A 57,525-nucleotide genomic window follows, 5' to 3' on the forward strand; every position below is an offset into this window, starting at 1 on the left:
TCTTGCAGCCCGGCTGAGTGCCTTCTGAAAGGCTGTAATCAAATCCGCTGTATGCAGCCCTTCAACCGGATTCGACGGTTCATGATGAACATAAGGCGTTAGATCCTCCGGCTCTTTAGAGAAAATAAGACTGCGAACCGATTCCCGTTCATGCAGATGACGCGCGATGCTCTTGAATTTTCGGTATTCAATAAGCTTCTGAACCAATTCGGCACGAGGGTCTTCATCCTCTTCCTCCATGAAATGATCGTCTTCAAATTCAAGAAACACAGGAGGCTTGGGCAGCAATATTTTACTCTTGATCGCAAGAAGAGTAGCTGCCATCACCAAAAACTCGCTTGTAATATCAAGCTCCAGCTCCTGCATGGAGTGAATATAATCCATATATTGGTCCGTTATTCGGCTGATCGGTATATCCTGGATGTCAATCTCATGTTTGTCAATCAAATGTAATAGAAGGTCCAGCGGGCCTTCAAACGATTCAAGCTTATAAGTCACAACCGTCAATGGGCGCATCCTCCCGCTAATGTTACAAAATACGTAAAGCCCTGCCCCGGCTAAGAGAAGCCTGAGTACAGGGCTTTATATTAACTAAGCACTATTTTAGCTGTTTCGTCAAGTTTGCCATCTCAATTGCTGCAACGGCAGCGTCCCAGCCTTTATTTCCTGCTTTCGTTCCAGAGCGTTCAATCGCCTGTTCAATATTTTCTGTAGAAACCAGTCCAAATATGGTCGGCACGCCTGTCTTCAGGTTAATTGCAGCGACCCCCTTGGCCATTTCATTACAAACATAATCATAATGCGTTGTAGAGCCGCGGATGACAGTGGCGAGTGTAATCACTGCATCATATTTGCCGCTCTCGGCCATTTTTTGAGCAATCAAAGGAATCTCAAAGGCTCCAGGAACCCAAGCCACATCAACCTCATCATCCTGCACACCATGACGTTTGAACGCATCCAGGGATGCTGACAGCAGCTTGCTCGTTAAAAATTCATTGAAACGTCCAACCACAACGCCATATCTTAATCCCTCAGAGACTAAATTACCTTCAAAATAGTTAGCCATTATTATTCATCTGCCCTTCTTATAATGAGTAGTATTTAACTTAAGATTTGATTTCCTGCTCGTTCTGCTCAATATCATCAAATTTCAGCATATGCCCCAGCTTGGACTGCTTGGTATGCAGGTAGGAAGAATTATCTTTATTTTCTGCAATTTGAATCGGTACTCTAGAAACAACTTCGAGACCATATCCCTCTAACCCTTTGATCTTTCGCGGATTGTTCGTCAGCAGGTTAATCTTGCGGATTCCCAAGTCTTTGAGAATTTGCGCGCCGATGCCGTAATCGCGAAGATCAGCCGGGAAGCCCAGCTTCAGATTCGCATCCACCGTATCAAGTCCCTGCTCCTGCAGCTTGTAGGCCTTAAGCTTATTAATGAGCCCGATCCCCCGGCCCTCCTGACGCATATAGAGCAGCACGCCGCTGCCATTCTCATGAATCTGACGCAGGGCGGCTTCAAACTGCGGTCCGCAGTCACAACGATGAGAATGGAACACATCTCCGGTTAAACACTCGGAATGTACACGCACGAGGACCGGCTCATCCGTATTAAGTGTGCCTTTGACAAGAGCTACATGCTCTTTGTTATCCACTTCATTCGTATAAGCTATCGCCTGAAACTCGCCAAAATCAGTCGGCATTCTCACCGAAACCTCGCGAGTAACCAGCTTCTCCTTGGCGTTACGATAGGCAATCATGTCCTTGATGCTGATAAGCTTCAGATCGTGCTGCTTTGCAATTTCCTTCAGATCAGGCAGTCTGGCCATAGATCCGTCTTCCTTAATGATCTCACAGATCACCCCTGCAGGATAGGAACCGCTCATTCTGGCAAGATCCACAGCAGCCTCTGTATGCCCTGCTCTCCTGAGCACTCCGCCTCTCTTGGCGATTAGTGGAAACATATGACCAGGCTTTCTGAAATCCAATCCGGTTGCTTCGGAATCAATCAGCGCTTTGACTGTAATGGAACGTTCATGTGCGGATATCCCTGTCGTCGTAAGCTTATGATCAACGGATACCGTGAAGGCTGTACCATGAAAATCCGTATTTTGCTGAACCATTGGTTTAAGGTCAAGCTCTTCTGCGCGTTCTTGGGTAATCGGAACACAGACGAGTCCTCTTCCCTCGGTAATCATAAAATTAATGACTTCCGGAGTGGCTTTATCCGCCAGAGCTACAAAATCACCCTCATTCTCGCGGTCTTCATCATCAACGACAATGACCACTTTACCTTGCTGCAGATCCTGAAGCGCTGCTTCTACTGTATGAAAAATGGATTCCTCATCCATGTCGTACCCTCCTTGTTACTGCTTCATTTATATCAGTTAAAACCGTGGGAGCTTAGAAATTCAAAGCTTAATTTCGACGTCTCACCCGTTCCGTCCGCTGGGCTTGCTCCTTGTCCATAATGCAGCAGATGATTCACATACTTGCCGAGAATGTCACACTCAAGATTGACGATATCCCCTGTGTTACGATGAGCGAGCACGGTCTCCCCTAATGTATGCGGTATAATGGATACGGTAAAAGAGGAGGCTGTCGTGTCGACAACAGTCAGGCTGATGCCTTCAATCGTGATGGAGCCTTTCGGAATAATAAACCGGAATACGTCACTGTTAACCGGCGTGATTTCGAACACGACCGCATTCTGATCTCGGGTTATCGCTGTAATCTTCCCTGTTCCATCCACATGGCCTTGTACAATATGTCCTCCAAAACGGCCTTTGGCTGACATGGCCCGTTCAAGATTAACAGGACTGCCGCTTCCCAAATGACGAAGGGTCGTATGTCGGAACGTTTCGGGCATCACATCTGCCAGGAAGCCTCCGGTTTCTATCGAGGTAGCGGTTAAGCATACCCCGTTGACAGCTACGCTGTCTCCGATCTTCAGATCATCCATTATTCGCTTCGCACTAATTCCAAGGACCATGGCTTCCCCTTTACGGCCAACACTGCGAATTCGTCCAACTTCTTCAATCAGCCCAGTAAACATGGCATTCACTCCTTATCAGCCTTACGGCCACACAGGTAAACCTGTCACACAAATATTATCTCCAATGGTCTCGACTTCGAGTTTATTTAATTGAATCGCATCATTCATTCGGTCCACGCCTTCAAATCGGAAGCTTCCTGGTGTCTCATATCCCCCGACGATTTTCGGTGCAATAAACATGAGCAAGCGATCGATCAGCTTGGCCTCCAGCATTGCGCCGTTCAAAGTTCCGCCGCCTTCAAGCAATATAGAACCGATCTCCATTTCTCCTAACAAGCTCATTGCTGTTAGTAGATCAACCCTCGGTCCCGGACCGCAGCGGATCACTTGTACACCATAACTTTCCAGAACCTGCTCACGTTCAGCTTCTGCTTCATCTGTCGTCAGGATCAAGGTTTTGGCATTTCCATCCCGAACCAGCTTCGTATCTATAGGGATTCTCAGCTTCGAATCGACGACGATTCGAATAGGACTAATCCCATCTATAGATAACCGGGTCGTTAACTCGGGATTGTCAGCGATGACGGTTTCTACCCCGACCATAATACCTTGGTGACGATGTCTGAGCATATGAATATGTTCTCTCGCTTGCTCGTTAGAAATCCATTTGCTGTCTCCGCTCTTGGTTGCGATCTTTCCGTCTAACGTTGAAGCCGTCTTGAGCGTTACAAAGGGCAGGCCCGTTGTAATATACTTGATAAATTTCTCATTGAGCCGTCTGGCCCGATCTCTAAGCACACCGACTTTGACTTCAATACCGTGCCTGCGAAGCATATCAAATCCCTTGCCTGCCACCTGCGGGTTAGGATCCTCGCAAGCGACAACCACCCTTTTGACCTTCTCGCTGATCAGCCTCTCGCTGCATGGCGGTGTCTTTCCATAGTGGCTGCAGGGCTCCAGGGTTACATAGACGGTGCTTCCCTCCGCCTCACTGCCTGCCATGTTCAAGGCATGAACCTCGGCATGGCCTGTGCCCCTTTTCAAATGGGCTCCAAGACCAACCATTCGTCCATCCTTCACGACGACACAGCCTACAACGGGATTAATGCCGGTCTGTCCCTGCGCTCTTTCCGCCATATCCAGAGCAAGCGACATGTAGAATTCATCATTCATCATTTCCATTATGCTTACCTCTTTTCAGCAAAGACATTTAAGAAACATTTCACCAAAAAAAGCCCCTATCCGGCTAAACTGCCAGACTAGGGGCTTGAGAGTTCAATAGAAAATACAGCAGAACACTACCGTTACCTTAATTAAAACCTAACAAAGGTAAGGCAAATAAACCATGAGCATCATCACGGACGCACAGGCAAAAGTCCCGCTGGGTACGCCAACCAATAGAGTTGTCTGTTATGTACCTATTCTCCTTCTCTCATCCAGACTATACTGTCGGTTCTGGAGTTGCACCAGATCCACCGCTAGCTTCCAGCTAACGGGTCACGGACTAAGACTTGAAGACAAGTCATCACCGCCGGTAGGGAATTTCACCCTGCCCCGAAGGATTACAGCTTATGAAACATTAGTAATAGAAAAATAGTAGCACTCCTATACTGAAAAATCAACAGCTGAGCTCTCACCCAATAATAAGAATACGCTTACTTGATTAAAAAACTTGCTCTCCCTGTGTGGAATGCAGTTACATAACTTCTCGTCGAGATACTTGGCATAAAAAAACATCCCGCATATAGAATGCGGGATGTGTTAATCTGCTCTTGCTATGTCGTTAGAGAGGCTTCAGCTTAAGCGTCAAATACAGATACGCTCTTCATTTTGTCGCCTTGCTTCACGCCATCAATGTATTCCATACCTTTGATTACTTTACCAAATACAGTATGAACTCCATCCAAATGCGGCTGCGGCTCATACACGATAAAGAATTGGCTTCCGCCTGTGTTTTTGCCGGCATGTGCCATGGAGAGAACACCTTTTTCATGCTTCGTTGTGTTTGTTGCAGTTTCACAGTCGATGGAGTATCCAGGACCGCCTGTACCGTTGCCAACCGGGCATCCGCCTTGAGCTACGAAGCCAGGGATTACACGGTGAAAGCTAAGGCCGTTGTAAAAACCGCTGTTAGCCAGTTTTTCAAAGTTTGCTACTGTATTTGGTGCTTCTTCCGGCAGGAATTGGATTTCTACGGTTCCGCCATTTTCAAGTTCGATAATACCTTTTTTCATGTGCGTCACTTCCTTCAACTATTTTCTAAGGCAGGCCATGATCCATACATAAGCCTTGTCCTTATTTCATGCATCACTATCTGATTGTATCTACTTTGATCTCAATTTGCAATGATTCGAGGTCTGCTGTACAGGAACCGGATCAACTCGAACTAAAAAACACTCCCGTGCTTGCTGTTGATCTAAATTACAGCTTGCCGGGAGTGGATATATACATATTAGCTGTTAATGGTCTGTTTGCTCATTCTTGCCGGGATAATATCGTTACGCACGATATCTTCATGACTTTCACGGCGGACAACGAGATCACTTTCACCGTTCTGCACGAAGACAACGGCTGGGCGACGTATCCGGTTGTAATTGCTGGCCATGGAGTAGTTATATGCACCTGTGCAGGATACAGCCAGGAGATCACCTGTAGCCACCTGAGGAAGGTCCAAATCCCATATCAGCATATCTCCGCTCTCGCAGGCCTTACCTGCAATAGAGACGGTCTCTTCTGTTGCTTCATTAGCCCGGTTAGCCAGGATCGCTTCGTATTTGGAGTCGTAGAGTGCTGGACGCGGGTTATCTGTCATACCTCCATCCACGGATACATACTTACGTACACCAGGGATGTTCTTTATTGCACCTACCGTATACAACGTTGTACCGGCTTCCCCTACCATGCTGCGGCCCGGCTCAACCCATATTTCCGGAAGCTCATCTGCAATTCCTGCAAAATGAAGCTTCACTCCATCTGTGATCGCCTTGACATACTGGGATACCTGAAGTGGTGTATCTCCTTCGAAATAACGGATACCAAAACCACCGCCCAGATTCACAACCGGGAATACCACATTCAGTTTATTCTTCACTTCTTTGGCAAAAGCAGCAACTCGCTCTACTGCCATTTGGAAGCCTTCCACTTCGAAGATCTGGGAGCCAATGTGGGAGTGGAGTCCAAGGAGCTTCAGATTCGGCTGCTTCACAGCCAGTTCAATTGCTTCAAAGGCTGCTCCGTTTCCGATATCAAAGCCAAATTTTGAGTCGGTTTGACCAGTGGAAATATACTCATGCGTATGAGCTTCAACGCCCGGCGTTACCCGCAGCAAAATATTGACCTCTTGATTCTTCTCACCAGCCATGGCTTGGAGCATCTGCAGCTCGATCAGATTGTCCACGACGAAGCAGCCAATTCGGGCATCCAGCGCCATTTCGATTTCATTCGGTGTTTTGTTGTTCCCATGAAAGTGAATACGTTCTGTCGGGAAGCCAGCCTGCAGTGCTGTGTAGAGCTCTCCATCCGAGACGACGTCCAGAGACAGGCCTTCCTGCTCTGCAAGGGTGCACATGGCCGTAACGCTGAACGCCTTGCTTGCATAAGCTACCTGAAATTTCAGGCCTGAAGCTCTGAATGCGTCCATATATTCTCTAGCCCGCTTGCGGACAAGTGTTTCATCAACGATATATAGTGGAGTCCCATATTCTTCTTTGAGCTGAACTGTATCGCATCCACCAATTTCGAGATGTCCTGCTTTATTAATTTTGCTAGTACCGTGTAAATACATATTCGCTAGTCCTCCACTTTTCCTGGAATGAAAAAAGATTCCATCGAACTTTTACATCAGTATAGCAGACTCTTGTTTTTGTTAGAAATGGATTATTCGGCAGATCATTTGTATTATATTCATTGTCACAAGCCGGATAGCTGAACAGCATTAAGGCATCCTGGTATTATCCCTAGGCTTGTTAAATGAAGGTCTCTTCTTGCCTGTAAGCACTGGGGAACGAACAAACGTTGCCAACATACCCTTTGCATTAAAAGGTATAAGTGGCCACAGATAGGACGAATTATACGATCGATGCAGCGCGAGTCCAATAATGATCGCAGTGGTTCCAACCACCAGCCCAGGCACTTTAAAGATAGCCACAAGTACTAGAAGAATCAGTCTGACCATACGATTTGCTAATCCCAGCTCATAGCTTGGGGTTGCGAACATTCCGACCGCCGCTACCGCCATGTACAGCAGGACTTCGTTAACGAACAAGCCGGTCTTCACCGCTACATCCCCAATTAAGATCGCTGCAATAAGCCCCATTGCTGAGGCAAGCGGTGTGGGGGTATGAACTGCGGCCATCCGCATCAAATCGATCCCGAACTCCACAATAAGAAATTGCAGAATGATGGGAAGCTTTACATTTTCCTGAGGACCAATAAAGTCCAGGCCCTCCGGTTTCAATCCTGGATCAATAACGAACAGCATCCATAGAGGAAGCAGGAACAACGAGGCTAATATCCCGATTATTCTTATAATTCGCAGATAGGAGCCCATGAACGGGGTCTGTCTGTTCTCCTCAGCATGCTGACACAGATCAAAAAAGGTCGTGGGCATAATCATAACACTAGGAGAAGTATCCACGAACAGGACAACCCTGCCCTCAAGCAAGTGGGAAGCCACCGAATCGGGACGCTCGGAATAACGAACCAGCGGATACGGATGCCAGCCTCGATTAATGATGATTTCCTCCAGCTGCTTATCGGCAAGCGGAATACCATCAATATCAATGCTCTCGATTTTTTTGCGGATCGTCTCAACCTGGACCTTGTCCACAATATCGTCGATATAAGCAAGACACACATCGGTTTTGGTTCTTTCCCCTACACGGAACAGCTCCAGCTTGAATCCAGGATCATGAAGACGTCTGCGGACTAGGGACACATTGGTCAGCATCGTTTCTGTAAATCCGTCTCTAGCTCCCCTGACAACGCGTTCTAACGACGGTTCTTCAGGACCGCGCGAAGGATAGCTACGGGTATCAATGATCAGCGCTGTTGTTTCGCCTTCCACAAAAAAGACGCTCATACCGCTCATTGCCTGGATAAAGGCTTCGCTCAGCTTTGTTACTTTGGATACTTGAATATGGGGGATGTAGAATTCAAAGTATTTTTCCAAGGCGTCGGAAGACATCTCATCCTCAGGCACGTAGGACAGTCTTTTTAAAATTTCAGTCAAAATCGTATCTTTGGTAAGTCCTGTGATGAACAGAAGCCCGGTATGACGTCCACCGAAGGTCATCTCGCGGAAATTGACATCAAAAGTTTCTCCAAACCCCATCACATACTTGAGCGTCTTTCGCAGTACGTCAAAATCAGGATCGATGACGTCCTCATTCTGCCAGTACTTAATCGACTCCTCAATGGAATCTGACATTTCTTGTTCCTTTTTTTTCTGGAGCTGCTTCTCTTCCTCGGTCATTTGCTGGGATTCATCTGACATATGTTTGATGTCTCCTCCTTCTGTTGTATGCATGCAGTTGTTATCTGGTGTACACAAACCAATCAAATAATGAACCGGCAACCTTGCCGAACACCATGGCCATTAATAATCCAAATAAATAAGATTTCATACCCAGTCTCTTGGCTAGTATGGGCAGGACGTTCAATACCTCAGTTAAAGCTGCTGCGAGCAAGCCGATAAATATACCGCACAGCAGGCCTACGAATATCGAAATAATCGGAAGACCGTAAACCTTCAAATTCCATAAGTCAGCGACTGTTCCAACGAATGAACCGGCGATCATTGCTCCTTCATAGGCATATGCCTTGTCATATGAGCGTGTAAGCTGGGCTAAGCGCGGGATCATGTCCAGAACGATGAAGAGCGCAATGACTCCGCTCCCCACAGCAATGCCTGATGCTATGCCCAGAACGATGAGTATGCAGCCGTCCAGTACCGTCATCATTATTTCTGTCCCGAATGAGCATGCTCTTTTTTGATTCGTTCGTACTCTTCATTCACTGCATATTGATCCACATTTTGCTGGTAGAGGTACATCTCTACCTCGAGCGGAGTAGGCTCATCATTCCATTTTTTCTTAAACAAATGATTAAAAAATACAGCCATGCCAAAACCGATACCAATGGAGTATGCTGTCTGGAACAAGTAAGGATTCTCATCCCGATATCCCGTCAGCATCTCTACAATTCGTATATGCACTTCCTTCATGTTTACATCCGCGTGAAAGTTCATAATGGTCAGCGCCGAGCCAAAGAACAGCAAGAGCCACACAAGGACAAACAGCGATTTGGACGGCGGCCGATCATGAGGGATCAGCTCGACAAGTGTGTGGCTGCTGCCCAGTGTTTCAATCGTTGCTCCCGGCACAATCTTCTGTATCCGATTAATAATCTGAAGCACATCAACAAGCAGCAGGCTCCCATCCTTTTTCTCTGTCTGCATCAGCTCCGCTTCCAGCACCTTGTCTTCCAAGCCAGGCGGATCTGTAAGCACATGTGCCACATGCCTGATCTTAAGTGTAACGCCAAGCTTCATCTTGATCCGGCTGTGCAGCCTTACATAAATGATAGGAGTGGATGGTGCGGTCATCCTAACCTCACCCCTTTATACTGTGAAATTATTCATAGTATGGAGACTCCTCCGCTTTTCTATTCCTTGGGATTCATATCGAGCTCATCCACAAAAAAAAAGAGTCTTTTCTCTGACGAGAAAAAACTCTTACTGCATGATAAATCGTTGTTATATGCACTTTATATTTACTGAGCAATTTGCTCCCGGATAATCTGCAGTATTTTCTTCTCCAGTCTGGACACTTGAACCTGCGATATGCCCAGTCTGGCAGCAACTTCAGATTGCGTCTGATCCTTGTAATACCTGAGGTATACGATCAGCCGCTCCCGCTCAGACAGATTTCCGATCGCTTCATTAAGCGCCATCTTGTCGAACCAACGCTCTTGAGATTCATCGGCAATCTGATCCATCAGCGTAATCGGATCCCCGTCATTCTCAAATACCGTCTCGTGAATGGAAGTTGGAGGCTTATTCGCTTCCTGGGCGAATACAACCTCCTCCGGGGTAATCCCCAGCTCGTCTGCAACCTCCTTGATGGTGGGCAGCCTGTCTAAGTATTTAGAGAGCTCATCCTTCTTCTTGCGAACCTTGTTGGCGGTCTCTTTCAGGGAACGGCTGACCTTCAGCGTCCCATCATCACGCAGGAAACGCTGAATTTCGCCGATAATCATGGGAACCGCATAAGTCGAAAATTTGACATCATAGCTGAGATCAAATTTATCTACTGATTTGAGGAGCCCGATGCAGCCGATCTGAAACAGATCCTCCGGCTCGTATCCCCGGTTCATAAACCGCTGAACGACAGACCATACGAGACGTATATTACAATTGACAAGCGTGTCACGCGCCACCTGGTCTCCGCTTTGGGATAGAGCGATAAGACGCTTGACTTCCGCATCCTCCAGATACGTATGTGAAGATTGTTTCGCTTCTGCTTCCATAGGTCCAACCCCTAATTATACAGTGCTTTCTTGGATTCTATCCGTTTCTTCATCATGATCGAAGTACCTCGCCCAGGCTCGCTTACTACTTCACATTCATCCATGAAATTTTCCATTATTGTGAATCCCATACCTGAACGCTCAAGTTCAGGCTTAGAGGTATACAGCGGCTGCTTCGCCAGCTCCAAGTCCTCAATTCCCTGACCTTGGTCTTCAATGACAAGCGTAATCATATCTCCGATAATTTCTGCCTTAATGGTTACGACCCCGGCAGAGTCATTGTTGTAGCCATGAATAATACTATTCGTCACGGCCTCGGATACGACTGTTTTCAAATCGCTCAGCTCGTCCATTGTCGGATCAAGCTGAGAAATAAAGGATGCCACCGCGACTCTCGCGAATGATTCATTCTCCGACTTGGCTGCAAACTGCAAATTCATAAAATTTGATAGCTGCTCACTGCTCATGAGACCACCTCCAGATCCGAGAGGGCGCTTCCCTCGTTTTCGAACACCGGCATAATTTTGAACAAGCCTGACATTTCAAGCAAACGGTATACAGCAGGATTAGCTCCGGATATGACCATTTTTCCACCTTTATGATGTATCAACTTATAGCGTCCAAGAATGACACCCAGTCCTGAACTGTCCATAAAGTCAAGGTCTTTCAAGCTAAGAATCAGATGCTTGCTGTTCTGTCTTGCAATCGCCTCATCCATCTGTAAACGAACCAGATCTGCTGTGTGGTGATCGAGCTCTCCAGATAATCGTACAATAAGCACTCCGTGTGCATACTCCATACTGACCTGTAAATTCATGCTTGCTCACTCTCCTCCCTGTCATGACCAACCATTTCTACGCCGATTTGCAGCTTTCCTGCACTCCGACAAAACTAGAAGAAAAGTCTCATGAATCAACAAAGCTGCTTATTTTAGCGGAAAAGATCAGAGGTTGTCCGTTTAAAGAGCTTCCAGAAGCTTGCTTTTTCAACGTCCACCGCTGCTGTAATATCAAACTCCTTGAGCACCTTGTTATCCTGAGATACTACAAGCTTGCCCAGCACCTGACCTTTTTTGATCGGGGCCTTGATTTCGGTAGGGACGGTCAGCTGCTGCGTCGTCTCCCCGGCGCTGCCTTTTCTCATCAGCACACTGTAAGGTACATCAGCCACCAGCTCCAGCTCTTTGATGTTTCCTTTCTCAATATTCACTTTACCGATAACGTCCCCTTGTTTATAAATAGGCTTCATCGTATATTGTGAAAAGGCGTAATCGAACATATTCGACACTTCGCTGTTTCTTGTCTTCGTATTCGGCTCACCCAGCACGACGGCGACGACACGCATACCATCCTTCATTGCTGTGGCGGATAAGCAAAATTTCGCTTCCGAGGTATAGCCTGTCTTCAGGCCATCAGCACCGGTATAGAAACGTACAAGCTTGTTCGTATTCACGAGCCAGAACGGCTTGGCACTGTCTTTTCGCAGATAGTCCTGATAAGCGCCGGTATATTTGGTAATATCTTTATGTTTAAGCAGCTCTCTGCTCATAATAGCAATATCATGTGCTGAAGAATAATGATTCTCTACCGGGAGACCATTGCAATTGGCAAAATGGGTATCATTCATGCCGAGCTCTTTTGCCCGATCGTTCATCATCTGCACGAATGCTTCTTCAGAGCCGGCAATTTTCTCGGCCATTGCTACGGAAGCATCGTTGCCGGATGCCATGGCAATGCCTTTTAGCATCTCATCCACGGTCATCTCTTCGCCCGGCTCCAGAAAGATCTGAGATCCACCCATGGAAGATGCATATTCACTCGCTCGAACCTTGTCAGTCCACTTCAGCTTACCGGAATCAATGGCTTCCATTGTTAACAGCATGGTCATAATCTTTGTGATACTGGCAGGTGGCAGTTTCTCATGGCCGTTCTTCTCATAAATAATCGTTCCCGTATCCGCATCCAGCATGACCGCTGATTTTGCGTTTTGAGCAAGATCCACTGCCGGGGTTGTCTTCTCCGTTTGCGGCCCTACAGGCTCTTCTGCATATATGCTGCTTGGAACGATCAGTGCGGCCGACAGTATTAAAGCGGTGAGCAGCCTAACTCCTTGATTCATGGCAATATTATCCTCCTCATGTGAATGCTACATTGTAGCTTGATAGCTTGATTCGTTATACTGCTAATCATTGTCGTCAGGAATCCTCCAAATTATTCCTTGTTTGAATCAATTTCATAAATCATTAAAAAGGTAGAATTGAAACTATATATACTCTTGATTGAAGCAGATAAAGGTATTATGAAATTGATTCGTCTGTCTATGAAAAATAGCAGTTCCTTCAATTACAAGATATCGAACGTCACATAGGGGGTAAGTAAGTTTAGATGAACAGCTTCTCTATAGGTACTTTTGCTCTTACATAGAATTACAGGTCATGGGTAAGGTAATTAGATTAACTATCATCTGCAGCACTTATCATAATAATTTTCACTCGGAGGAATGACGATGAAGCATACACATCAAGATGACCGTGATGAGCATCCTGCTCACGAACAGCGTCATCATCATGATCACAGCCATAGTCATGACCACAATCACAATCATGATCATAATCACAGTCATGGGCCTGGTCATTCTCATATTCATACGAATAATAAAAAGGCTCTTTTGATCTCCTTTTTACTTATCACCGGCTTTATGCTGATTGAAGTGGTTGGAGGACTCATTACACATAGCTTGGCCTTGCTTGCTGACGCAGGACACATGCTAAGCGACGGGATTGCACTGGCACTCGCTCTCTTTGCATTTAAATTTGGTGAGAAATCAGCGAGCAGCTCAAAAACCTATGGCTATAAGCGGTTCGAGATCATCGCGGCCTTTCTGAACGGGATTACCCTGCTTGTCATTTCGGTTTCTATCATTTGGGAAGCGATCCAGCGCTTTGCTGCCCCACCTGAAGTGGCGAGTACGGGGATGCTGACCATTGCCGTGATTGGCCTGATCATTAATGTCATCGTAGCCGTTGTATTAATGACAGGTGGTGATGTCAAAGGCAATTTGAACTTGAGGGGTGCATTTCTCCACGTCCTGGGAGATTTATTAGGATCAATCGGAGCCATTGCAGCAGGTCTTCTAATGATGTTCTTCGGATGGTCTATTGCCGACCCCATCGCCAGTCTGCTCGTAGCCGTCCTTATACTTGTCAGTGGATACCGAATTACCAAAGATTCCATGCATGTCCTGATGGAGGGCAAGCCAGAATCCGTAGATCTAAGTGATATCCGCAGCAAGCTTCTTGGTCTGCCTTGTGTAATTGAACTTCACGACCTCCACAGCTGGTCAATAACTTCTGATTATACAGCGCTGACCGTTCATCTGGTTGTGTCGAATTCGGCGGATCGAGATCTGCTATTAAGACAAGCTAAAGACATGCTGCGACAGGAATTTCATATCCAGCATTCCACCGTTCAAATCGAAGGGGATCAGAAAATTTGCGACGAAAGATGCAATTGAGTGCTAGATATGAGGAATAGAAATATATCAAAAGAAATGAATGATCAACAGAATTAAAAAGAAGCTGAAGGACAATGATATTGCCCTTCAGCTTCTTTTTATTCGTTATACTTATAAATCATACAAAGCGCTGAACTCCATCCTTCGTCACCAAGGCATAGATCAACGGTTGTTCGGGCACTGGAGCTTCTGAGATCTTGTATGCCTGCTGAAGCTTCTGCTCTGCTTCCTGAAGCTTGCTGTCGCTTCCTTTATTCGCATGAAGCATCGCGATCACCTCTCCAGCCTTGACTGGATCGCCGACTTTTTTGACAAGGGTCACTCCAACCGCATGATCAATAACAGAATCGGTCGTTTCACGGCCAGCGCCGAGCAGCATGGCACTGATTCCAATGGCTTCAGCCTCAATCCCAGCCACATACCCATCCGTTGGAGCCTTCACTTCAATTGTGCGCTTAGCGGTCGGCAGAAGAGACAGATCCTCAATTTGACTTACATCTCCCTGTTGCGCTTTGACCATCTGCTTAAGCTTATCAAGCGCAAGCCCTTGATATAGAATATCCCGCAATTTCTCGCGAGCTTCCTCAACAGTTTCTGCTTTGCCACCAAGAACCAGCATATGGGATGCCAGGAACAGGCTTACCTCTTCCAGATCCTCAGGTCCATTCCCTTGCAGCGTTTCTACTGCTTCTTTAATCTCCAAGGCATTACCGATGCCATGACCGAGCGGCTGATCCATATCACTGATGACAGCCACCGTTTCACGGCCCACATGGGTTCCGATATCCACCATCGCTTCAGCCAGCTTGATTGAATCATCAAGCGTCTTCATGAACGCACCGCTGCCAGTCTTGACGTCGAGTACAATCGCGTCTGCACCTGCTGCAATCTTCTTACTCATCACTGAACTGGCAATCAGCGGAATTGCATTAACCGTTGCCGTCACATCTCTTAATGCGTACAGCTTCTTGTCTGCTGGAGCCATGTTGCCGCTTTGTCCGATGACCGCGGCCCCCACCTCATTAACCTGCTTGAAGAACTGCTCTTGATCCAGTTCAATCTGAAATCCGGTTATCGATTCCAGCTTATCCAAAGTGCCGCCTGTATGACCTAGTCCACGTCCGGACATTTTAGCAACCGGAACACCAGCTGCAGCCACGAGAGGAGCAAGAACGATGGTCGTCTTGTCACCCACGCCACCCGTTGAATGCTTGTCTACCTTTATACCTGCAATCGGAGACAGGTCCACCTGATCACCGGATTTTGCCATGGCCATCGTTAAATCCCCGGTTTCCTTGGCAGTCATGCCCTGAAAAAAGACAGCCATTGCCCAAGCTGACATCTGATAGTCCGGAATGTCTCCACGGCTGTATCCTTGAATCAGATAGGAAATCTCCTCTGATGACAGCTCCTGTCCATCTCGCTTCTTCTGAATGATATCAACGGCTCTCATACGTCAGATCACACCTTTAGCTGCATTTATTTTTAACAATATCAGTGACTTACACGCGGCTCACAAATGCACGAATTAGTCCAATAAATTTCGGTTTGGTCCGGTTCGCTACAGCGACAACCTGCTCATGCGTCAGCGGCTCAAGCTCTTCACCAATCGCCATATCGGTAATGCAGGAGATACCCAGCACACGCAGTCCCGCATGACTTGCCGCGATGACTTCGCCTACAGTAGACATCCCGATCGCATCCCCGCCAAGCAGAGCAAACATCGTAGATTCTTTAGGCGTTGAGTACGTAGGTCCGCTAATTCCACAATAGACGCCTTCCTGAAGCTCAAGTACGGATCCATCTTCACCCTGTATATCTTTAGCCAGCTCCTTCGCCAGTATGCGATATTCAGGATCGTATGCTGCTGACATATCTGGAAAACGCACTCCCAATTTCGGGTCATTTGGTCCGATGAGCGGGTTAGCACCCGTCATATTGATATGATCAGAGATGAGCATGAGATCTCCTGCCTTGAAGGCACGGTTCATGCCGCCGGCTGCATTCGTTAATACGAGAGTCTGAATACCAAGTCTCTTCATGACATAAACGGGCATAACAACGGTACGCATGTCATATCCCTCATAGTAATGAAAACGCCCTTGCATGATAATAACATCCTTGCCTTCGAGCTGACCGATCACAAAGCGTCCTGCATGTCCTTCCACGGTAGATTTAGGAAAATGCGGTACTTCATCGTAAGGAATATATACGGCATCTTCGATTTGATCGCCCAAATCTCCAAGCCCTGAGCCCAGCACCAAACCGATTTTGGGAGAATATTTGCCCAGCTTGCTTGTTATGTATGCAGCGGCTTCCTCGATATTTCCAGCGTACATCGTCGTATTCACTTGGTTCATTGTCTATTTCCCCTCTTCGTAAATTTACATGTATGGGATCAGTGCCATCACTAATCCAAGGAACTTCCCTTTAACTTGTTCTGCTGTTTCCATAACCTCATCGTGCGAGAGAGGCTGATCCAGAATTCCAGCCGCCATGTTCGTAATACAGGAGATACCCAGCACTTCAATACCAGTATGACGGGCTACAATGACTTCTGCGACGGTTGACATCCCGACAGCATCAGCCCCAAGCTTTCGCAGCATCACAATTTCGGCTGGAGTTTCATAGTTGGGGCCGAGAAGACCTGCGTATACCCCTTCCTGAATGTTAAAGCCCTGTGCTTCAGCTGTCGTTTTAGCCAGGTTACGTAGTCTACCACTATAAGCTTCAGACATATCCGGGAAACGAACACCAAAAGCAGGCTCATTCGGTCCAACCAGCGGATTGCGGCCGGTCAAATTCAGATGATCAGAGATGATCATGAGATCCCCCGCATGATAATTGGTATTCACACCGCCTGCTGCATTCGTCACCAGCATTTTTTCAACGCCGATCTCCTTCATAACTCGAACCGGGAAGGCAGTCACCTCTGGACCGTAGCCTTCATACATGTGGAATCTTCCCTTCATCATGACGACGGGACGGCCCTGTATATTACCAATCAGCAGTTCTCCAACATGCCCTTCAACCGTAGAAACCGGAAAATGAGGTATATCTTCATACGGAATCGCTACCGCATCCTCAATAAGCTCTGCTAAAATACCAAGTCCGGAACCGAGGATCAGCCCGATTTCGGGCATCACACTTGTTTTTTCTTTAATATAAGCTGCTGCTTCTTGTACCATACTTTGGGTTAGAATTTTTACCATTTTGCTAAATAGCCCCTTTTGCTTGATTTTCCATTCTTCTTACTTCAATTGATTCAGGAAGCTCTCCCCATGAAGTGGGGCGGAAGCCCCGAAATTATCGGAGATCGTAGCACCCAGATCCGAATACGTCTCCCGTACTCCAATCGAATCCCCCGGCTGCTTAAGAGCAGGGCTGTAAATAAGAACGGGTACATACTCACGTGTATGATCTGTTCCCCGATGAATAGGGTCGTTTCCATGATCAGCCGAGATGATCAGTAGATCTTCTTCACTGATTCGCTCCATAATCTTAGGGAGCTCCTGATCGAACACTTCCAGTGCACCCGCATATCCTTCCGGATCTCGGCGATGTCCATATAATGAATCAAAATCGACTAAATTCGTGAACAAAAGACCATTGAAATCCCGTTCCAGCTGCTGAATCGTGACTTCAATGCCATGCTCATTGCTTTTCGTCGGATAGGCTTCGGTTACACCTTCACCATCAAAAATATCATTAATTTTGCCAACGGCAATGACATCATACCCTGCACTATGCAGCGCATTCATGACTGTAGGCTCTGGCGGCTTGACTGCATAATCATGTCTGTTAGAGGTACGTTTAAACGCGCCCGGAGCTCCGACATACGGACGTGCAATGACACGCCCCACCGAATGCTCAGGAGCCAGTGTCAGCTTGCGGGCAATCTTGCACGCTTTGTACAGTTCCTCAAGAGGGATGATATCTTCATGAGCGGCAATCTGGAACACACTATCCGCCGAAGTATATACGATCCAGGCCCCGGTTTTCATCTGCTCTTCTCCATATTCATCGAGCACTTCAGTTCCCGAAGCGGGCTTGTTGCAGATGACCTTCCGGCCAGTCAGCTTCTCAAACTCGGTAATCAAATCTTGAGGAAATCCATCAGGATATGTATTAAAAGGCGTGTCAATCTTAAGACCCATCAGCTCCCAATGGCCAGTCATCGTGTCTTTACCTGCCGATACCTCTTTCATCTTGCCATAATAAGCCTGAGGCTCGTCCACTGGACTAAGCGGAGGAATCTCGGCAATATTACCAAGCCCCAATTTCTGCATGTTGGGCAGCTTCACATGGGGAACCTTTTCCAATATATGTCCTAGTGTGTGCGCTCCTTCGTCCCCGAATTCGGGTGCATCCGGCAATGCTCCAATACCAACACTGTCAAGTACGATAAAGCATATGCGTTTGAATCTAGGTTTATTGTTTGTCATGATGTACGTAATACCCCTTTCTCTACTATCAATTCAATCTAATGCCCTGCATCGATTATGCTCTCGGGTGATAATGATCATATACGTCCTTCATATTTCGTTTCACCACATGGCTGTACATTTGGGTCGTTGAAATATCTGCATGCCCCATCATTTCCTGTACCGATCTTAGATCGGCCCCATTCTCCAGTAGATGAGCTGCGAAGGAATGCCTTAACGTATGCGGTGTAATTCTTCCTTCAGCGAGTCCAGCACCTTCAGCGTACTTCTTAATCATCTTCCAGATTCCCTGCCTGGTCAGTCTTGCTCCGTTCGTATTCACGAATAGTGCCTCTTCTTCTCCATTCGCCTTCAACAGCGCACTCCGGGCATGATTTACGTATTCCGCTGTCGCTTGGGCGGCGATCCCTGTTATAGGGATTACCCGCTCCTTGGCACTGTTGCTGCCAGTTCTCAAAAACTTCAGCTGTGGATTTAAATCCTTCACATTAAGCTGTACTAATTCAGAGACTTTAATCCCTGTGGCATACAGCAGTTCTAGCATGGCTTTGTCTCTTGCCCCAGGCGGCGTTGAAGAGTCAGGCAGCGACAGCAGTCTGTCCACTTCTGCAATGGAAAGAATCTTGGGAGGAGACTTCTCTAATTTGGGTGAGTCCAAATGATAGGTCGGATCTTTTTGAACAACGCCCTGATACATTAAATAATGGAAAAAAGATCGGATCGACACCACATTACGAGCAATTGTTGAAGCTGCCTTCTTCTGCTTCTTCAAATATCCCATGTATAGGACAATTTGGTTGCGGGTAACATCCTGAGCCTGTGTAATCTGTTCCTTATCCATATACCCAATAAATTGCTCTATATCACGTCTGTAGGATTCCAGTGTACTTAAGGAAGACCCCTTGTCCTCCTGTAAATAATTCATGTAAGGCTGCACATAATTCCTCATCGGCTTTATTACGCTCCCTTACTACAAATTTTCATTATGACTTAGATCATCACCTTATTCACCATACCAATAGAAGAAGCGCAGACGTTCAAGCATACTTGTCTTCTCCATAACAAGGCCTGTGCCTTCCTCATGATGAAACACTTTAAGCGCATTTCCCTCTGGAATTTTGTAGTGATCCACAGGTGTAATCCATCCAGAAAATAAATTGAACACATTATAGAACATGTATACAAGTGCAGCAAATACAATAAGAAATCGAACGAGTCGAAACATTCTGCGGAGTGAAAAAATCATGAATTATCCCGCCTTTCATTCACGTCTTGTCCTTTACTCACACGGATAGTCTTCCCAGCCTACACTCATGCTATGTCTAGGCTATGACCGATTCGCATGCTTTATGACGGCCGTGAAATTTCAAGGCAAACCAGGCTTGATATCACTCTATCTCCATCTTACCTAACGGCAAACTAAATGTATATCTTTAGAATAGAAGCTTCCCACATATTTATGAATAAGAACGCTAAAAAGCTCCCCCGAACAAAAGCCGGTGAGAGCTTGTCTGATTATCTGCTAGTCTTTATGTTATTGATTAGGCTTCTGGTCGTTCTTGTCTTTACAGCGGAAACATATCCCCTGAAAATCAAGCCTATGGTCGAGAACTGTAAAATTAAACTCACGTTCCAGGCGTTCTTCAAGCGGTCCCAGCCAATCTTCGCGTATCTCATCCATGCTGCCGCATTGAACGCATATCAAATGGTGATGATGATGCTTGTTCGTATCACCGCGCAAATCATAGCGTGCTACTCCGTCACCAAAGTTAATCTTCTCAACGACATGCAGCTCATTTAGCAGCTCAAGGGTTCGATATACGGTAGCAAGACCGATTTCGGGAGCTTTTTCCTTGACGAGCATAAACACGTCTTCTGCGCTCAAGTGATCTTCTTCATTTTCTAGCAAGACTCTTACCGTGGCTTCCCGCTGGGGCGTTAATTTATAGCCTTGGGATTGTAACTGCTGCTTTATTTTCTCGATTCGTGCTTCCATCTTCTCCCTCCCCCTAGGAAATCACTGCATCATGATCGAAAACTCACTTGTATTATTATAGGGTCTCATCTTTAATAAAGTCAACTATATCAAGCGATGAGAGAGAGGGCTGTTCAACTTGTCACATTATACGAACAGAGGTGCAACCCACTGCATAAGGAGAGGCGTTACCCAAGTCTCAAAAGATGAAATAGCAAGCATTAATCCGGCCATGGCAATCGTTAGCCCGATATAGCTGGTCAGCGGTCGCTTGACACCGCGGCTTCTGTTCATGAAGAAACGGCTCTTGATCATATGAAGCGAGAAGGTGATCGCTGCCACACTGCAAATAAGAATGACAGGTATGATGAACAGATTATGCGGTGCTACAGAGACCATGGCGAGGAGAAGTCCTTTCCAGGAATACTGACCCACCATGTAGCCGACAGTAAATCCGATAAGAACCCCTTTTAGAAAATCCAATATTAGTATACCCGGTAGTCCGATAACGGACAGACCCAGCACCCAGATCAGACCAACCCACTTTAAATGAAGCATCGCAATATCCATATATGTGCTGCCTGAACTATTTCCTTGATTCATCATCACAAAAAAGTTGTCCAGATACCCTGCCAGGTCTTGCTGCTGATCAAGGGTTAGCGCACCCACCATTAATGCACCAAAAATGACCCCGACTAAAAACAGAACGGCGACAAATACATAGAGCGGAGTTTGATCCCGGAAAGTATGCTTGAGAAATAACATGGTTAAGGTCGTCCCCTTTCTCATTACATACCTTACACTATGAAATTGTCCGTTACTCTATGACTCTAATAATCAAATCTACAGAGAGACTCTTCCATAGGTTCCTCCGCCGCCAGCGGATAGACCAAGCTCACCATTCCTTGCCCGAACGATAAGTCCGGCTAATTCGTTACCCACGATGCTTGCCAGATCCAGCTCGGATACACGGTGCAATATGGCCATCTCAGAACCAAAGGCCTCAATCAGCATTCGGAGCTTCACCTTTCCAAGACCAGGTATGAACTCCAGAGGCACCTGATAGTGATAGGGTGGTCTATGTTCAGACACTAGAGGGATTTCACGATCCGAGATCGACAGGACACGATCCAACACCCCGTGTATCAACTTCGTGCTTCCGCAATAGGAGCATCGGTCTTCTGAGATTTGCTCTTCATCTAATATGCTGCTGCAGAGCGCACAGTAAGTTCTGTGATATTTGCCAAGGCGCGGATTAAGTCCGTAGTTTGCTTTAATTCTGCGTCCCGCTTGTGACTGAAGTGCCAGCTTGAATTCATCGAATGATGCTTCGGCCATAGCCAGTTCATTATACTCTCTGCCAATCTTGGCAAGGGAGTGCGCATCCGAATTCGTCAGGAAAGGATATCGGTCCAGTTCACTAATATAGCCAGCCATTTCAGTATCGCTGCTAAGTCCCAGCTCCACGGCAGAGATCATGCTTAAATCAAGCACCTCTTCCATTCGAGGGGCCGTACTCCCGTAGATCCCTTTGTGTGGAGTGAAAATATGTGCAGGGACAAATATGCCGCCGCGGGATATGATCTCTCGCTGTAATTCCAGTGCCGGTACGTACACACGCTGAGAGCTGAGATTCACATTTTTCATATAGCGGGAAAGATAGTCTGTGAAGGATTCCATATCCTTCAAGGTTCTGAAATAGGCGAGAAGATGGAACTCTTTCCGCCCCGGCTCTCTCACCTCCAGCTCAGTTCCCAGCAGGATAACTGTACCCTTATAACCAATTCCTCCGCCATTCATCTCTGTCATTTCACCTGAATCCAGCGCCTCTCTAATATCCCGCTGAACGACAGGAGAATGGGCATCAATAATACCAATTAAATCGATCCCCTTGCGCTCAGCTGCCTCCTTGGCAATGCCCACAAAGGTCAGATCACGGCTTCCACTAATTTTCACTGCATCACCATAACGGGTTCTTCCGATATGAATATGAAGATCAGCGTAGAATGTAGACAGCGCAGGATCCGTCTTTATTACGTTCTGATTCATGAGTTATATCTTCCCTGTCAGCTGATATAAGTGCCATGCATATACCGCAATAATCGTCTTGGCATCACTGATGCGGCCTTCCCGGATCAGCTCATAGGCTTCATCCAATGTCACCTCGATCACTTCCAGGAATTCATCCTCATCCAGCTGCATACGGCCTGCCTCAAGATGATCTGCCATAAATAAATAGATGACCTCATCTGCAAAGCCTGGTGAAGTATAAAACGCCGGCAGCGGTTTGAGCTCCTGAGCATGATACCCTGTCTCTTCCCTCAGCTCTCTTCCAGCTGCTTCCATCGGGTCTTCTCCAGGATCAAGCTTGCCTGCCGGAATTTCAACCTGCGTCCTGCCAAGCGCTTGTCGGTACTGATCTACAACAAGCATCTTATCCCCCTTGAGCGCAAGTACAGCGACAGCCCCAGGATGCTTAATAATCTCACGTGTTCCGGTCTGTCCATTTGGCAGCTTTACGGTGTCTACCTGGAGTGAAATGATCTTGCCGTCAAAAATTTCTTTGCTTGAAATGGTTTCTTCTACCAGTGCGGGATTCGATGTCGGGTGTTTCAAGTACGGATTTGATTTCAAAATAAAGACCTCCTCTGGCGTTAAATCATGTGTATAGTTTAAAGGCGGTGGGCATACGGTGTAATAATAACCCTAATTTGAAGGAGTGGCCCACCTTATGAAGAGCTATAAAACAAATAATGGCTTGTTTATGATTGGACAAGCAGATCAAATAAAAAAGACACTTAATCATTGGATTATAGATTACGGACCTGAAACCCATCTCAAAGAGCTCATGAAGGGCAGACAAGACGTTCCCCCGCTTATACAAACGATTAAGAAGTGATCGGAGCTATCCCGAGAACCTGAGTTTTCTCGAATACTTTCAAAAAGGCCTGGAAGGAAATATTCCTATCCAGACCTGCATGAACAAAAAAATGGATTAACGTTTAGCTGCTTCCTGCACGATGGATACAACAACCTTCGCTGCATCAACAAGGCTGCTTACCTTAATTCGTTCGTTTGTCGTATGGATATCCTCATAGCCCAAAGCAAGATTGACGGTTGGAATTCCAAATCCATTGAAGATATTGGCATCGCTGCCGCCGCCGGATGGGAAGGTTTCCGGCTTCAACCCAGTGCTCTCGATTGCAGCAGCAGCGAGCTGTACCACCTCATCTTGTTCAGTCAGCTTAAATGCAGGGTAAGCAATTTCGCTCTCAAATACGCCTGTTGCACCATACTCACGGCAGGTATTTAGCAAAGATTCGCGCATGTGCTCCACCTGCTGCTCTACTTTACTCTGCACAATGCTTCTCGCTTCGGCAGCAATCTCCGCATAATCGCACACAACGTTCAGCGGGCCGCCCCCCGAGAAGCTGCCAATATTAGCGGTTGTCTCATGATCGATACGCCCCAGCTTCATGGCCGCTATGGATTTAGCAGCGACTTGAATGGCGCTGATTCCATCCTCCGGATTAACGCCGGCATGCGCGGATTTGCCCGTGATCTTCATTTTAATCTGAGCCCTAGCCGGTGCAGATACACATATGCCTCCTACTTCTCCAGTGGAGTCCAGAGCAAAGCCCAGCTCCGCGTCAATTGCATCTCGCTCCATGCCTCTTGCTCCAATAAGACCCGATTCTTCTCCAACTGTAATGACGAATTGAATTTGTCCGTGAGGAATATCATTTTCCTGAATGACGCGAATCGCTTCAAACAAGGCAGCAATTCCGGCCTTATCATCAGCGCCGAGAATGGTCGTTCCATCGCTGCGAATATAACCATCTTCGGATACGACAGGTTTAATGCCTACACCAGGAGCTACCGTGTCCATGTGACAGGTAAAAAATATGTTCGGTGCTGACTGCACGCCTTGTGCCTTCCATGTCACAATCAGATTGCCGGCTCCATGTCCTGTACGCTCTTTAGATTGATCCTCTGCGACTTCAAGTCCCAGCTTACTAAATTTGTCTGTCAACACTTTGGCTATGTTTTGTTCATGTGTAGTAACACTGTCCACCTGGACAAGCTCAATAAATTCTTCCACAATCCGTTCCTGTTTAATCATGGTTAACTTCCCTTCTTCAATGACTTCCACAACAAGTGCAGATACGTTACAATAGACTTTATTATACGAATCAATTTCATAATAACAAAATATATGAAAACAGATTCACAACATTCAATTTATAAAGGAGCTTTAATGAATGCAGCAGAAAAAATGGTTCAAAATCATTGTCTATCTCATGCTCATTGCTATGATTGCATCTACTCTATTGATTGTTATTGAGCCTCTATTATATGGATAATCAATACCGAGTTGCTCATTAGAAAGCTTTCTTCTCGTACTCAGGGGAAGAGAGCTTTTTTATGCGAATTCATAAAGTACAGCGTACAGACCCGTCTTGCCTTCCATTATTCCATCATTTTGAAGCCATCACCGGCATCCAAGCCGGCTTGAATGAAAACAAGCTTGCAAAGATGGACACCAGCTCATTCGCTACATTCTCGACGGAGAACATCCGGCCTGTGCAATCCTCGAGCGAAGTGACACCGTACTCTTCAATTCCGCAAGGAATAATACCCGAGAATCCCTCATGCTGAATCCCTGACTTGATATTAAATGCAAAACCATGACTTGTAATAAAGCCTCTGGTCCGTCTACTGCGATTGAATTTAACGCCGATTGCACATATTTTCTGGTTGTCCACCCATACTCCTGTATACTGCTCCTTACGTTCTGCTTCAATTCCAAATCGGCTTAAATACTGAATGATGACTTCTTCAAGCAGCCGCAGATAACCATGCAAGTCAACAGCCTCTTCTCGACCGAGTCGAAGTATGGGGTAACCTACCAGTTGTCCGGGTCCATGATATGTAATATCGCCGCCGCGATCGATTTGAAAAAGAGTAATGCCTCTGTCTGCAAGCTCCTCCGGGCTGTATAACAAGTGCTCTGGGTGACGCTGTGTTCCGATCGTATAAGTCGGTGGATGCTGCAAGAGCAGCAGATGTTCCTGCTGCTCCTCTTCATCCAGCTCTTTAACGAGCTTTTTCTGCAAATTCCAAGCCTCTTCGTAATCCATCAATTCTGTGTAGTTCACAACAAGCGGTCTGCTCATGCACATATACACCCTTTCGAGAAAATTACGTTCTGGGATTGTCTCAAGAAAATCTAATTACGAATTAATAAAGCTTTGTTTCGAGCGAATAGCTCTCTAAATTTTCTTTGACCCGCTGCAAGAAACGACCGGATATGACTCCGTCCAGAATTCGATGATCCAGCGATAAGCAGAGATTCGCCATCGAACGTACCGCAATCATGTCATTAATGACCACAGGCCGCTTCACAATGGATTCGAAGGTCAGAATGGCTGCCTGCGGATAATTGATAATCGGATAGGACAGAATTGATCCGAAGGATCCTGTATTATTGACCGTAAAGGTTCCTCCCTGCATATCATCCAGCTTCAATGTACCTTCTCTCGTTCTTCTCGCCAAATCGTCAATTTCGTGAGCGAGTCCTGCAATGTTCTTCGTATCTGCACGCTGAATGACCGGTGTCATGACGGAATCTTCCGTTCCTACCGCCAGAGCTATATTGATGTCTCGCTTCACAATAATCTTATCCACTGCCCATACCGAGTTCATAATCGGATAATCCTTGATTGCGTTAACGACTGCTTTGAGCAAAAATGACAGGTATGTCAGGTTAATGCCTTCACTACGCTTGAACTCGTCCTTCAGTTTGTTGCGAAGAGTTACCAGGTTGGTCACATCCACCTCAATCATCGTCCAGGCATGCGGAATCTCAGAGACGCTCTGACGCATATTCCGGGCGATCGCGTTGCGTACAGGTGTAACATCAATATACTGCTCAGCTCTGCCTTGAGGGAAGCCTTCCATCTCGATTTTCGGAATCTTAGGTGTCTCGGACAAATGGATCCCTGAATGACGAACAGGCATAGCCTGCTCAGCCGCATACCCGGTTGCATCGGCAGCTGAACGCATATCCTCTTGCTGGGTGGACTCTCGATCCACATGATTTGAGATCACCGCCTGCTGATTCCGATGCGCACCTTCTTGAATATAGCGCAATACATCCTTGCGAGTAATTCTGCCATTCATTCCTGTTCCAGGCACATCCTTCAGATCCAGACCGTGCTCTGCTGCAAGGCTCTGTACTGCAGGGGAGTATCGGCCGCGCATCGAACCGTCTGCATCTTGAGGTTCGGATTCCGATGCTGCAGTACTGCTGCTCTCATGGGTTGAGGAATCTGCGACGATTCCTGTTCCTGCCGCCGCGTGAACCTCCATACGGCAGATCAGCTCACCCACAGCCACCGTTCTTCCTTCCTCAGCTGCAATTTCGCCCATAATTCCTTCGACGGTTGAAGGAATTTCTGCATTAACCTTATCTGTAATGACTTCGCAGATCGGTTCATATTGCTCCACAGGATCGCCTGGCTTCTTCAGCCATTTTGCAATGGTCGCTGACACTAATGATTCAGCCAGCTGAGGCATTACGATTTCAATCCATTTTTTTTGTCCTGCCATATTGTTTCACTCCAATCAAGTCACTTTACCTTAAATGGCCTCCTCATCGAAACACCGAGAGTAGGCCATTTATTTTAATACATCGCCAGTTTAAGCATTGCATCCTTCACTTTGTCTTTACTGAGCATATAAAATTTTTCCATCGGAGGGCTGATCGGCATGGCCGGAACATCCGGACCGCATAGACGTGCTATCGGTGCATCCAGATCAAACAAGCACTCCTCATTAATTATAGCAGAAACTTCAGCGCCTACTCCGCCGGTTTTGTTATCTTCGTGAATAATAAGTACTTTTCCTGTGTGCTTCGCGGCCGCAATTATCGCTTCCTTATCGAGGGGCTGCAGTGTACGAAGGTCCAGAACATGGGCTGTAATCCCCTGCTCCTTCTCCAGCTCCTCCGCTGCCTGCATTACAAAGTGCAGAGGCTGGGAATACCCGATCACGGTAATGTCTTCCCCTTCACGCAGCAGATTGGCAACTCCGATCGGTACGATGTAATCGTCCTCGGGGACCTCCTCTTTGGTTAAGCGATACATTTTCTTATTCTCAAAGTATAGAACTGGATCCGGATCGCGTACTGCTGCTTTGAGCAATCCCTTGGCATCATAGGCCGTAAAAGGCGCAACAATCTTGAGTCCAGGGGTACCAAAGAAGATCGATTCCGGACACTGGGAATGATACAGTCCTCCAAATATCCCTCCGCCAATTGGCGCACGAATCACAACGGGACAGCTCCAATCATTATTTGAGCGATATCTGATCTTCGCAGCTTCACTGATGATTTGATTCGTTGCAGGAAGCATGAAATCCGAGTACTGCATCTCGGCGATCGGCTTCATTCCGTACATCGCCGCACCGATGGCAACACCGGCTATCGCTGATTCGGATAACGGAGTATCCATGACCCGCATTTCACCGAATTGATCCTGCAGACCCTTGGTCGTGGTAAACACGCCCCCTTTAACGCCTACATCTTCTCCGAGCACAAATACGAATTCATCCCGCTCCATTTCCTCTTTCATAGCCAGTCTTATTGCATCTATATACTCCATAACTGCCATCTTATTGTCCCCCTCCCAAATGGTCGTCAGCATACACATGAAGCAGTGTATCTTCCGGTTTAGGATAAGGGGCCGCGTCTGCGGATTCCGTCGCTTCTTTTAGTTCCAGTGCAAGCTGTGCCGCCAGATCAGCATCACGCTCTTCATCCCATATACCACAATCAATAAGGTATTGCTTCATTTTGACGAGTCCGTCTTTCTTCCAATTTTCCTCAACTTCCTCTTTGGTCCGGTATGCCAGGTCATTATCTGAAGTGGAATGAGGAGAAAGTCTGTACATCATCGCTTCAATTAAGGTCGGGCCTTCGCCCGCAACTGCACGTGCTCTAGCTTCCTTAACGGCTGCGTAAACTTCCAGGGCATCATTGCCATCGACTCTGAAGCCAGGGAATCCATAACCTAAAGCACGGTCACTTACTTTACCGCTCAGCTGCTTGTGGACAGGTACAGAGATAGCATACTGATTGTTCTCCACCATTATAATAACTGGCAGCTTGTGTACGCCGGCGAAGTTGCTTCCTTCATGAAAATCCCCCTGGTTGCTGGAGCCTTCACCGAAGGTGACAAAAGAAACGAAGTCTTTCTTCTGCATCTTCGCAGCCAGAGCAACGCCCACCGCGTGTGGAACCTGCGTAGTCACCGGACTTGAGCCTGTTACAATTCGCAGCTTCTTGCTTCCAAAATGGCCCGGCATCTGCCGTCCCCCGCTGTTCGGATCCTCAGCCTTAGCAAAGGCTGACAGCATCAGATCGCGAGGCGTCATGCCCACAGCGAGAACAAACCCATAATCACGATAGTAGGGAAGGAAATAATCCTTCTCACGATCCAGAGCAAAGGCCGCTGCCACCTGTGCAGTCTCCTGACCAATCCCCGATACGTGGAAATTGATCTTCCCTGCTCGTTGCAGCAGCAAGCAGCGTTCATCGAACTTCCGTGCAAGCAGCATATATTTGTACATATCAATGACTTGACCGTCTGAGAGTCCAAGTTTCGTATGTTTGTGTTGTTTAGATGTCGTGTCTGAATTCAAACTTCAAACCTCCTTTTGAGAGCAGCTCAAGATTAAGTACTGTCTTGTCTTAAAACCTGGTACTAAGACTTGGCTTAGATTTATTATACTCGTTTTCTTTCCAAAAAGAAAAGACGTTTTGAAGTTTGTTGATATTTCATTGGATACAAATACTGTAATGTTACGTTTACATGCTGATTGCATTCCCATCTACATCCAGCATGGCTTCGCCAATAATTTCAGACAAGGAAGGATGTGGATGGATCAGCTGTCCGACTTCCCATGGGGTAGCATCCAGCAGCATGGCCAGCGCAGCTTCGCTGATCATATCCGTCACATGCGTACCGATAAGATGGACCCCTAGAATATCATTTGTCGCCTCATCTGCGATAACCTTCGCAAATCCGTCCCGATTGCCATAAACAAGCGATTTTCCAATGGCTTGAAACGGAAATTTCCCTGTCTTGACCGAGAAGCCGAGCTCCCTTGCCTGCTGTTCTGTGTAGCCTACACTTGCTGCCTCTGGTCTTGAATAGATGGCACGCGGAATGAGGTGGTCAGGTGACACATGCATGGCAGCATCTGCAATGTGATTGACAGCACGAATGCCTTCATGGCTTGCTGCATGAGCAAGCTGAAGTCCACCTATGCAATCACCGATTGCATAAATATGCGGCTCCCCTGTCTGCAAATTGCCATTCACTTGAATGAAGCCGTTCTTCGTCTTGATATCAGTATTCTCTATACCGATTCCTTCCACATTTGCCGTACGTCCAACCGATACGAGAATTTGAGAAGCCGTAAGCGTTTCTGTTCCTTTTTTTGTCTTCATCTCGATCGTAGCTTGTCCATCCTGGATTCCATATGTCGATGGTTCAATAGCTGCGCCGGTAACAACCCTCACTCCACGCTTCGTCAGCTGGCGCTGCATCTCAGCAGCGATGTCCCCATCCTCCTGCGGCAGGATTTGATCTGCAGCCTCCACCACAGTTACCTTCACATCAAAATCATTCAGCATAGAAGCCCATTCAATCCCTATAACGCCTCCGCCTACAATGACGATCGATTCCGGAAGCTCCTCCAGATTCAGCGCCTCGTCGCTGCTAAGGATATACCGGCCATCCGGCTCGAGTCCCGGCAATATTCTTGGACGTGAGCCTGTCGCAATAATAAGATGGCTGGGAACTACATTCTCCATCTCTCCATTGTCCAGCTCTACAGCCACAGCACCGCTCTTCGGCGAGAAGATGGATGGTCCAATGACTCTGCCTTTCCCTTGCAGCACGGTAATTTTATTTTTGCGCATCAAATACTGGACCCCTTGGTGAAGCTGTTCTACCACTGCATTTTTGCGTTCCTGCACTTTCGGGAAGACAAGTGTGGTCTCTGCAGTCTCAATCCCATAGCTGGCACTATCTTTAATCTCTGCATACACTTCAGCACTCCGCAGCAAAGATTTACTCGGAATGCAGCCCTTATGAAGGCATGTTCCACCTAATTTGTCCTTCTCGATAAGGACAACCTCTTTACCAAGCTGTGCAGCGCGAATCGCGGCTATATATCCGCCCGTTCCCCCGCCTAATATAGCGACATCGCAATGGATTGCCATGATTATAAAATCCTCCAATCTATCGTAACTAACCAATATAGCATTATTGTACTCTTCTGCTTATGGAATAACAAAAATCCTGCTTCCAATAGACAGTTACTAGAAGACAAGGTATCATATAGAAAATACGTGCGAATGAAAAGGGGTATTTCCTTATGCGGCTCATGCTTTCCCGATTTATCGCCATAATCATTCTTGTCATTCCTGGCCTTGGAGCCATGAAGGGCTTCCTTATGATGAAAGACTCCTTGTTTCACTATTATGCCGAGCATGGCAATGAGGAGGTAGCCAGACCTGCCTTTGAGTGGCTTTCTTTTTCACTCGGGCTTGTACTATTCGGCTGCTGTATGACGTTTCTTGGCGGCTGGATATTATTCCGTGACCGTAAACGTAATTATGTAGGCCCGCGCTTCAAAGGAAAACAGAACACCGATACTGCCTCATAGTATATTCATGGCTTAACCTTCTCCCCGTATTCCGGTATAATGTTTTATTAACATCTTATACCGATAGGAGACGCTTTTTACATGATATCCTTCATACTGACCCTCAAACGATTGCTGCAGGGCATTTATCACGGCTTCAAGGACAAAAAGTTTCTAGCTCTGGTCGTTGTCATGCTTGCGACGCTGCTCTCTGGCACTATTTTCTATTCTAGTGTAGAAGGGTGGAATTGGATTGACGCCTTGTACTTCTCTGCTGTTACATTAACAACGGTGGGTCATCCAGAGCTATCACCGCAAACGACCTTTGCCAAAATATTTACCGTAATTTATATGTTTGCAGGCATCGGTATCACATTTGGAATGATCGCGCGAATCACCCTTGGCATCATCGTGCCTGAGCGGTTATCCGGTAAACCCAAAGAAGCCGTACCTGTGGAAACTCATGATGATAAATAAAGCTCCACTTTCGTCTCTTCCACAAGGAAGAGATTTTTTTATTTACACTCTTTACTCCATCAGAGCATCCCGCAATTTCGAGTTCATTCTATTACTGCTTCCGGATTGCTTGAGAATCACTTTCTTCAGTCGTTCATTCTGACCTACAGTGTGCTCCAGCTCGCCCAGTATTTCTTCAAACAGCTTGATAGCCGGCTCTGTCAGCTCAGCATGATCAAGTAGCTGCTCATACTTCTCTTGCAGGCTCTGTACATTCTTATCATTATTCATTGTTATTTCACCTCAACTTTAAAACAATACCACGGGGTATGCTTCACTTCCAAGTATTACTTCCTAAATGATGATAAAAAAGTGGCTTCAATGCATTTGAATGTGTTAATCTAGAGTGGCACTTTTTTTGATGCCTATACTTAACTGAATTTAAATTAATCATATTTATAGCGGAATAGTAACAGAGAGAGGAAGATTATTACCGTGCCTAAAGGTCGCATTACTGTCATTACAGGTCCCATGTTCAGCGAGAAATCAGGTGAGCTTATTCGACGCTGTCAAAAATTAATCAAATATGGCCGACGCAAAGTTGTCGCTTATAAGCCCGCAGAAGATGATCGTTTTGAAGTCAATGAAATCGTAAGCCGAATTGGTTATAAGCTGCCTGCCATTGCCATTCCTAAACAGCTGACTCCTGAAATTATAAAACAGATCATGACCGAAACCGAGGATGCTGATGTGGTTGCTTTTGATGAAGTGCAGTTTTTCAGCCGTGAAATTATGGATATTGTGGAGGAACTGGCCTACTGTGGAAAGCATGTCATCGTCGACGGATTAAATATGGATTATCGTGGAAAAGAGTTCGGCTATATCGGCGGATTGCTGGCCATTTCCGATGACATTGAAAAGTTAACTGCCTTTTGTGCGGTATGCGGAAGTCCTGAGGCCGTATTCACACAAAGAATTGTCAATGGAGAGCCTGTGACACTCGGACCGGTCATCATGATCGGGGATTCAGAAGCCTATGAGCCGAGATGCAGAAAATGCTTCGTACCTCCCCATAAGGTAAAGTGCTAGATATCCATTGGGGGAAATAGGCAAATACTCGCTTTGCATCAAACTTCGATTAGAATGAGAAGCAGCACCTAATAAAAAGGAGTGTCCGTATGAAATGTCGGTCACTCCTTTTTATATTTCGGCTGTCGGACAAGCCTCATCACCATATTGGACTCGCATGGCTATTCTCTTGTCACGAAATATTTATTGGTCATGTAATATGCATCTCCTCGTGACGTTTCCACCATGCCCTTCTTCATATCGAGGAATACAATTTCCTTACATTTAGTGCAGTACCACTTCGTTCGCTTATAAGGAGATTCCGTTACATAAGCGGTTCCGCATTTGCAATCAATTTTCATCAGAATTTCGTTCGCGCGGTATGCGGTAGATAAACGATCCATATTGTCCTGTTGTACCGGCATAATCACATTCTGATAATCTGAAAATTGATTATGAACTTTAAAATCGGATACGAGTGTTGGATTCAATCCAAAGAACTCTTTACCAATCTCAGCAATGAATTTCGTATCGCTTTTATAGCATTGGAGCCAATCCTGAATTTGCTTGCTAGACAAAGGAACGGTCCCCTTAATTCCGCTGCTTAGTGTGTATGTCATGATGTATAACGTATCGTCTTGTCTACTTGAGTACATTAGAATCCTCCTTATTCTCTGCTAATGTACTACAATTGTAAAACGAAAGCAAAACAAAATGTAATGTAATAACCACCAATAATACCATAACGCTCCTTATGTGGTTAATTGTCATAGCGGAAGCATTTTTTGAGTGTTTGAATTCCCCTTACACTCTTTACACATACCGGTAACATTTCCACTTGGGTCTGAGTAAAATCGAAGCTCACCTTTTTTATTACATTTGGAGCACTTTTGTAATGTACGCTGTTTCCGAACATTCTTCAAGTAAATGACATTGCTCCTTAACTTGGCTCGCTGCCTTTTCTTCCATCTCAGGACAGTAATGAATATAATAACGACCGCAACGCTAATCATCATATACATCATCAGCGTACCCTCGCTCCCCTGTGTCTTTTCCCTAGAAAAAGCGCCTACCTCCAATTTCGGCAAGCGCATGTATATTTATTCATTTACGTCTATCTCAGGACAAGGAAAACCATAACAGATCATATGCACTGCTTATTTATCTATCTTTATCCTTTCAAGACACTTTATGTTCGATTCTCAGCTTATCCGCTACCATCGCAATGAATTCGCTGTTCGTTGGCTTAGATTTGCTGATGTTGATGGTATAACCAAATAAATGACTTATGGAATCAATATTTCCTCTTGTCCAAGCGACTTCAATCGCATGACGTATAGCTCGCTCGACTCGGGATGGTGTTGTTTTGAATTTCTCAGCGATCGCAGGATACAATGTTTTGGTAATTGCGCCCAAGATCTCGATGTTGTTGTAAACCATCGTAATCGCTTCACGCAAATACTGATAGCCTTTGATGTGAGCAGGCACACCAATTTCATGAATAATCGATGTAATGCTTGCATCCAGATTTTTTGTTTTTCCGATTGGAACGACATTTGACTTGTTGGAGGAGGAGATTACTTGTGAGCTGCTGCTTGTAATGGTTTGAGTACCAATGAGCTGACGAACACGATTTGCCAACACTTCCATATCAAATGGTTTCAAAATGTAATACGAAGCTCCTAATTGAACAGCTCTTTGCGTTATGTTCTCCTGACCAAATGCAGTTAACATAATCACTTTAGGCTGCGGTGACAAATCCATCTCGCGCAAACGCTCCAGAACACCAAGGCCATCCAAATGAGGCATAATAATATCAAGTATCAAAACGTCAGGAACGGTTCTTCCGTCACTAAGCAGCTGAAGAACTTCCTCGCCATTATAAGCGATTCCCGTTACCTCCATATCCTCTTGCTCCGATATATATTCAGCCAGCAGATTCGTGAACTCTCTGTTATCATCAGCCAATAATACTTCGATTTTTTGCAAGTGTATTTCCTCCCTTAGACAATTATTGATTTGTCATTCCCTTACCTCTTTAGATTTTCGACATAGGGGAGGAAAATCCTTCTGTCGAAAATTATTTTTCTTTATTTTTTATATGCGTTGATTTATAATATTTTATTTTATTTCAATTTATGATGAAGTTCTTATTATTTCGACAAAAAAATCTTAAGGCTCTAACTGGCCTTAAGATTCGTTGTTTGTTTTTTCTGAGGAATGACCACACCAGCATCCTGCAGCATCCATTCAATAAAACACCCATATCCTGACGTTGGGTCGTTCACGAACACGTGAGTAACCGCGCCAATCAATTTCCCATTCTGCACAATCGGGCTTCCACTCATGCCTTGAACAATCCCACCTGTTTTGTTAATGAGACGTTTATCTGTAATTCGAATAACCATCCCTTTGGTTGCCGGCTGCGACTGATCTGATACATGAACGATATCGACTGTAAAGCGTTCAACCTTCTGCCCGTCGACAACAGTAAGAATTTCTGCTGGACCTTCTTTCACTTCATGAGCAAAGGCAACAGGAATCGGTTTACCATATAGGCTGTGCTCTGGATTATCTGACATTTTGCCAAAAATACCAAAATGAGTATTGCGCTCAATGTTACCGAGAATCTTGCTCTCTTTATAGAAATGAGCTCTCTTCTCTCCAGGATCTCCAGATTCACTCTTGGATATCGAGGTAACATTGGATTGGACAATCTCTCCACTACCCACAACAATCGGAGTTTGTGTGTTCATGTCCGTAATTACGTGACCTAATGCTCCATACACACCTTGATCGGGAGCATAGAAGGTTAAAGTCCCTACACCAGCTGCTGAATCTCTAATGTAGAGTCCAAGCCGCCATACCTGATCTTCTTCGTCAAATGCTGGTGTAAGCTTGGTCTTCAACACTTTTCCTTGACGAGTTAGCGTAATCTCAATAGGCTTCTTAGACTTCCCAGCTTCAAGAACTGCATCTGCCACTCCATTGACCCCAGTTAACGATTTTCCATTCATATGGGTAATCAAATCACCGAGCTTAATACCCGCGGTTTCTCCAGGAGATATCGGTGTCTTATTAGCGGAATGAACCAAATGATGACCCACCACTAATATCCCTGCTGATTTTACTTTGACACCAATAGTTTGGCCGCCTGGCACAACCTTGAGATCAGGAACGACCGTGACATCCGTTGTTTTGAACGGAATTTTGCCAAATAGCTTCCAAGTAAGCTTGGTCGCACCTTCACGCTGCGGATACAGATGAACAGAGTGGGACTTGGATTCATCCTTAAGACCGCCGCCATTCTTACTGAGATTGACTTGCAGAACTTCAGGATGTTCAGACACACTTGCATCGACTGGAGCTGCTACTTTAAGATCCGTTTCGCGTCCGGCAAACAGATGAAGCTCATCCGGCAAAGATGCGTAACTAAATACGGGCAATAGGGTCTGTCCAATAAGACAGATAGAGAAGACAACAATAAGACCGATTAGTTTCTTTCCAAGGCTAGGCTTCAAGTGGCTGTCACGCTCCCTTTGCTTCGTTCGCTTGACGAAAGGTGGTCGCCAATTGCGTAACTATAACATAACCTTGGCCAGGTCCTTTTATTACTGTCAATCATTGTTCCGTACAGCAGTTATGCCCCTTTTTTGGCTTCAGCAAGTTTCAGCATTTCTTGAGCATGATGCAATGTCTTTTCTGTAATTTCAACACCGCCCAGCATACGGGCAAGCTCTGTCACTCTGCCCTGTTCTGATAAGGACTCGACCTGCGTCATTGTCCGTTCATCGTGGACATTCTTCTCAATGAGATATTGATGATCTGCCATACATGCAACTTGAGGTAAATGTGTTATTGAGAACACTTGGCATGTTGAGGACAAAATAAACAATTTCTCAGCAATCGACTGAGCTGCCCTGCCGCTGACACCTGTATCAACTTCATCAAATATGAGAACCGGTATTTGATCGTGGCGTGCAAATATGCTTTTTAGAGCCAGCATAATACGCGACATTTCACCTCCGGATGCAATTTTGCCTAATGGTCTTAGGGGCTCTCCAGGGTTAGCTGAAATGAGAAACTCTACATTGTCTATTCCATGCTTGGTTATTCGAATGCGCTTCCCTTTCCACTCCACACCCTTAGGATCTTCCATAATGGAAATCTGGGCACGCATTGTAGTTCGCTCCATTTGCAGATCCTTGAGCTCACGCTCCACCTGATTGGACAGCTCTTCAGCACAAATTTTGCGTGCCTCACTCATCTCTTCTGCAGTTTCCAATAATCCCTCTAATAATTGATTACGCTCTGCAAGCAGTTTCTCTAAGCGTTCATCTTTATTTTCCAAATGATCGGTTTCCCGTTCAATCTGAACATAATACTGAAGTATGGATTCTACACTTTCACCATATTTACGCTTCAATCCGGTAATCATATTAAGGCGCTCTTCGACCTCCGATAACCGAACAGGATTAAATTCGATCCCATCCCGGTAGCTCCGCAGCTGAAATGCCGCATCCTCCAGTTGATAAAATGCAGATTGAAGCTGTTCCAGTATGGGATGAATACCTTTGTGATCATATTCATTAATATCTTCGAGCTTCGAGATCGCGTAGCTCACGGCTTCGAGTCCCTGTGAACCATGAAGCAGCTCATACGCACCTGATACCGAATCCATCATCTTTTCGCTATGAGATAGTTTGACCCTTTCTTCGGCGAGGGATTCATCTTCACCGGGAACAAGGCTCGCAGCTGCAATTTCTTCCAGCTGAAATCGATACATATCAAGCATTTGATATGCTTTTTGACTGGATTCCTGAAGCTGTCTAAGCTCCTTCTCTACTTTGACAAAAGCTCTGTATTGCTCACTATACTTTATCTTGATGGGTCGAATGATCGTTTCTCCGTATGTATCGAGCAGACCTAAATGCTTCTCTGCTCTAAGTAAACTCTGGTGCTCATGCTGTCCATGGATATTAATTAATTGTTCTCCGATTTCGCGAAGCATTGTCAGATTCACGAGCTGACCATTGATCCGGGATACGCTCTTACCGGAAACTGTAAGCTCACGGCGAATAACCAGATGTTCATCCGGCTCCGCCTGTATTCCGAGCTCGGTAAGCGTGTTCCATACGGGGTGATGAGCAGAAAGCTCAAATAAGGCCTCCATCTCGGCCTTGTCACAGCCATAGCGGATTAAATCTGCGGAGCCTCGTCCTCCTGCAATCAGTCCCAAAGCATCTATAATAATTGATTTACCTGCGCCCGTCTCCCCGGTCAACACGTGAAATCCTGAATGAAAATGTACATCAACTGCTTCAATAACGGCTAAATTTCGGATTGACAATGTGGAAAGCATGTTCCAACACCTCCAATGATAACTGTGGCAGCCCTTCTACAGGGAAGGGAACACCTGTTGCTATTTTCATCTTCGATGTATACTTTACACTATTTCTCACCAAAAAGAAACATACGTTCGTCTGTTTTTTTGAAATTTTGATTAAGAAATGTAACTCATGATTTGATTGATAACCGTCTTGCTGTTCTCTTCATTTCTGCATATTACCAGGATGGTATCATCACCGCTGATCGTACCCATAATTTCCGGCCACTCAATGCTGTCAAGAAGTGCGGCCACCGAATTGGCCGTGCCTGGCAAAAACTTCATGACCACCAGATTTGTCGTATAATCGACGCTGAGAAAATTATCAACCAGGGCCCGTTTCAATTTTTGTCCTGGGTTATATCTCTGGTCCGTAGGGAGTGAATATTTATACCTTCCATCGTCGGTCGGAATTTTTATGAGCAGCAATTCCTTAATATCACGAGATACAGTTGCCTGAGTTACCTGATAACCTGCCTGCCGTAATGCCTCGACAAGGTCATCCTGAGTCTCAATGTCATTTTGACTAATTATTTCCCTGATTTTGATGTGTCGTTGTCCCTTCATACTTGCCTCCATCCAATGCTATAAATTAATATTCGTCTTCATGCTCCCAAATATAATCATCTTCATCTATAAGCGTGATTAGCTTCAAGTTATTATCGTCCGTATCTACATACAGTAAACCGTTACAGTTCGGGTACAGCAGCAAATAGGGCAGCAGGCGGTCTCTAAGTCCAGAGCCTGTCCATTCCTGCGGCATCCGGCTTCTCGAGGTCTTCACAATGAACACCTCATCTTCTTTCTCTGCCACGTAATCAATGAACAGCCGGCTGTACAGAGTCTGTTTATCTACCTGGAAGGTCAGCGGGACTTTAAGTCTTCCTCCAATGACCTCATAACCTTCTCTTTCCAAAATTTCGAGTGCGGGATGCTCTTGAATTTCTTCATTGAGTACAAGCTCTGGCAGCTGTTCAGGAACCGGCTCCTGAAGCCATCTGCGAATGCCATACAACACCCAGAATACAATAATGATCCCGAGAAAAGCGATAACAAATTTATCATATTGGCCTTCCATCCATCTCACCTCTCACAAGGAGATATTCGTTAACCAGAAAAAATATCCTCTTGTGAATTTAGGAAATGCGCTGGTTTTATGAATCCAGCAAAAGAAACCCATCTAAAAAAGATGAGTTTCAATGAAAGGTATGGCTCGCTTCGTTAACCACGGCCTCAATCAGATGATCAATATCAGGTCCCGCAGATTCCACATCTTCTCCACCAAGACGCCAATGGGCCAAAAACTCAATATTTCCTTCTCCACCTGTAATCGGCGAGAATGTCAAATCAGACAATGCCAGGCCAAGCTCACTTCCGTATTCGAGAAGAGAACGCAGAACCTCTGCATGGACCTTGGGATCTTTGACAACCCCTGTCTTCGGAACTTTTTCTCTTCCCGCCTCAAACTGCGGCTTGATCAAGGCTACAATATCAGCCGGCTGCTTAAGCAGCTGAATAAGAGGTGGAAGTATAATCTTTAAAGAGATGAAGGATACATCAATGCTCGCGGTATCCGGTACAGGACCTGTCAAATGCTCAGGTGTCACATACCTAAAATTGGTTCTTTCCATAACCGTGACCTGTGGATGGTTGCGAAGCGACCAATCCAATTGATTGTAACCTACATCGATCGCATACACATGTGATGCACCATGCTGCAGTGCACAATCTGTAAACCCGCCTGTTGAAGAACCAATATCAAGCATCGTTCGCCCTTTCATCTCAATATGGAATTGACGAATTGCTTTTTCCAGCTTAAGTCCACCGCGCCCCACATAAGGATGTACTGCGCCTTTCACTCGAATGACAGCCTCACGGGGAATTTTCATTCCTGGTTTCTCAATGCGTTCTTCATTGGCATAGACCAGACCTGCCATAATTGCTGCCTTGGCCTTCTCGCGGCTTTCGTAATATCCCTGCTCTACCAGCAGGACATCCATTCTTTCTTTGGGAACTGACATAATTTCTCCTGTCGTGTAGATTAAACCACATAGCTATAGAGCCCAATATGAGCATAACTGCCCTTATTGGACTCTATAATTCTCGGGCTTGGTTTATATCATTTCATCTTCTAAATTTTTACGGAAACACATTCATCATGAAGGTGTGCTGGTCTTTGGAAGATCATAGGCGAACTCAAGCTTCAGCTTCCGCATCTCTTCAATAACCGCCTGTACCGTAAGCCCCACTTCCTCGCGCTGCTCCTTGACACTTCCGTGCTCGATGAACTCATCCGGGATTCCCATGATGTGAATCTTGGTGTCGTACAGCCCTGCTTCTGAATAGAATTCAAGAATACTGCTTCCGAGGCTCCCCGCTGCAGATGCTTCTTCCAGCACGATCATTTTCGTGTCGTTCGCATGTAAGGATACCAGCATCTCTTGATCCAGTGGTTTAAAGAATCTGGCATTAATGACACTTACCTGCATTCCCTCACGTTTCAGCAGCTCTGCCGCTTCTTCCGCAATTGGAATCATAGGTCCAGCTGCAATGATCGCGTAATTCTCCCCTTGCCGCAGAGTTTCCCATGAACCAATCGGAATGGACTTCAGCTCTGGATCAAGCGGCACACCCAATCCATTCAATCTTGGATATCGATAAGCGATTGGACCCTCATTGTAATCCAGCGCTGTCTTCATCATATGTCTCAGCTCATTCTCATCCTTCGGCATCATCACCACAATATTTGGAATATGACGTAAGAACGCCACATCATAAACACCTTGGTGCGTTTCGCCATCCGAGCCGACAAAGCCAGCCCGATCAATTGCAAACATCACATTCGCATTATGTCGGCAAATATCATGGACGATCTGATCATATGCACGCTGCATGAAGGTCGAGTAAACTGCAAATACCGGCTTTAATCCTTCCATTGCCAGCGCTGCACACATCGTTGCTGCATGCTGTTCCGCGATCCCAACATCAACCATCCGTTCAGGGAATTCCTTGCTGAATGGAATGAGTCCTGAACCTCCCGGCATGGCCGGAGTAACAGCGACGATCCGCTCATCTTCTCTAGCGAGCTCAATGAGTGTTTCTCCAAATACGTCGGTATACATGGGATTGCCTACGGATTTAAGCACTTGTCCTGATTCGATCTTATACGGCGAAATACCGTGCCATTTGAAAGAATCCGCCTCAGCCGGTTTATATCCCTTGCCTTTGGTGGTCAGAACGTGAACGAATACCGGGCCATTGACATTGTCCGCCTGTCTGAAGGTCTCGATCAACTTAGACATATCATGCCCGTCAACCGGTCCTAGATAAGTAAAGCCTAGTTCTTCAAATAACACACCCGGAACCATCATATATTTCAAGCTGTCTTTGAGCCGGCCTGCAGACTTCGCAAGTGTACCGCCGATTGCCGGAATCTTACGCAATACAAGCTCAACTTCATCCTTGGCTTTCAAATAATGTCTGTCCGATCGGATCTTGCTCAAATAGTTATGCATTGCTCCAACGTTAGGAGCAATAGACATCTCATTATCGTTCAGAATGACCATGAGCTTCTTCTGTTCATGTCCGATATGGTTCAACGCTTCAAAAGCCATACCGCCAGTCAGGGCTCCGTCCCCAATAATTGCGATAACCTTGTTGTCCTCGCCTTTGAGATCCCTTGCATAAGCCATTCCCATAGCAGCTGACAAGGAAGTACTGCTGTGTCCAGCTTCCCAGACATCATGTTCACTTTCATTACGCTTAACAAAACCTGACAGACCCTTATACTTCTTGAGCGTGTCAAATTTGTCCATACGTCCAGTCAATATTTTATGAACGTAAGCCTGGTGGCCTACATCAAATATCATTTTATCCTTAGGGCTATTATAAGCGTAGTGCAGGGCGATCGTAAGCTCTACCACTCCCAAATTGGATGCCAGGTGCCCTCCTGTACGAGAAATTGTTTCTATCAGGAACTGACGAATCTCCCCCGATAATGAAACAAGTTCATCCACAGATAATGTTTTCAGATCGTTTGGTCCCTTAATTTGTGGAAGGAGCACGTGAACCCCCCGCTTTCCTTCATAATTTTTTGTAAATTAGTTATTGTCATAGCCTACATTATACCACAATCCACTTTAAATCATAAATTTCGCCAGATAGAGGTGAATTGATGTCTATGCTTTCGCTTGACGACTAATGATCTCTCTTCATCAAATAATCCGCCAATTCCAGCAGTCGAGATGGATCAGGAATCTGTCCCGTAATCAGCGCTTCTTTTGCAGAAGACGTTAACCGCTCCACCTCAGCCAAGGATTGATCCATACCTATAAAGAACGGATAAGTTACTTTTTGCTGGTTCACATCACTCTGTGTCTTCTTGCCCAGCTTCTGCTCATCTCCGATTAGATCGAGAATATCATCCTGAATCTGGAAGGCAAGACCAAGGTCTCTGCCGAACGAACGAAGCGCCTCCAGCTGTACATCATCTGCCCCTCCAATTCTGCCTCCAGCCATGAGGGAGAAGATGATGAGGTCGCCCGTCTTATGAAGATGAATGTATTCAAGCTGTGATAAGGAAGTCATCCCCTGCTCGCCCTCCATATCAGCCACCTGTCCTCCGACCATACCTCGTGCACCTGCATGAATAGAGAGCTCCTCCACAATAGTGAGTACGCGATCTGATGGAATATTGAACTTGCGAGCTGCCTGAATCACGCTGTAAAAAGCATGGGTGAGGAGTGCATCACCTGCAAGAATAGCCATCGCTTCCCCGTATACCTTATGATTGGTCAAACGTCCCCTGCGATAATCGTCATTATCCATGGCGGGCAAATCATCGTGAATCAAAGAGTACGTATGTATCATCTCTACGGCAGCAGCAACGGGCAGAGCGGCTTCCCGCTCCACGCCAAATGCTTCACATGCTGCGATTACAAGCGCTGGGCGAAGTCTCTTTCCTCCGGCCATCAGCGAATACTGCATCGATTCTTTTAAATGCTCAGGAATATCCCAAGCTTCAGGAAAAACGGTTCTCAGCTCTCGCGCCATCAAGTCGGCGACATCCTGAATATACAATTCTATGGATGGTCTAGTCACAAAGAGACACCGCCTTCATCTTCATTACCTCCAAAAGGCTCCTTTCGAAACTCTCCATCCTCTTCTACGATCATTTCTATCTTACGTTCCACTTGTTCGAGCTTCTGGTTGCACATTTGAGACAGTTTCATCCCTCTTTGGAACAGCTCGATCGCCTGCTCAAGGGGAACGTCTCCCCGTTCGAGCTGGTTCACAACTTCTTCAAGCTCGGCCATCGCAGCTTCAAAATTCAGCTCCTGCTCATTTGCCATCTTCATTTGCCTCCTTTATCTCCCAGACCTGGCAGGCAAGCTGCCCATCGACCAGTTTAATTTTGACCAAGTCACCTGGAGCGACCTCTTTGGTTGATTTCACTAACTTTTTATCCTGCTCATCATATACAAGGCTGTAGCCTCTTGACATAACTTTCAGCGGACTCAGTGCATCGAGATGCCTCATATTTCCGTGCAGCTGCTGCCTACTCACCTTCACAAGAGATGTCATCGCCGTCTCTAGCTGTTTCTTGTATGACAAAATCTCCTTCTTCGCGGAAGACACCTGTGCAGAGGGGTTAAAACGAACGAGTGAGATCCGCATCCGTTCCTGCTTCTCTCTTGCAAACCTTTTGCGAGAATCCATCGCCCTAATTAACCTCATATGGAGCTGATCCAGCCTTTCCGTATGCTGCACCAGACTTCTACGCGGATTCATGAGAACCGGAGACTTGGATAAACGTTCAAGCTTATCTCGATTGTGCTTGGCTCTTGTTATCAAGCTCTGATTCAGCCTACGCTGATAACCAGCGAGTTGTTCCTTCAGCTCCATCTGATGGGGCACGGCTAGCTCTGCGGCAGCTGTCGGTGTGGCTGCTCTCACATCTGCGGTAAAATCTGCAATCGTAAAATCCGTCTCATGACCGACTGCAGAAATAACCGGAATTTCGGATCTTGCAATCGCTCTTGCTACCATTTCTTCGTTAAAGGCCCACAGCTCCTCTAATGAGCCGCCGCCACGCCCGACAATGATGACGTCAACTTCTGCCATCTCATTGACTAGATCAAGTGCACGTACGATTGAAGGTGCGGCCGTCTTGCCTTGGACAAGCACAGGATATAAATAAACCTCAGCCAGTGGAAAACGGCGAGTGATAGTCGTAATAATATCTCTCACTGCCGCTCCAGTCGGTGAGGTAATCACGCCTATGGATTTAGGATAGCGGGGCAGAGGCCGCTTGCGTCCAGCCGCAAACAAACCTTCCTCGTCCAGCTTCTGTTTTAACTGCTCATATGCCATATACAGGCTGCCAATCCCGTCAGGCTGCATATGTGTTGCATAGAATTGATATTGTCCATCCCGTTCATATACGGACACATTGCCCCGTGCAATGACACGGGCGCCTTCCTTTGGAATGAAGGGCAGCCTGCGATTGTGCGTCGCAAACATGATAGACTTAATCCGGCTGCCTTCATCCTTCAGTGTAAAGTACATATGCCCGCTGGAATGATGTGTGAAATTGGAGATTTCACCACGAATCCATACATCTGTCAGGACAGAATCAGATTCCAGCTTCATTCGTATATATCGATTCAAATCTTTAATTGAATAAATGCGCTCTTCAGCCAGAGGAATCACTCCTTTTTAGACAAGACCATGAGCACGCTTAGCGGACAGCAGCGTATTCTGCATCAGCATCGTTATTGTCATAGGGCCAACTCCGCCTGGAACAGGGGTAATGGGTCCAGACACCTCACTAGCACTCGCAAAATCCACATCGCCTGCAAGCTTTCCGTTCTCAAGCCGATTCATTCCTACATCTATAACAACGGCACCTTCCTTGATGTAGCTTGCATCGATGAAATTAGCCCGTCCAATAGCGACAACAAGAATATCAGCCTGACGTGCAATTTCTTTCATATTTGAGGTACGAGAATGACACATCGACACCGTAGCGTTCTCACGCTGAAGGAGTAGTGATACCGGTTTGCCGACAATGTTACTGCGTCCGATCACAACAGCGTGCTTGCCTGCAATCTCAATTCCTGTACGTTTGATCATCTCAATAACGCCCGCAGGTGTACATGGCAGAAGACTATCGTCCCCAATTACCAGATTACCCACATTGACAGGATGGAACCCATCCACATCTTTTTCAACCGCTATGGCGTTGATCACTTTCTTTTCATCAATATGACCCGGAAGAGGCAATTGAACCAGAATACCGTTAATGCTCATTTGACGATTCAGTTTGTCAACAAGAGCAAGAAGATCCTCTTCACTTGTATCACTTGGAAGACGGTGAACCTCTGAATAGAAGCCCAAATCATGGCATGCTTTTTCCTTATTGCGAACATACACTTGTGATGCAGGATCTTCGCCGACCAGGACCACGGCCAGACCTGGCACAATATTTTTTGCCTTCAGCTGCTGAACTTCTTCTGTAATCGAATTTCGAATATCTTCTGAAATTTGCTTTCCGCTAATAATTGTTGCCGTCATGTCTCTTCTCTCCCTTGGATCCAAACTATATAAACAATCGTTATGCATTAGAATCATCGTACACTATTATTTAACACGAGCCTTCAGAGCTTCAACATCCTGAATCATTTTTCCTAATACCCCATTTACAAATTTCCCAGACTCATCTGTTCCAAAATGTTTAGAGAGCTCAATCCCTTCATTTACCGCTACCTTGGCAGGGACGTCCTCACGATACAACATCTCGTAAGCAGCCAGTCTCAGAATTTGGCGGTCTACGCGGGACAAACGGCTGACCTGCCAGCCCTTCAGATAATCAGCCAGCAGACTGTCGAGTGCTTCTTTGTTCTCCCAGATGCCGCGTACATGCTCTAGCACATAGGCATGCATTACCGCCTCATTCTTGATAACCACTTCACCTTCATTTTCTTCTGCAGCTTCCTCAAACAGCATATCCACTGCAGCTTTCGCCTCGACCTCATTCATTTCCATCTGATACAGACTTTGAACCACGATTTCCCTTGCCAAACGTCTTTTCATTTCCTGCCTCCTGCTTTCATATCTAATCTATCCGTGATTTACAATGTATTCTTCACACAAAAAAACCTGTGCTTATGCTATTCTTCCCAAAAACGGGCATGAAGACTGCAGCTCTTTTTTGGAGTAAGAAAAGCATATCACAGGGTTCATTTGAACGGACGCCAAACATTAAGCAGATAGTCTAGCCAGCTCCGCCATGGAATGACGTTGCTAAACTTCTGATCGCTTCTTCTGCCAAGCGTATATCCGATAAACACCACGAGTGCAAAGAACAACATATCCCAAAAACCAACCATCAAATAAATAATACCTAAAAAAATCCCACCGGCAATGCCTAAAATCCGGCCTTTATAACTGTCCCAGATTTCCTTCCACGGCATCCATCAACCACCTCTATTCCACTCGGCTCTTATAGTTCGGTGATTGCACAAGATTGGCGATGTATACCGATACGACTGCTACCGGAATCCCAGTAATGTCTTGTACATGATCATGTACTGCCTTTTGAAGCTCGCTTGTCAGCTCCGGAATGGAACTTTCACCGTCAACTACAGCACGGATTGTAATTTCAAGACCAGACTGGGCGACCTGGATACGCGATTTCACCTCACGCACGCCACGGAATTTGGATGAAGCTTTCAGACACAGATTTTCAATCGTCTCCATGGATATTTGAATATCCCCATATTCCGTCTTCTGATCAACCGAAGGATAAGTGTTATGGTCCCTACGTACAGAAATATAGAAGAATCGGATACTAAGCAGAAACAAGATGATCGCCACAGTCAGAATGACTGCCATGAGCATCTGTTCATTCTGAATATACATATCCAAATCAGGCACAAGTCCGCTAAACAGGAGGATGATAATTACAGATACTACACCAACAACTAAACTGTATAAAAATAACAGAAGCCTGTCCAGTATTTTAGCCACGAACGTATTCAACCTCCCAACATCAACAACTAGTATAAAAAAGATGGACTAAACCCCTGGCGCATGACGCCGGGGGTTTATAAGTTTCAGATCATTTTATTTCACGCGCTGAGGGCTGATCTCAGGTTGATCGTCAAGCTTCTCTTGATTCTTGAATTGAACATCGTGAATCTGAACGTTTACTTCGACGACCGTAAGTCCTGTCATATTCTCAATCGAGCGCTTAACATTCTGCTGAATTGCGGAAGCGACTTCCGGAATACGATGTCCATATTCAATAATTACAGAAACATCAACAGCAGCCTCGCGCTGGCCTACTTCAACTTTGACGCCTTTTGAGAGGTTCTTACGTCCTAGCAATTCAGCAAATCCACCTGCAAAACCACCGCTCATGCCAGCCACGCCGCCAACCTCAAGGGTTGCAAGTCCAGCAATGACTTCAATGACTTCCGGCGCAATTTGGATCTCGCCAATGTCCGTTCTCTCAAATTCAGTCGGCACTGTGCTCATCTCATTTAACACACCTTTCAATAGTAAGTTTCCTCGTCCACAAGAAAGACATGCGTACTTATTATTCATACTATAGCATTCGAGGGACTTTATGACAAACAAGCTTGCCAAATTTAAATTTCATTTTCCTCTAAGAATTTGATATCAAAGTCACCTTTGGAGAAGGCCGGATGATCAAGCAGTCTTTGATGGAAAGGAATCGTCGTAGGGATGCCCTCTACAGCAAATTCGGACAAGGCGCGCTTCATCTTCGCGATCGCTTCATCACGAGTCGGTGCCCACACGATCAGCTTGGCAATCATGGAATCATAGAAAGGCGGAATGCTGTAGCCTTGATATGCTGCGCTGTCTACCCGTACACCAGGTCCACCCGGTGCAAGATAGAAATCAATCTTACCCGGTGCAGGCATGAAGTTACGGCTCGGATCCTCTGCATTGACTCTGCATTCAATGGACCACCCGTCAATGACGACATCCTCCTGTGCAAAGGAGAGCGGGCTTCCTTCAATGACTGAAATCATTTCCTTAATCAGGTCAATCCCTGTGACCATCTCGGTGACCGGATGCTCAACCTGAATACGTGTATTCATCTCCATGAAGTAGAACTCACCGTTCGGGCTGAGGAGAAATTCCAGTGTACCCGCTCCACAGTAATCGACAGCAAGTGCTGCACGTACGGCGGCATCACCCATCTTCGTACGTGTTTCCGGGTCCAATACGGGACAAGGCGCTTCTTCAATAAGCTTCTGTCTTCGGCGCTGGATTGAGCAATCTCTCTCCCCTAAATGAACCGCATGTCCATGCTTGTCAGCAATGATCTGAATCTCAACATGCTTCATTCCCGTCAAAAACTTCTCCAGATAGACACCAGCGTTGCCAAAAGCCTTCTGGGCTTCCTGCTGTGCTGCCACGATCTGCTTCACAAGATCTTCCTCGTCTTCAGCAATCCGGATTCCTTTACCTCCGCCGCCTGCAGTCGCCTTAATAATTACAGGATAACCGATATCTCTTGCGATCATAACTGCTTCTTCGACACTCTCCACGAGACCGTCAGAGCCCGGAATAACAGGAACACCTGCATCCTTCATCGTTTGTTTGGCTACCGCTTTGTCCCCCATCTTCGTGATGGCATCAGCGGAAGGGCCGATAAAGGCAACATTGCAGGATTCACAAATCTCCGCAAAATCTGCATTCTCAGCCAAAAAACCGTAGCCAGGGTGAATTGCGTCACATTCAGTTAATGTGGCTACGCTCATAATATTAGTTATGTTAAGGTAGCTGTCCTTGGATAAAGTCGGTCCGATGCAATAAGCTTCATCTGCAAGTCTGACATGGAGTGCGTCACGATCCGGTTCTGAGTAAACAGCTACCGTTGCAATACCCATTTCCCTGCAAGCTCTAATAATCCGAACGGCGATTTCTCCGCGGTTTGCTACCAATATTTTTTGAAATTTCATGATTACCATATCCTCCTTTGGAGCATTGACCTATTAAAAGCTGCTATCTATAGTCATTTCACCAACAGGAGCTTACTCCGGTTTGACCAAGAACAAAGGCTGACCATACTCAACGAGCTGTCCATTCTGTACAAGAATTTCTACAATCTCGCCTTTCACGTCAGCTTCAATTTCATTCATCAGCTTCATCGCTTCCACAATACAAACGGTTGTTTTCTCTGTTACTTTGCTGCCAACATTAACATAAACGCCCGCCTCAGGCGAAGGTGCAGAGTAGAACGTACCGACCATCGGAGACACAATTTTATGTAAATTGCTGTTTGCAGTCGCTTGTTCCTGTACAGGCGCAGCAGCCGGTGCTTCAATTGCTTGTGGTACAGTCTGAACCTGGTTTGCTACTGGATAAGCACTGACCGCAGCCGCTGCTTGGACAATTTCAGTCTTGCCTGGTTTACGAATGGTCAGTCTGGACCCTTCATTCTCAATTTCAAGCTCCTGTACGGAAGACTCGTCAATAACCTTAATTAATTCTTTGATTTCATTTAATTTAAACATTTGTTATTTTCACTCCTTCGGCATACTGCCATATTCACTCGGACAGTCATAACTTTATGTATTATATCACAAACACTAAAAATGGAAAGAGCCCAAGAATTAAGGGATTCTGGGCGCTTCCCAACTTGCTTGCAGCTTATTTATTCTTTGACATATTGAACCCGGACTTTGTCCTGCGTTACATCCAGCTCGCTGATGACCAGATCAACAATGTTTACAGCGTCGATCGCCTCCAGCTTCTCGCTGATCACAACCACTTTGTACTCATCCTCTTCCTCTTGAACAATAGCGTTTGCATACTGCTGGGAGAGCTGTTCCTCGATACCTAGTATTTTCTCATTTTTTTCCTCTAATATACGCAATTGTTCCAAGGCCTTTGCATTTTCTTCCGGTGTTTTTGTCGCATCGGATGCTGCAGCCATCAGTTCATTTGAAAGCTTGCTATTCTCTGAAGATCGTTCCCATTGATAATTCTCGAAGACCGTGATTGCCGAATTAGGGTCATCCTGAGTCTCCAGCTGGTTCAGTACATCTTCATCTGTCTTTGCTTCTTCCGTTGCTGCCTCTGTCTCCGTACCTGTTCCTTCAGTACTTGGTGCTGCCGCCTCCGTTTCTTCCCCGGTTGCTGCTGGTTCTTCCGAAGTGTTAACCGGTGCTCCTGTTTCGTCCGTTTGCTCACCTGTTGCTGGTTCCTCAGTTACAACTTCGTTCAAGACAAGTCCTTCCAGTGTGTTTTGAGCAGAAGCTTCTTCAGCATTACTGATCTGTCCAGACTCTGCAGTCTGATTGGACGATCCTGAATCATCCGTGAATAGATAATAAGCGGATAGAACAACCATCAGACTCAGCATCGATACGAGCCATATCGTTTGTCTTTTGTTTTTCATTTTTGAATTCCTCCCACATTGGATCAAGATTAAGATTAGGCACTAATTCAGTGCATTATTGCTGTTTTCTGGGTACGACTGAAATTCTGTACGACGGAACGTTCAGACCTTTCTCCACCGCTTCAACGATAAGGTCCTTAACCACTTTGTTCTCTGCTCCCTTGGCAACAACGAGTACCCCTCGGACCTGAGGCTTGATCTTCTTCGTAATGATCGGCACCTCATCGCCGGATTCATTGTAAGTAACAATCTCACCGCTGCGTGTATATTGGGTAATGTTTCGCTCACCGCCGTTCGCGTCGGTCTCCTCCGTGTTTTGCTGGGAATCCTGCATGTTACGCTGAACGATGATCTCTTCGGTAGAGTCAATAGTCACCATAATATCCACCGTTCCAACACCAACGATTTGCTCAAGAATTCCTTTCATTTTATCCTCAAACGATCTTTCGATCGTATCAAAAGGGGTGGCCTCATTAACGGAAGACTCAAAGGCTGACTGTACACTGGTCTCCTGCGGCGGTTCTCGCCCAACGTTCTCTGGTTCAATCTCTTTGACATTAACAAAGGAGCTAAGGATCACGATGGCAACCCCAATCAGCCCGACAATGATTAACCAGCGGAACGTTTGTCCTCGCTTAGCAGCTCCATCCTCGCCTGATCCAAGCCATTTATTTAACTGATCTCTTAATTTCCCCATGTTATATTCACCTCGCTTATATCATTCTGAGTTCAAAAATGGTTATCTGTAGAAGGAATAAGAATCCGAACCCGCTCAGGATTCACTTCCCATTCCTGTTTAAGCAGCTCTTCAATCAGACTGATCTCTGTCATTGTCATGGCTGAAACGGCTTCGTCATCTGTGGTGGTTCCTTGGTCATCCTCCGCATTCATCGTCTCAGATGCATCCACTTGAATATCACTTGGTTCCACCGGCTGAATATAGATCGGTCCAAGCTCATCATCCGTCTCTTCAGGAGGACGCTGCTCTTCCTGTTGCGCTGAATAGGTGTCAGCAATAGCGACCTCCACACTTGTAATCCCGGTCTCCCCTGATTTCTTTCCCGACCTCTCAAGAGCTCCGAGCTGCACAGTAACCGACTTTACGGGCAGCTGTGATTCCTGCTCAATCTGTGCCTTCATCTGATCCGCAACCTCATTGGCTGCCCAGTCCATGGCACTCATTTCATGCTGCTGTGTGAGCTCTCTGCTTTTGTCCATAATTTCAGATAGTGTCATGTCCTGCTCCTCTGTAGAGCCTCCGCCCCAATCCGTTAAGGCGGCACTTAATCTTTCATTCGAATCCTGGTTAATTAAATTGATGATCGGTGAAATCAGAGTAAGCAGAATAAGCAGACTCAGCACTAATTTGACATATCGTTCCATGGATTTGTTCGGTAGAAGCATATCCACGAATGTGGCGAGAAGCACCACCAGTATTAATTCCCTGAGCCAGCCGCTGAGCCATTCCATCCTCTCACCTCAACATCACCGTCATATTTCCTGCAGTCAGCATAATCGTGATGGCTAGAAAGAACATGAGACTCACTGCCGCAAGGGCAGCGAATACATAGATTAAGCTTTTTCCTATCGCTTGGAGGCATCCAACAATAGGTGTATTGCCAAGTGGCTGCATGATCGCTGCTGCGACGTTATAGATCAGTGCCAGTGTCAGTATCTTCAATGCAGGAAATGCGCAGATGAACAAGATGATGATCACTCCCGCGAGTCCAATCGAGTTCTTCACGAGCAGCGAAGCGGAAATGACCGTATCTGTTGCATCGGCGAGCACCTTCCCCACAACAGGAACGAAATTACCGGATACATATTTAGCAGCTCTGATGGTCACGCCATCTGCTACGGAGCTGGTAGCCCCCTGCACGGATATGACACCGAGGAAGATCGTCAGGACCACACCGAGCAGCCCCACGCCGATTATTCGCAGCAGATTCGCAAGCTGAGTAAGCTTAAATTTGTCAGTTAATGAGCTGACCAGGTGCAATACTGCCGAGAAGAACAGCAGCGGAAATACAATCTTATAGATCACCATACTGATGGTGTGAATCATAAACACGATCAGTGGATGCGTCACCGATACGGTAATGATATTTCCCATGGATGCGAGAAGCGCAAACAGCAGCGGAATCATCGCAAGCATGAAGTCAATCATCTGGTCGATGGCACCCTTTGCATAGCCGATAGCGACGTTGAAGCTGTTGATCGAAATGACGACGATAACCATGTAACAGATGGAATAGGCGACCTTGCTGATCGTGCTCTTCTCAAAAGCCGTCTGGAGCGTTTCTAGAATCATGCTCATAATGTTCAGCATAATGATGGTGACCAGCAGCTTTCCGTTAAACAGGATCTCATGGAGCAGGAATCTGCCGATCGCGCTGAATATATTTTTCAGGCTGAGTCCTTCTCCTCCAGGAAGGAGCATGTCCATGAAGGAGGGCAGCTGTCCTTCAGGAAAAAAACCGCCATAATCATTAATGAGTGACTGCCAATATTTCTCTACCTGCTCTGTGGGCAGCTGCTCCAGTTGTTCTCCTGCCCAGTCTGTAACGGGCGAGCTGGCGAATACATTCGTACCCAAGGCGAAGAAAAAACAGATGACAAATACGATAACGATTCGTTTATCCTGACAGTGATAGCTCTTATTTATCACATCCTTTATCCTCCGCCTCCACTCATACCGGCAGCAGCTTCAGTACCGTTTCGATAATAATGCTGATGATCGGTACGGCCAGTACCAGAATCAACACTTTGCCGGCAAGCTCGATTTTTGAAGCAATACTTTCTTGACCTGCATCTCTTACAATTTGTGCTCCAAACTCTGCGATATAAGCAATGCCAATGATCTTGAGAATGGTCTTAAGATGTACTTCATCCATTCCTGAGGACTCTGCCATTCGTTCCAGAACGCCAATAACACTGCCAATCTTGCCAATGACGAACAGAAAGATGAGAATCCCGGCTGTGGTTGCAATTAGAAACGCAAACATGGGCTTTTGCTCTTTCACAATCAAGATCAGGATGGTTGCGATTAGTCCAAGTCCTACGATTTGTATAATTTCCATGTTATGATCACCTTTTGTTCACCTTAAGCCTGCTTTAATGGAACAAGAATATAGACTTGATCTCCTGAAGCAAATTGTCGAGCATGCGAACGACCATGAAGAGCACAACAACAAATCCGATTACGGTAACCCAGTGTGCCATATCTTCTTTGCCCATTTGCTTGAGCACCGTATGGATCATCGCTATGATAATTCCGATGCCTGCGATCTGAAATATTGCATTTACTTCTAAATTCATTTGAGAATGGCACCTCGCTATAGGATCAGGATGACGATCAGCGCCCCGACCAGAAGTCCAAGACTGCGGCTCATCTTCTCATACTTTATTTGATCGTTCCGGGCCGAAGCTTCCTCATGATTCAGCTGCTGAATGGCAAGGGTGATATGCTTGTTCTGCTCTTCCCGGTCACTCGTTCCCAGGCTGAAGCTGAGCTGGCGAATCGCTTCTTTTTCCGGCTGCTTCATCGCCGTTTGGCTCCAATAGCGATTTATCGCATGCTGGAAGCTCTCTTGGGCCGACAGGCCTTGTGAGGAATTCATATGGTCCGCAGCCGAGATAAACAAACGCCCAAGCGGTTCACTTGCCTGTTTACCAATTTGACTCAAGGCTTCGGCAAGAGGTCTGTAGCTGTAATTGATCTCTGTCAAAAGTCGCTGCAGCATCAATGTAAGCTCCCTGATCTGCTTCGGTCGTGAGGCAAATTGATTCGCCTGATAAAAACCAGCAAGCGTCCCTGACAATAAAATAAGGACGGAACCAATCAGCTTAAGCATAAGTGCCTCCTGTGGTCATTCCTTGCTGATGCATGCCTTGAGGATGCAGACTCTTGTGCCTCATATCGGAGATTTTGTACTGAAACCTTTTTCCTGTGCGATCCAGAATAACGATTAATTGAAAATAATCTTCACTCATCAGCTGATGCAGCGCGGGTCTGCGTTTAAGCTCGGCTATATCTCTGCCATGGGCTGAAGCGATGACGGATATCCCTGCACCCAGCGCTTCCTTAATCGCCTCTGCGTCTTCCTCCCGTCCGATCTCATCTACAATAAGTACTTCCGGTGACATGGAGCGAATCAGCATCATCATTCCTTCGGCCTTCGGACAAGCATCCATGACATCGGTTCTTGGACCCACATCAAATGTCGGGACCCCTTTATAGCTGCCTGCTATCTCCGAGCGCTCATCCACAATGCCGACCTTAAAGCTCTTTCGTTCATTGCTGCCCATACTGATCTGCCTTGACATATCCCGGAGAAGCGTTGTCTTCCCCTGCTGCGGAGGAGATAGGATGAGGGTATGCTTGATTCGTGAGGTCTGTGGGTCCAGAAGGTGTGGCATCAGCCTGTCCGCTGCTCCTCTGACTTCTTTTGCAATTCGAATGTTGTACCCGCTAATATCCCTCAGGTGCTCAACCTTTCCGCCCTTTAGAACGGTTCTGCCAGCTAGTCCAATCCGGTGTCCGCCTGGAACTGTAATGAAGCCTTTTCTCAATTCTTCTTCCAATGTATAAAGGGAATGATTGCTGATTAGATCCAGGAAACGATAGGTGTCATCTCTTGAAGGCTTGTACGCTTCACTTGGCTTCTTAGACGGGCTACCTTGTTTTGTAACGAAATAATGTTCGCCATGGGTATTGATCTCCATCGGTCTGCCTTCCCGAATTCTTATTTCTTCAAGCGTTTCTAGCAGCTGCAGGGGAATATATTCCAATATTGTTTTTAATGGAGTCGGGAACAGGTCCAGCCATTTCATATAAGCACCCCCTTAACTCGTGCACTTTTTCTGAGAGCTACTTCCGGGTCGTTTTTGTTGGTCTTAACCCATATGTATGCCTGTACCTGTTTTTTATGACGGGAATCTATCAATTTTTTCATTAATTAAGAGGAAATATAGCAATCGTCTATATCACCTCTATTAAGAGAATTTCTACTCACTATAGGCACCTGCCCTGTTCATTGTGCATATGGTAAGCTAACAGACTCCCATTTCATTGATTGAGGTGGAAGAAGCAAGTTAGGGAGGTGATTTTTTTGCGTATAGATGTCGTTGCGAGTGTCAGTGAGGTAAGATCTGAAGATCTGGTACACCGAAGTGCTGTCGTTATTGATGTATTTCGAACATCCAGCACCATTGTTACGGCGCTTGCCCACGGGGCAGCCTGTGTCATTCCGGTTGAAACCGTACCGCAGGCCAAACAGCTTCAATATGAGGATATGATTCTTGGAGGAGAACGATTCTGCAAAAAAATAACGGGCTTTGATGCGGGTAACTCACCTTTGGAATATACGAAAGAACTGATTCACGGAAAAAATGTGATCTTAACGACCACAAGTGGAACAAGAGCGCTCATAAAGGCTTCTAAGGCCTTAACCGTCTTCTCTGCATCCTTTCTCAATGCGAGGGCATGCGCGGAGATCCTGGTTCATCTTGATCGAGATGTTGTTCTCTTATGTGCGGGAAGTCAGGATCGATTTGCCCTTGAGGATGGATTATGTGCCGGAATGCTTATCGATGATCTAAAACATATGACCCAGCAGCAGGTGCGTTCCAATGATCTCGGTATAACCGTTCATCAGGCGTACCTTCACAACAAGGATCAGCTGAAGAAAATAGTGTATGAAGGAAACGAGGCCAAACGTCTTATCAAGCAAGGCCACGCCCTGGATGTGGACTACTGTTTAGAGATGAATAGCAGCTCCATTGTGCCTGTACTAGAGAGTAACCAGGTGATCCGGCCTTGGACAACAAAAAAAGATCTGCACAATTAATGTGCAGATCTCCAAGCCGTCGATAAGTTCTCGGCAGCTATGAGTATAACTTGTAACTAGTAAAATACTTGTGATAAACACACTTCGTTATCTGCGGTCCTGCGGACCACCGACAAAAGCTTTGACATCTGTGTCCAGGTTATAAGCTGTATGCAGCGCTTGAATAACTTCATTCAGCTTGTTGCCTTCGATGACACAAGAGACTTTAATCTCAGAGGTGCTCACCATCTTAATGTTGACCCCTTGTTTAGAAATAACATCAAACATTTGAGCGGCTACGCCAGGATGGCTGACCATTCCTGCACCCACGATAGATACTTTAACCAGGTTCTCTTCAAAAGTAACTTCACGATAAGGAAGCACCTGCTTCATGCTATTGATAACCTCAATTGCACGCTCGCGATCATCCAAGGCTACAGTGAAGGAGAAGTCCGCTTTACCGTCACTAATACCGCTCTGTACGATGATATCTACGTCTAGCTGTGCTTGAGCCAGTGCACCGAACATACCGGCCAGCACTCCTGGAATATCCTCTACTCCCAGAATACTAATTCGTGCTACGTTTTTATCATAAGCGATGCCGCTTACCACTACTCCCTGTTCCAATGCCGCTTCCTCCTTCACAACCGTTCCTTCATTATAGTTAAAGCTTGAACGTACAACCAAAGGCACCTTCGAATGCTTCGCATATTCTACTGCACGCGGATGCAGAACCGCGGTACCCAGGTGAGCCAATTCAAGCATTTCATCATACGAAATTTCTTTGAGCTTACGAGCTACTTTGACGATTCGGGGATCTGTCGAATATACACCGTCTACATCGGTGTAGATCTCGCAAGCATCCGCCTTGATTGCAGCAGCCAAAGCTACAGCTGTTGTATCCGAGCCGCCCCGGCCAAGTGTCGTAATTTCTCCATCCGCCGTAATACCCTGGAAACCTGCAACAATGACGATCTTGCCTTCATCAAGTGAACGCAGCACCTTCTCCGGGTTAATATCCGTAATTCTTGCTTTGCCATGTACCGGCTCTGTCACAAATCCTGCCTGCCAGCCTGTATATGAAACTGCTTCTCGGCCGAGCTGCTGAATAGCCATGGACAGCATCGCGATCGATATTTGCTCACCTGTCGTCATCAGCATATCGAGCTCCCGCGCC

At 46.1% G+C, this 57,525-nt stretch carries 65 protein-coding genes and 1 riboswitch (2 of these 66 cut by a window edge); of the genes, 7 read left to right on the forward strand and 58 right to left on the reverse strand.

The genetic code is table 11. From position 1 onward, the window contains the following. From BK126_RS12985 to BK126_RS13050, 14 genes are all read right to left on the reverse strand, one after another. Positions 1-507, reverse strand: the 5' portion of a protein-coding gene (locus BK126_RS12985) for a segregation and condensation protein A (protein ID WP_256702822.1). 291 nt of this gene lie to the left of the window's left edge; 507 of the gene's 798 nt are visible here — the first part of the coding sequence; it begins with the start codon at positions 505-507; its stop codon lies off the left edge, out of view. 91 nt (positions 508-598) lie between these two features. After that, a complete protein-coding gene (gene ribH / locus BK126_RS12990) occupies positions 599-1,066 on the reverse strand; it encodes a 6,7-dimethyl-8-ribityllumazine synthase (RefSeq protein WP_047911095.1) in 468 nt (155 codons plus the stop codon). Between the two features lie 40 nt (positions 1,067-1,106). Beyond that, positions 1,107-2,351 (reverse strand): bifunctional 3,4-dihydroxy-2-butanone-4-phosphate synthase/GTP cyclohydrolase II, encoded by a 1,245-nt coding sequence (locus BK126_RS12995; protein WP_076313059.1) that lies wholly within the window; start codon positions 2,349-2,351, stop codon positions 1,107-1,109. 32 nt (positions 2,352-2,383) lie between these two features. Further along, complete coding sequence (gene ribE, locus BK126_RS13000; protein WP_076313060.1) at positions 2,384-3,055, reverse strand: riboflavin synthase; 672 nt, start codon at positions 3,053-3,055, stop codon at positions 2,384-2,386. Positions 3,056-3,076: 21 nt separating this feature from the next. Continuing rightward, the gene (gene ribD / locus BK126_RS13005) at positions 3,077-4,177 is read right to left on the reverse strand and encodes a bifunctional diaminohydroxyphosphoribosylaminopyrimidine deaminase/5-amino-6-(5-phosphoribosylamino)uracil reductase RibD (RefSeq protein WP_076313061.1); all 1,101 of its coding nucleotides are present in this window, start codon (positions 4,175-4,177) and stop codon (positions 3,077-3,079) included. Between the two features lie 238 nt (positions 4,178-4,415). Continuing rightward, positions 4,416-4,561, reverse strand: a riboswitch (FMN riboswitch). Between the two features lie 233 nt (positions 4,562-4,794). Further along, positions 4,795-5,229: a peptidylprolyl isomerase gene (locus BK126_RS13010; protein ID WP_076313062.1), complete on the reverse strand. Its 435-nt coding sequence runs from the start codon at positions 5,227-5,229 to the stop codon at positions 4,795-4,797. 218 nt (positions 5,230-5,447) lie between these two features. Beyond that, a complete protein-coding gene (gene lysA / locus BK126_RS13015) occupies positions 5,448-6,779 on the reverse strand; it encodes a diaminopimelate decarboxylase (RefSeq protein WP_076313063.1) in 1,332 nt (443 codons plus the stop codon). A gap of 150 nt (positions 6,780-6,929) precedes the next feature. Beyond that, positions 6,930-8,489 carry a spore germination protein gene (locus BK126_RS13020; RefSeq protein ID WP_256702823.1) on the reverse strand — a complete coding sequence of 520 codons (1,560 nt, stop codon included), beginning with the start codon at positions 8,487-8,489 and terminating at the stop codon, positions 6,930-6,932. Between the two features lie 40 nt (positions 8,490-8,529). Further along, a complete protein-coding gene (locus BK126_RS13025; RefSeq protein WP_076313065.1) occupies positions 8,530-8,952 on the reverse strand; it encodes a stage V sporulation protein AB in 423 nt (140 codons plus the stop codon). Between the two features lie 2 nt (positions 8,953-8,954). Then, positions 8,955-9,599 (reverse strand): stage V sporulation protein AA, encoded by a 645-nt coding sequence (locus tag BK126_RS13030; protein ID WP_076313066.1) that lies wholly within the window; start codon positions 9,597-9,599, stop codon positions 8,955-8,957. Positions 9,600-9,766: 167 nt separating this feature from the next. Further along, complete coding sequence (sigF, locus tag BK126_RS13035; RefSeq protein WP_047911088.1) at positions 9,767-10,522, reverse strand: RNA polymerase sporulation sigma factor SigF; 756 nt, start codon at positions 10,520-10,522, stop codon at positions 9,767-9,769. An 11-nt stretch (positions 10,523-10,533) separates the two neighbouring features. Further along, positions 10,534-10,989 carry an anti-sigma F factor gene (gene spoIIAB / locus BK126_RS13040; RefSeq protein WP_076313067.1) on the reverse strand — a complete coding sequence of 152 codons (456 nt, stop codon included), beginning with the start codon at positions 10,987-10,989 and terminating at the stop codon, positions 10,534-10,536. Next, on the reverse strand, positions 10,986-11,339 hold the full coding sequence (gene spoIIAA / locus BK126_RS13045) for an anti-sigma F factor antagonist (protein ID WP_047911086.1): 354 nt from the start codon (positions 11,337-11,339) through the stop codon (positions 10,986-10,988). The genes spoIIAB and spoIIAA overlap by 4 nt, the downstream gene beginning before the upstream one ends. A 113-nt stretch (positions 11,340-11,452) precedes the next feature. After that, the gene (locus tag BK126_RS13050) at positions 11,453-12,640 is read right to left on the reverse strand and encodes a D-alanyl-D-alanine carboxypeptidase family protein (RefSeq protein ID WP_076313068.1); all 1,188 of its coding nucleotides are present in this window, start codon (positions 12,638-12,640) and stop codon (positions 11,453-11,455) included. A 387-nt stretch (positions 12,641-13,027) separates the two neighbouring features. On the opposite strand from BK126_RS13050, the gene BK126_RS13055 reads away from it, so the two are divergent. Beyond that, positions 13,028-14,035 carry a cation diffusion facilitator family transporter gene (locus tag BK126_RS13055; protein ID WP_256209645.1) on the forward strand — a complete coding sequence of 336 codons (1,008 nt, stop codon included), beginning with the start codon at positions 13,028-13,030 and terminating at the stop codon, positions 14,033-14,035. 118 nt (positions 14,036-14,153) lie between these two features. Here BK126_RS13055 and BK126_RS13060 read toward each other — a convergent pair whose 3' ends face one another. The 10 genes from BK126_RS13060 to BK126_RS13105 form a co-directional block, all read right to left on the reverse strand. Beyond that, positions 14,154-15,488, reverse strand: a complete 1,335-nt coding sequence (locus BK126_RS13060) for a pyrimidine-nucleoside phosphorylase (RefSeq protein WP_076313069.1) — start codon at positions 15,486-15,488, stop codon at positions 14,154-14,156. A 49-nt stretch (positions 15,489-15,537) separates the two neighbouring features. After that, the gene (locus tag BK126_RS13065) at positions 15,538-16,395 is read right to left on the reverse strand and encodes a purine-nucleoside phosphorylase (RefSeq protein ID WP_256209644.1); all 858 of its coding nucleotides are present in this window, start codon (positions 16,393-16,395) and stop codon (positions 15,538-15,540) included. A gap of 24 nt (positions 16,396-16,419) precedes the next feature. After that, positions 16,420-17,247, reverse strand: a complete 828-nt coding sequence (locus tag BK126_RS13070; RefSeq protein ID WP_076313070.1) for a purine-nucleoside phosphorylase — start codon at positions 17,245-17,247, stop codon at positions 16,420-16,422. A gap of 39 nt (positions 17,248-17,286) precedes the next feature. Further along, positions 17,287-18,480: a phosphopentomutase gene (gene deoB, locus BK126_RS13075; RefSeq protein WP_076313071.1), complete on the reverse strand. Its 1,194-nt coding sequence runs from the start codon at positions 18,478-18,480 to the stop codon at positions 17,287-17,289. Between the two features lie 55 nt (positions 18,481-18,535). Then, positions 18,536-19,429 carry a site-specific tyrosine recombinase XerD gene (xerD, locus tag BK126_RS13080; protein WP_076313072.1) on the reverse strand — a complete coding sequence of 298 codons (894 nt, stop codon included), beginning with the start codon at positions 19,427-19,429 and terminating at the stop codon, positions 18,536-18,538. A 54-nt stretch (positions 19,430-19,483) separates the two neighbouring features. Further along, positions 19,484-19,726, reverse strand: a complete 243-nt coding sequence (locus BK126_RS13085) for a DUF4227 family protein (RefSeq protein ID WP_076313073.1) — start codon at positions 19,724-19,726, stop codon at positions 19,484-19,486. A 288-nt stretch (positions 19,727-20,014) separates the two neighbouring features. After that, positions 20,015-20,476: a ferric iron uptake transcriptional regulator gene (gene fur, locus BK126_RS13090; RefSeq protein WP_047911079.1), complete on the reverse strand. Its 462-nt coding sequence runs from the start codon at positions 20,474-20,476 to the stop codon at positions 20,015-20,017. Between the two features lie 126 nt (positions 20,477-20,602). Further along, positions 20,603-21,220, reverse strand: coding sequence for a stage II sporulation protein M (gene spoIIM / locus BK126_RS13095; protein ID WP_076313074.1), 618 nt, complete (start codon positions 21,218-21,220; stop codon positions 20,603-20,605). 78 nt (positions 21,221-21,298) lie between these two features. Continuing rightward, a complete protein-coding gene (locus BK126_RS13100; RefSeq protein ID WP_076313075.1) occupies positions 21,299-22,504 on the reverse strand; it encodes an endonuclease Q family protein in 1,206 nt (401 codons plus the stop codon). Positions 22,505-22,507: 3 nt separating this feature from the next. After that, positions 22,508-23,089: an NUDIX domain-containing protein gene (locus BK126_RS13105; RefSeq protein WP_177178668.1), complete on the reverse strand. Its 582-nt coding sequence runs from the start codon at positions 23,087-23,089 to the stop codon at positions 22,508-22,510. A 97-nt stretch (positions 23,090-23,186) separates the two neighbouring features. Between BK126_RS13105 and BK126_RS29095 the strand changes: the two genes are divergently transcribed. Beyond that, positions 23,187-23,354: a Z-ring formation inhibitor MciZ gene (locus BK126_RS29095; RefSeq protein WP_143042077.1), complete on the forward strand. Its 168-nt coding sequence runs from the start codon at positions 23,187-23,189 to the stop codon at positions 23,352-23,354. 96 nt (positions 23,355-23,450) lie between these two features. Here BK126_RS29095 and BK126_RS13115 read toward each other — a convergent pair whose 3' ends face one another. Next, a complete protein-coding gene (locus tag BK126_RS13115) occupies positions 23,451-24,578 on the reverse strand; it encodes a M20/M25/M40 family metallo-hydrolase (RefSeq protein ID WP_076313077.1) in 1,128 nt (375 codons plus the stop codon). A gap of 139 nt (positions 24,579-24,717) precedes the next feature. Here BK126_RS13115 and prli42 point away from each other — a divergent pair, with 139 nt between their 5' ends. Beyond that, on the forward strand, positions 24,718-24,819 hold the full coding sequence (gene prli42, locus BK126_RS29100) for a stressosome-associated protein Prli42 (protein ID WP_090723921.1): 102 nt from the start codon (positions 24,718-24,720) through the stop codon (positions 24,817-24,819). A 114-nt stretch (positions 24,820-24,933) separates the two neighbouring features. On the opposite strand, the gene lipB is transcribed toward prli42, so the two are convergent. From lipB to lpdA, 5 genes are all read right to left on the reverse strand, one after another. Next, positions 24,934-25,632, reverse strand: coding sequence for a lipoyl(octanoyl) transferase LipB (lipB, locus tag BK126_RS13120; protein WP_076313078.1), 699 nt, complete (start codon positions 25,630-25,632; stop codon positions 24,934-24,936). Between the two features lie 64 nt (positions 25,633-25,696). Continuing rightward, complete coding sequence (locus BK126_RS13125) at positions 25,697-27,067, reverse strand: dihydrolipoamide acetyltransferase family protein (protein ID WP_076313079.1); 1,371 nt, start codon at positions 27,065-27,067, stop codon at positions 25,697-25,699. A 74-nt stretch (positions 27,068-27,141) separates the two neighbouring features. Next, positions 27,142-28,128 carry an alpha-ketoacid dehydrogenase subunit beta gene (locus BK126_RS13130; RefSeq protein WP_076313080.1) on the reverse strand — a complete coding sequence of 329 codons (987 nt, stop codon included), beginning with the start codon at positions 28,126-28,128 and terminating at the stop codon, positions 27,142-27,144. A gap of 1 nt (position 28,129) precedes the next feature. Beyond that, positions 28,130-29,158, reverse strand: coding sequence for a thiamine pyrophosphate-dependent dehydrogenase E1 component subunit alpha (locus BK126_RS13135; RefSeq protein WP_076313081.1), 1,029 nt, complete (start codon positions 29,156-29,158; stop codon positions 28,130-28,132). A 166-nt stretch (positions 29,159-29,324) separates the two neighbouring features. After that, the gene (gene lpdA / locus BK126_RS13140; RefSeq protein WP_076313082.1) at positions 29,325-30,746 is read right to left on the reverse strand and encodes a dihydrolipoyl dehydrogenase; all 1,422 of its coding nucleotides are present in this window, start codon (positions 30,744-30,746) and stop codon (positions 29,325-29,327) included. Positions 30,747-30,901: 155 nt separating this feature from the next. Between lpdA and BK126_RS13145 the strand changes: the two genes are divergently transcribed. Together BK126_RS13145 and BK126_RS13150 are read left to right on the forward strand one after the other, a co-directional pair. Then, positions 30,902-31,192 carry a DUF2627 domain-containing protein gene (locus BK126_RS13145; RefSeq protein ID WP_076313083.1) on the forward strand — a complete coding sequence of 97 codons (291 nt, stop codon included), beginning with the start codon at positions 30,902-30,904 and terminating at the stop codon, positions 31,190-31,192. 81 nt (positions 31,193-31,273) lie between these two features. Continuing rightward, the gene (locus BK126_RS13150; RefSeq protein WP_076313084.1) at positions 31,274-31,648 is read left to right on the forward strand and encodes a potassium channel family protein; all 375 of its coding nucleotides are present in this window, start codon (positions 31,274-31,276) and stop codon (positions 31,646-31,648) included. A gap of 51 nt (positions 31,649-31,699) precedes the next feature. Here the strand turns inward: BK126_RS13150 and BK126_RS13155 are convergent, their stop codons facing one another. After that, positions 31,700-31,918: a hypothetical protein gene (locus tag BK126_RS13155; RefSeq protein ID WP_076313085.1), complete on the reverse strand. Its 219-nt coding sequence runs from the start codon at positions 31,916-31,918 to the stop codon at positions 31,700-31,702. A 204-nt stretch (positions 31,919-32,122) separates the two neighbouring features. On the opposite strand from BK126_RS13155, the gene BK126_RS13160 reads away from it, so the two are divergent. Further along, positions 32,123-32,716 carry a thymidine kinase gene (locus tag BK126_RS13160; protein ID WP_076313086.1) on the forward strand — a complete coding sequence of 198 codons (594 nt, stop codon included), beginning with the start codon at positions 32,123-32,125 and terminating at the stop codon, positions 32,714-32,716. Between the two features lie 161 nt (positions 32,717-32,877). Here BK126_RS13160 and BK126_RS13165 read toward each other — a convergent pair whose 3' ends face one another. The 26 genes from BK126_RS13165 to spoIIIAA all read right to left on the reverse strand — a co-directional run bounded on the left by BK126_RS13165 (position 32,878) and on the right by spoIIIAA (position 55,353). Further along, positions 32,878-33,351: a hypothetical protein gene (locus tag BK126_RS13165; RefSeq protein ID WP_047911066.1), complete on the reverse strand. Its 474-nt coding sequence runs from the start codon at positions 33,349-33,351 to the stop codon at positions 32,878-32,880. Between the two features lie 523 nt (positions 33,352-33,874). Continuing rightward, on the reverse strand, positions 33,875-34,684 hold the full coding sequence (gene spo0A, locus BK126_RS13175) for a sporulation transcription factor Spo0A (RefSeq protein WP_047911064.1): 810 nt from the start codon (positions 34,682-34,684) through the stop codon (positions 33,875-33,877). Positions 34,685-34,875: 191 nt separating this feature from the next. Beyond that, on the reverse strand, positions 34,876-36,216 hold the full coding sequence (spoIVB, locus tag BK126_RS13180) for a SpoIVB peptidase (protein ID WP_047911063.1): 1,341 nt from the start codon (positions 36,214-36,216) through the stop codon (positions 34,876-34,878). Between the two features lie 119 nt (positions 36,217-36,335). Further along, entirely contained in the window at positions 36,336-38,057 is a 1,722-nt protein-coding gene (gene recN, locus BK126_RS13185) for a DNA repair protein RecN (RefSeq protein ID WP_047911062.1), read from the reverse strand. Positions 38,058-38,198: 141 nt separating this feature from the next. Continuing rightward, positions 38,199-38,648: a transcriptional regulator AhrC/ArgR gene (gene ahrC, locus BK126_RS13190; RefSeq protein WP_047911061.1), complete on the reverse strand. Its 450-nt coding sequence runs from the start codon at positions 38,646-38,648 to the stop codon at positions 38,199-38,201. A 25-nt stretch (positions 38,649-38,673) separates the two neighbouring features. Next, positions 38,674-39,159, reverse strand: a complete 486-nt coding sequence (locus tag BK126_RS13195; RefSeq protein ID WP_047911060.1) for a hypothetical protein — start codon at positions 39,157-39,159, stop codon at positions 38,674-38,676. A gap of 118 nt (positions 39,160-39,277) precedes the next feature. Next, on the reverse strand, positions 39,278-40,102 hold the full coding sequence (locus BK126_RS13200; RefSeq protein ID WP_047911059.1) for a TlyA family RNA methyltransferase: 825 nt from the start codon (positions 40,100-40,102) through the stop codon (positions 39,278-39,280). Between the two features lie 135 nt (positions 40,103-40,237). Beyond that, on the reverse strand, positions 40,238-42,145 hold the full coding sequence (gene dxs / locus BK126_RS13205; protein WP_047911058.1) for a 1-deoxy-D-xylulose-5-phosphate synthase: 1,908 nt from the start codon (positions 42,143-42,145) through the stop codon (positions 40,238-40,240). Between the two features lie 133 nt (positions 42,146-42,278). Beyond that, positions 42,279-43,181 (reverse strand): polyprenyl synthetase family protein, encoded by a 903-nt coding sequence (locus BK126_RS13210; RefSeq protein ID WP_341180734.1) that lies wholly within the window; start codon positions 43,179-43,181, stop codon positions 42,279-42,281. After that, the gene (gene xseB / locus BK126_RS13215) at positions 43,178-43,432 is read right to left on the reverse strand and encodes an exodeoxyribonuclease VII small subunit (protein ID WP_076313088.1); all 255 of its coding nucleotides are present in this window, start codon (positions 43,430-43,432) and stop codon (positions 43,178-43,180) included. Before xseB ends, BK126_RS13210 begins: the two co-directional genes overlap by 4 nt. Next, the gene (gene xseA / locus BK126_RS13220; protein WP_371264537.1) at positions 43,422-44,732 is read right to left on the reverse strand and encodes an exodeoxyribonuclease VII large subunit; all 1,311 of its coding nucleotides are present in this window, start codon (positions 44,730-44,732) and stop codon (positions 43,422-43,424) included. Before xseA ends, xseB begins: the two co-directional genes overlap by 11 nt. Before the next feature lie 66 nt (positions 44,733-44,798). After that, entirely contained in the window at positions 44,799-45,656 is an 858-nt protein-coding gene (folD, locus tag BK126_RS13225) for a bifunctional methylenetetrahydrofolate dehydrogenase/methenyltetrahydrofolate cyclohydrolase FolD (protein ID WP_076313089.1), read from the reverse strand. A 66-nt stretch (positions 45,657-45,722) separates the two neighbouring features. Then, positions 45,723-46,175, reverse strand: coding sequence for a transcription antitermination factor NusB (gene nusB, locus BK126_RS13230; RefSeq protein WP_076313090.1), 453 nt, complete (start codon positions 46,173-46,175; stop codon positions 45,723-45,725). Positions 46,176-46,321: 146 nt separating this feature from the next. Beyond that, positions 46,322-46,555, reverse strand: a complete 234-nt coding sequence (locus BK126_RS13235) for a DUF2273 domain-containing protein (protein WP_047911053.1) — start codon at positions 46,553-46,555, stop codon at positions 46,322-46,324. 13 nt (positions 46,556-46,568) lie between these two features. Continuing rightward, entirely contained in the window at positions 46,569-47,111 is a 543-nt protein-coding gene (amaP, locus tag BK126_RS13240; RefSeq protein WP_047911052.1) for an alkaline shock response membrane anchor protein AmaP, read from the reverse strand. Between the two features lie 96 nt (positions 47,112-47,207). Continuing rightward, positions 47,208-47,621, reverse strand: a complete 414-nt coding sequence (locus BK126_RS13245) for an Asp23/Gls24 family envelope stress response protein (protein WP_047911245.1) — start codon at positions 47,619-47,621, stop codon at positions 47,208-47,210. Positions 47,622-47,734: 113 nt separating this feature from the next. Further along, the gene (gene accC / locus BK126_RS13250; protein WP_047911051.1) at positions 47,735-49,078 is read right to left on the reverse strand and encodes an acetyl-CoA carboxylase biotin carboxylase subunit; all 1,344 of its coding nucleotides are present in this window, start codon (positions 49,076-49,078) and stop codon (positions 47,735-47,737) included. 72 nt (positions 49,079-49,150) lie between these two features. After that, positions 49,151-49,633, reverse strand: a complete 483-nt coding sequence (accB, locus tag BK126_RS13255; RefSeq protein ID WP_076313091.1) for an acetyl-CoA carboxylase biotin carboxyl carrier protein — start codon at positions 49,631-49,633, stop codon at positions 49,151-49,153. Positions 49,634-49,773: 140 nt separating this feature from the next. Beyond that, complete coding sequence (locus BK126_RS13260; protein ID WP_076313092.1) at positions 49,774-50,520, reverse strand: SpoIIIAH-like family protein; 747 nt, start codon at positions 50,518-50,520, stop codon at positions 49,774-49,776. A 55-nt stretch (positions 50,521-50,575) separates the two neighbouring features. Then, positions 50,576-51,217 (reverse strand): stage III sporulation protein AG, encoded by a 642-nt coding sequence (gene spoIIIAG / locus BK126_RS13265; protein ID WP_076313093.1) that lies wholly within the window; start codon positions 51,215-51,217, stop codon positions 50,576-50,578. 32 nt (positions 51,218-51,249) lie between these two features. Next, positions 51,250-51,990, reverse strand: a complete 741-nt coding sequence (spoIIIAF, locus tag BK126_RS13270; RefSeq protein WP_076313094.1) for a stage III sporulation protein AF — start codon at positions 51,988-51,990, stop codon at positions 51,250-51,252. A 4-nt stretch (positions 51,991-51,994) separates the two neighbouring features. Then, on the reverse strand, positions 51,995-53,116 hold the full coding sequence (gene spoIIIAE, locus BK126_RS13275; RefSeq protein ID WP_238546327.1) for a stage III sporulation protein AE: 1,122 nt from the start codon (positions 53,114-53,116) through the stop codon (positions 51,995-51,997). A 94-nt stretch (positions 53,117-53,210) separates the two neighbouring features. After that, positions 53,211-53,600 (reverse strand): stage III sporulation protein AD, encoded by a 390-nt coding sequence (gene spoIIIAD / locus BK126_RS13280; RefSeq protein WP_047911046.1) that lies wholly within the window; start codon positions 53,598-53,600, stop codon positions 53,211-53,213. Between the two features lie 34 nt (positions 53,601-53,634). After that, positions 53,635-53,838 (reverse strand): stage III sporulation protein AC, encoded by a 204-nt coding sequence (gene spoIIIAC / locus BK126_RS13285; protein ID WP_047911045.1) that lies wholly within the window; start codon positions 53,836-53,838, stop codon positions 53,635-53,637. 17 nt (positions 53,839-53,855) lie between these two features. Further along, entirely contained in the window at positions 53,856-54,374 is a 519-nt protein-coding gene (spoIIIAB, locus tag BK126_RS13290) for a stage III sporulation protein SpoIIIAB (protein ID WP_047911044.1), read from the reverse strand. Beyond that, the gene (gene spoIIIAA, locus BK126_RS13295; protein ID WP_076313095.1) at positions 54,367-55,353 is read right to left on the reverse strand and encodes a stage III sporulation protein AA; all 987 of its coding nucleotides are present in this window, start codon (positions 55,351-55,353) and stop codon (positions 54,367-54,369) included. Before spoIIIAA ends, spoIIIAB begins: the two co-directional genes overlap by 8 nt. Positions 55,354-55,631: 278 nt before the next feature. On the opposite strand from spoIIIAA, the gene BK126_RS13300 reads away from it, so the two are divergent. Then, positions 55,632-56,369, forward strand: coding sequence for a 2-phosphosulfolactate phosphatase (locus BK126_RS13300; RefSeq protein WP_076313096.1), 738 nt, complete (start codon positions 55,632-55,634; stop codon positions 56,367-56,369). 87 nt (positions 56,370-56,456) lie between these two features. Here the strand turns inward: BK126_RS13300 and BK126_RS13305 are convergent, their stop codons facing one another. After that, positions 56,457-57,525 carry the 3' portion of an aspartate kinase gene (locus BK126_RS13305; protein WP_047911041.1) on the reverse strand. 185 nt of this gene lie beyond the right edge of the window, so the window shows 1,069 of its 1,254 coding nt (coding positions 186-1,254); its start codon lies beyond the right edge, outside the window; the stop codon is at positions 56,457-56,459.

The sequence above is a fragment of the Paenibacillus sp. FSL H7-0326 genome, from assembly GCF_001955535.1.
Taxonomy (GTDB): domain Bacteria; phylum Bacillota; class Bacilli; order Paenibacillales; family Paenibacillaceae; genus Paenibacillus; species Paenibacillus shunpengii.

Coding starts and splice junctions, on each gene's coding strand:
- ribH (WP_047911095.1), bottom strand. CDS start 1,066: ATGGCTAACTATTTTGAAGGTAATTTAGTCTCTGAGGGATTAAGATAT.
- BK126_RS12995 (WP_076313059.1), bottom strand. CDS start 2,351: ATGGATGAGGAATCCATTTTTCATACAGTAGAAGCAGCGCTTCAGGAT.
- ribE (WP_076313060.1), bottom strand. CDS start 3,055: ATGTTTACTGGGCTGATTGAAGAAGTTGGACGAATTCGCAGTGTTGGC.
- ribD (WP_076313061.1), bottom strand. CDS start 4,177: ATGGAAATGATGAATGATGAATTCTACATGTCGCTTGCTCTGGATATG.
- BK126_RS13010 (WP_076313062.1), bottom strand. CDS start 5,229: ATGAAAAAAGGTATTATCGAACTTGAAAATGGCGGAACCGTAGAAATC.
- lysA (WP_076313063.1), bottom strand. CDS start 6,779: ATGTATTTACACGGTACTAGCAAAATTAATAAAGCAGGACATCTCGAA.
- BK126_RS13020 (WP_256702823.1), bottom strand. CDS start 8,489: ATGTCAGATGAATCCCAGCAAATGACCGAGGAAGAGAAGCAGCTCCAG.
- BK126_RS13025 (WP_076313065.1), bottom strand. CDS start 8,952: ATGACGGTACTGGACGGCTGCATACTCATCGTTCTGGGCATAGCATCA.
- BK126_RS13030 (WP_076313066.1), bottom strand. CDS start 9,599: ATGACCGCACCATCCACTCCTATCATTTATGTAAGGCTGCACAGCCGG.
- sigF (WP_047911088.1), bottom strand. CDS start 10,522: ATGGAAGCAGAAGCGAAACAATCTTCACATACGTATCTGGAGGATGCG.
- spoIIAB (WP_076313067.1), bottom strand. CDS start 10,989: ATGAGCAGTGAGCAGCTATCAAATTTTATGAATTTGCAGTTTGCAGCC.
- spoIIAA (WP_047911086.1), bottom strand. CDS start 11,339: ATGAATTTACAGGTCAGTATGGAGTATGCACACGGAGTGCTTATTGTA.
- BK126_RS13050 (WP_076313068.1), bottom strand. CDS start 12,640: ATGAATCAAGGAGTTAGGCTGCTCACCGCTTTAATACTGTCGGCCGCA.
- BK126_RS13055 (WP_256209645.1), top strand. CDS start 13,028: ATGAAGCATACACATCAAGATGACCGTGATGAGCATCCTGCTCACGAA.
- BK126_RS13060 (WP_076313069.1), bottom strand. CDS start 15,488: ATGAGAGCCGTTGATATCATTCAGAAGAAGCGAGATGGACAGGAGCTG.
- BK126_RS13065 (WP_256209644.1), bottom strand. CDS start 16,395: ATGAACCAAGTGAATACGACGATGTACGCTGGAAATATCGAGGAAGCC.
- BK126_RS13070 (WP_076313070.1), bottom strand. CDS start 17,247: ATGGTAAAAATTCTAACCCAAAGTATGGTACAAGAAGCAGCAGCTTAT.
- deoB (WP_076313071.1), bottom strand. CDS start 18,480: ATGACAAACAATAAACCTAGATTCAAACGCATATGCTTTATCGTACTT.
- xerD (WP_076313072.1), bottom strand. CDS start 19,429: ATGAGGAATTATGTGCAGCCTTACATGAATTATTTACAGGAGGACAAG.
- BK126_RS13085 (WP_076313073.1), bottom strand. CDS start 19,726: ATGATTTTTTCACTCCGCAGAATGTTTCGACTCGTTCGATTTCTTATT.
- fur (WP_047911079.1), bottom strand. CDS start 20,476: ATGGAAGCACGAATCGAGAAAATAAAGCAGCAGTTACAATCCCAAGGC.
- spoIIM (WP_076313074.1), bottom strand. CDS start 21,220: ATGTTATTTCTCAAGCATACTTTCCGGGATCAAACTCCGCTCTATGTA.
- BK126_RS13100 (WP_076313075.1), bottom strand. CDS start 22,504: ATGAATCAGAACGTAATAAAGACGGATCCTGCGCTGTCTACATTCTAC.
- BK126_RS29095 (WP_143042077.1), top strand. CDS start 23,187: ATGAAGAGCTATAAAACAAATAATGGCTTGTTTATGATTGGACAAGCA.
- BK126_RS13115 (WP_076313077.1), bottom strand. CDS start 24,578: ATGATTAAACAGGAACGGATTGTGGAAGAATTTATTGAGCTTGTCCAG.
- prli42 (WP_090723921.1), top strand. CDS start 24,718: ATGCAGCAGAAAAAATGGTTCAAAATCATTGTCTATCTCATGCTCATT.
- lipB (WP_076313078.1), bottom strand. CDS start 25,632: ATGAGCAGACCGCTTGTTGTGAACTACACAGAATTGATGGATTACGAA.
- BK126_RS13125 (WP_076313079.1), bottom strand. CDS start 27,067: ATGGCAGGACAAAAAAAATGGATTGAAATCGTAATGCCTCAGCTGGCT.
- BK126_RS13130 (WP_076313080.1), bottom strand. CDS start 28,128: ATGGCAGTTATGGAGTATATAGATGCAATAAGACTGGCTATGAAAGAG.
- lpdA (WP_076313082.1), bottom strand. CDS start 30,746: ATGGCAATCCATTGCGATGTCGCTATATTAGGCGGGGGAACGGGCGGA.
- BK126_RS13145 (WP_076313083.1), top strand. CDS start 30,902: ATGCGGCTCATGCTTTCCCGATTTATCGCCATAATCATTCTTGTCATT.
- BK126_RS13150 (WP_076313084.1), top strand. CDS start 31,274: ATGATATCCTTCATACTGACCCTCAAACGATTGCTGCAGGGCATTTAT.
- BK126_RS13155 (WP_076313085.1), bottom strand. CDS start 31,918: ATGAATAATGATAAGAATGTACAGAGCCTGCAAGAGAAGTATGAGCAG.
- BK126_RS13165 (WP_047911066.1), bottom strand. CDS start 33,351: ATGTACTCAAGTAGACAAGACGATACGTTATACATCATGACATACACA.
- recN (WP_047911062.1), bottom strand. CDS start 38,057: ATGCTTTCCACATTGTCAATCCGAAATTTAGCCGTTATTGAAGCAGTT.
- ahrC (WP_047911061.1), bottom strand. CDS start 38,648: ATGAAGGGACAACGACACATCAAAATCAGGGAAATAATTAGTCAAAAT.
- BK126_RS13195 (WP_047911060.1), bottom strand. CDS start 39,159: ATGGAAGGCCAATATGATAAATTTGTTATCGCTTTTCTCGGGATCATT.
- BK126_RS13200 (WP_047911059.1), bottom strand. CDS start 40,102: ATGTCAGTTCCCAAAGAAAGAATGGATGTCCTGCTGGTAGAGCAGGGA.
- xseB (WP_076313088.1), bottom strand. CDS start 43,432: ATGGCAAATGAGCAGGAGCTGAATTTTGAAGCTGCGATGGCCGAGCTT.
- xseA (WP_371264537.1), bottom strand. CDS start 44,732: ATGAAGCTGGAATCTGATTCTGTCCTGACAGATGTATGGATTCGTGGT.
- folD (WP_076313089.1), bottom strand. CDS start 45,656: ATGACGGCAACAATTATTAGCGGAAAGCAAATTTCAGAAGATATTCGA.
- nusB (WP_076313090.1), bottom strand. CDS start 46,175: ATGAAAAGACGTTTGGCAAGGGAAATCGTGGTTCAAAGTCTGTATCAG.
- BK126_RS13235 (WP_047911053.1), bottom strand. CDS start 46,555: ATGCCGTGGAAGGAAATCTGGGACAGTTATAAAGGCCGGATTTTAGGC.
- BK126_RS13245 (WP_047911245.1), bottom strand. CDS start 47,621: ATGAGCACAGTGCCGACTGAATTTGAGAGAACGGACATTGGCGAGATC.
- accC (WP_047911051.1), bottom strand. CDS start 49,078: ATGAAATTTCAAAAAATATTGGTAGCAAACCGCGGAGAAATCGCCGTT.
- accB (WP_076313091.1), bottom strand. CDS start 49,633: ATGTTTAAATTAAATGAAATCAAAGAATTAATTAAGGTTATTGACGAG.
- BK126_RS13260 (WP_076313092.1), bottom strand. CDS start 50,520: ATGAAAAACAAAAGACAAACGATATGGCTCGTATCGATGCTGAGTCTG.
- spoIIIAG (WP_076313093.1), bottom strand. CDS start 51,217: ATGGGGAAATTAAGAGATCAGTTAAATAAATGGCTTGGATCAGGCGAG.
- spoIIIAF (WP_076313094.1), bottom strand. CDS start 51,990: ATGGAATGGCTCAGCGGCTGGCTCAGGGAATTAATACTGGTGGTGCTT.
- spoIIIAD (WP_047911046.1), bottom strand. CDS start 53,600: ATGGAAATTATACAAATCGTAGGACTTGGACTAATCGCAACCATCCTG.
- spoIIIAC (WP_047911045.1), bottom strand. CDS start 53,838: ATGAATTTAGAAGTAAATGCAATATTTCAGATCGCAGGCATCGGAATT.
- spoIIIAB (WP_047911044.1), bottom strand. CDS start 54,374: ATGCTTAAGCTGATTGGTTCCGTCCTTATTTTATTGTCAGGGACGCTT.
- spoIIIAA (WP_076313095.1), bottom strand. CDS start 55,353: ATGAAATGGCTGGACCTGTTCCCGACTCCATTAAAAACAATATTGGAA.